Source organism: Flavobacterium sp. GW823-FHT04A11 (assembly GCF_058796535.1).
This window is the reverse complement of record NZ_CM179503.1, coordinates 5,017,416-5,075,086: the sequence shown is the minus strand read 5'-3', so window position 1 is coordinate 5,075,086 and position 57,671 is coordinate 5,017,416. Positions and strand designations below refer to the sequence as shown.

At 33.2% G+C, this 57,671-nt stretch carries 51 protein-coding genes and 2 pseudogenes (2 of these 53 cut by a window edge); 20 read left to right on the top strand and 33 right to left on the bottom strand.

All coding sequences use genetic code 11. The annotated features are described in order from the left end of the window. Positions 1-31: the beginning of a hypothetical protein gene (locus AC3QL1_RS21660; protein WP_264534754.1), read on the bottom strand. 494 nt of this gene lie to the left of the window's left edge; only the first 31 of its 525 coding nucleotides appear in the window; the start codon lies at positions 29-31; the stop codon falls past the left edge of the window. Between the two features lie 506 nt (positions 32-537). Between AC3QL1_RS21660 and mtaB the strand changes: the two genes are divergently transcribed. Continuing rightward, positions 538-1,872, top strand: a complete 1,335-nt coding sequence (gene mtaB, locus AC3QL1_RS21655) for a tRNA (N(6)-L-threonylcarbamoyladenosine(37)-C(2))-methylthiotransferase MtaB (RefSeq protein ID WP_492494196.1) — start codon at positions 538-540, stop codon at positions 1,870-1,872. 172 nt (positions 1,873-2,044) lie between these two features. Here mtaB and AC3QL1_RS21650 read toward each other — a convergent pair whose 3' ends face one another. The 9 genes from AC3QL1_RS21650 to AC3QL1_RS21610 all read right to left on the bottom strand — a co-directional run bounded on the left by AC3QL1_RS21650 (position 2,045) and on the right by AC3QL1_RS21610 (position 10,444). Beyond that, the gene (locus AC3QL1_RS21650) at positions 2,045-2,554 is read right to left on the bottom strand and encodes a hypothetical protein (RefSeq protein ID WP_492494195.1); all 510 of its coding nucleotides are present in this window, start codon (positions 2,552-2,554) and stop codon (positions 2,045-2,047) included. A 239-nt stretch (positions 2,555-2,793) separates the two neighbouring features. After that, a complete protein-coding gene (locus AC3QL1_RS21645) occupies positions 2,794-3,510 on the bottom strand; it encodes a 3-ketoacyl-ACP reductase (RefSeq protein WP_492494194.1) in 717 nt (238 codons plus the stop codon). A 112-nt stretch (positions 3,511-3,622) separates the two neighbouring features. Continuing rightward, complete coding sequence (locus tag AC3QL1_RS21640; RefSeq protein WP_492494193.1) at positions 3,623-4,210, bottom strand: LURP-one-related/scramblase family protein; 588 nt, start codon at positions 4,208-4,210, stop codon at positions 3,623-3,625. Between the two features lie 239 nt (positions 4,211-4,449). Beyond that, positions 4,450-5,151 (bottom strand): SIMPL domain-containing protein, encoded by a 702-nt coding sequence (locus AC3QL1_RS21635; protein WP_492494192.1) that lies wholly within the window; start codon positions 5,149-5,151, stop codon positions 4,450-4,452. 44 nt (positions 5,152-5,195) lie between these two features. Next, complete coding sequence (locus tag AC3QL1_RS21630; protein ID WP_492494191.1) at positions 5,196-7,361, bottom strand: vWA domain-containing protein; 2,166 nt, start codon at positions 7,359-7,361, stop codon at positions 5,196-5,198. A gap of 79 nt (positions 7,362-7,440) precedes the next feature. Further along, a complete protein-coding gene (locus AC3QL1_RS21625; RefSeq protein WP_492494190.1) occupies positions 7,441-8,409 on the bottom strand; it encodes a hypothetical protein in 969 nt (322 codons plus the stop codon). A gap of 2 nt (positions 8,410-8,411) precedes the next feature. After that, positions 8,412-8,912, bottom strand: coding sequence for an RNA polymerase sigma factor (locus tag AC3QL1_RS21620; protein WP_492497595.1), 501 nt, complete (start codon positions 8,910-8,912; stop codon positions 8,412-8,414). Between the two features lie 316 nt (positions 8,913-9,228). After that, positions 9,229-9,558: a hypothetical protein gene (locus AC3QL1_RS21615; RefSeq protein ID WP_492494189.1), complete on the bottom strand. Its 330-nt coding sequence runs from the start codon at positions 9,556-9,558 to the stop codon at positions 9,229-9,231. A gap of 49 nt (positions 9,559-9,607) precedes the next feature. Beyond that, a complete protein-coding gene (locus AC3QL1_RS21610; RefSeq protein WP_492494188.1) occupies positions 9,608-10,444 on the bottom strand; it encodes a DUF6929 family protein in 837 nt (278 codons plus the stop codon). Between the two features lie 207 nt (positions 10,445-10,651). Between AC3QL1_RS21610 and AC3QL1_RS21605 the strand changes: the two genes are divergently transcribed. From AC3QL1_RS21605 to AC3QL1_RS21595, 3 genes are all read left to right on the top strand, one after another. Continuing rightward, positions 10,652-11,533 (top strand): PPK2 family polyphosphate kinase, encoded by an 882-nt coding sequence (locus tag AC3QL1_RS21605; protein ID WP_492494187.1) that lies wholly within the window; start codon positions 10,652-10,654, stop codon positions 11,531-11,533. A gap of 194 nt (positions 11,534-11,727) precedes the next feature. After that, entirely contained in the window at positions 11,728-13,185 is a 1,458-nt protein-coding gene (locus AC3QL1_RS21600) for a PhoX family protein (RefSeq protein ID WP_492494186.1), read from the top strand. Between the two features lie 96 nt (positions 13,186-13,281). Then, on the top strand, positions 13,282-15,063 hold the full coding sequence (locus AC3QL1_RS21595; protein WP_492494185.1) for a cytochrome-c peroxidase: 1,782 nt from the start codon (positions 13,282-13,284) through the stop codon (positions 15,061-15,063). Positions 15,064-15,330: 267 nt separating this feature from the next. On the opposite strand, the gene AC3QL1_RS21590 is transcribed toward AC3QL1_RS21595, so the two are convergent. Continuing rightward, positions 15,331-15,849 carry a hypothetical protein gene (locus AC3QL1_RS21590; protein WP_492494184.1) on the bottom strand — a complete coding sequence of 173 codons (519 nt, stop codon included), beginning with the start codon at positions 15,847-15,849 and terminating at the stop codon, positions 15,331-15,333. A 190-nt stretch (positions 15,850-16,039) separates the two neighbouring features. Here AC3QL1_RS21590 and AC3QL1_RS21585 point away from each other — a divergent pair. The 3 genes and pseudogenes from AC3QL1_RS21585 to AC3QL1_RS21575 all read left to right on the top strand — a co-directional run bounded on the left by AC3QL1_RS21585 (position 16,040) and on the right by AC3QL1_RS21575 (position 19,735). Continuing rightward, positions 16,040-17,424 (top strand): annotated as a pseudogene (locus AC3QL1_RS21585) (MATE family efflux transporter). A gap of 101 nt (positions 17,425-17,525) precedes the next feature. After that, on the top strand, positions 17,526-17,753 hold the full coding sequence (locus AC3QL1_RS21580) for a DUF8828 family protein (protein ID WP_059116453.1): 228 nt from the start codon (positions 17,526-17,528) through the stop codon (positions 17,751-17,753). Between the two features lie 47 nt (positions 17,754-17,800). Continuing rightward, positions 17,801-19,735 carry an LTA synthase family protein gene (locus tag AC3QL1_RS21575; protein ID WP_492494183.1) on the top strand — a complete coding sequence of 645 codons (1,935 nt, stop codon included), beginning with the start codon at positions 17,801-17,803 and terminating at the stop codon, positions 19,733-19,735. Between the two features lie 67 nt (positions 19,736-19,802). On the opposite strand, the gene meaB is transcribed toward AC3QL1_RS21575, so the two are convergent. The 3 genes from meaB to AC3QL1_RS21560 all read right to left on the bottom strand — a co-directional run bounded on the left by meaB (position 19,803) and on the right by AC3QL1_RS21560 (position 22,158). Continuing rightward, on the bottom strand, positions 19,803-20,918 hold the full coding sequence (gene meaB, locus AC3QL1_RS21570; RefSeq protein ID WP_492494182.1) for a methylmalonyl Co-A mutase-associated GTPase MeaB: 1,116 nt from the start codon (positions 20,916-20,918) through the stop codon (positions 19,803-19,805). Positions 20,919-21,051: 133 nt separating this feature from the next. Then, positions 21,052-21,693 (bottom strand): NAD(P)-dependent oxidoreductase, encoded by a 642-nt coding sequence (locus tag AC3QL1_RS21565; protein WP_492494181.1) that lies wholly within the window; start codon positions 21,691-21,693, stop codon positions 21,052-21,054. A 57-nt stretch (positions 21,694-21,750) separates the two neighbouring features. After that, entirely contained in the window at positions 21,751-22,158 is a 408-nt protein-coding gene (locus tag AC3QL1_RS21560; protein WP_492494180.1) for an Rrf2 family transcriptional regulator, read from the bottom strand. 117 nt (positions 22,159-22,275) lie between these two features. Between AC3QL1_RS21560 and AC3QL1_RS21555 the strand changes: the two genes are divergently transcribed. The 3 genes from AC3QL1_RS21555 (at position 22,276) to AC3QL1_RS21545 (ending at position 25,307) form a co-directional block, all read left to right on the top strand. Beyond that, positions 22,276-23,190: an AEC family transporter gene (locus AC3QL1_RS21555; RefSeq protein WP_492494179.1), complete on the top strand. Its 915-nt coding sequence runs from the start codon at positions 22,276-22,278 to the stop codon at positions 23,188-23,190. 15 nt (positions 23,191-23,205) lie between these two features. Then, positions 23,206-24,423 (top strand): MFS transporter, encoded by a 1,218-nt coding sequence (locus AC3QL1_RS21550; protein WP_492494178.1) that lies wholly within the window; start codon positions 23,206-23,208, stop codon positions 24,421-24,423. Positions 24,424-24,668: 245 nt separating this feature from the next. Further along, entirely contained in the window at positions 24,669-25,307 is a 639-nt protein-coding gene (locus AC3QL1_RS21545) for a peroxiredoxin (RefSeq protein ID WP_492494177.1), read from the top strand. Positions 25,308-25,401: 94 nt separating this feature from the next. On the opposite strand, the gene AC3QL1_RS21540 is transcribed toward AC3QL1_RS21545, so the two are convergent. The 3 genes from AC3QL1_RS21540 to AC3QL1_RS21530 all read right to left on the bottom strand — a co-directional run bounded on the left by AC3QL1_RS21540 (position 25,402) and on the right by AC3QL1_RS21530 (position 30,029). Further along, positions 25,402-27,636 carry a cation:proton antiporter gene (locus AC3QL1_RS21540; RefSeq protein ID WP_492494176.1) on the bottom strand — a complete coding sequence of 745 codons (2,235 nt, stop codon included), beginning with the start codon at positions 27,634-27,636 and terminating at the stop codon, positions 25,402-25,404. A gap of 218 nt (positions 27,637-27,854) precedes the next feature. Next, entirely contained in the window at positions 27,855-29,201 is a 1,347-nt protein-coding gene (gene purB, locus AC3QL1_RS21535; RefSeq protein WP_492494175.1) for an adenylosuccinate lyase, read from the bottom strand. Between the two features lie 129 nt (positions 29,202-29,330). Next, positions 29,331-30,029 (bottom strand): SIR2 family NAD-dependent protein deacylase, encoded by a 699-nt coding sequence (locus AC3QL1_RS21530; RefSeq protein ID WP_492494174.1) that lies wholly within the window; start codon positions 30,027-30,029, stop codon positions 29,331-29,333. A gap of 115 nt (positions 30,030-30,144) precedes the next feature. On the opposite strand from AC3QL1_RS21530, the pseudogene cysC reads away from it, so the two are divergent. From cysC to AC3QL1_RS21510, 4 genes and pseudogenes are all read left to right on the top strand, one after another. After that, positions 30,145-30,684: pseudogene (gene cysC / locus AC3QL1_RS21525) on the top strand (adenylyl-sulfate kinase); the annotation flags it as partial. Positions 30,685-30,701: 17 nt separating this feature from the next. Then, positions 30,702-31,385 carry an aspartyl/asparaginyl beta-hydroxylase domain-containing protein gene (locus AC3QL1_RS21520; protein ID WP_492494173.1) on the top strand — a complete coding sequence of 228 codons (684 nt, stop codon included), beginning with the start codon at positions 30,702-30,704 and terminating at the stop codon, positions 31,383-31,385. Positions 31,386-31,394: 9 nt separating this feature from the next. Continuing rightward, the gene (locus AC3QL1_RS21515; RefSeq protein WP_492494172.1) at positions 31,395-32,354 is read left to right on the top strand and encodes a sulfotransferase family protein; all 960 of its coding nucleotides are present in this window, start codon (positions 31,395-31,397) and stop codon (positions 32,352-32,354) included. Positions 32,355-32,426: 72 nt separating this feature from the next. Beyond that, complete coding sequence (locus AC3QL1_RS21510; RefSeq protein ID WP_492494171.1) at positions 32,427-33,089, top strand: TrmH family RNA methyltransferase; 663 nt, start codon at positions 32,427-32,429, stop codon at positions 33,087-33,089. A 77-nt stretch (positions 33,090-33,166) separates the two neighbouring features. Here AC3QL1_RS21510 and AC3QL1_RS21505 read toward each other — a convergent pair whose 3' ends face one another. From AC3QL1_RS21505 to AC3QL1_RS21470, 8 genes are all read right to left on the bottom strand, one after another. Continuing rightward, entirely contained in the window at positions 33,167-34,762 is a 1,596-nt protein-coding gene (locus AC3QL1_RS21505; protein WP_492494170.1) for a PepSY domain-containing protein, read from the bottom strand. 181 nt (positions 34,763-34,943) lie between these two features. After that, positions 34,944-37,103 (bottom strand): TonB-dependent receptor, encoded by a 2,160-nt coding sequence (locus AC3QL1_RS21500; RefSeq protein ID WP_492494169.1) that lies wholly within the window; start codon positions 37,101-37,103, stop codon positions 34,944-34,946. A 93-nt stretch (positions 37,104-37,196) separates the two neighbouring features. After that, positions 37,197-37,607, bottom strand: coding sequence for a hypothetical protein (locus tag AC3QL1_RS21495; protein WP_492494168.1), 411 nt, complete (start codon positions 37,605-37,607; stop codon positions 37,197-37,199). An 83-nt stretch (positions 37,608-37,690) separates the two neighbouring features. After that, entirely contained in the window at positions 37,691-38,488 is a 798-nt protein-coding gene (locus tag AC3QL1_RS21490) for a hypothetical protein (RefSeq protein WP_492494167.1), read from the bottom strand. A gap of 142 nt (positions 38,489-38,630) precedes the next feature. Next, complete coding sequence (gene secA / locus AC3QL1_RS21485; protein ID WP_492494166.1) at positions 38,631-41,975, bottom strand: preprotein translocase subunit SecA; 3,345 nt, start codon at positions 41,973-41,975, stop codon at positions 38,631-38,633. 86 nt (positions 41,976-42,061) lie between these two features. After that, on the bottom strand, positions 42,062-42,283 hold the full coding sequence (locus AC3QL1_RS21480; RefSeq protein WP_007138072.1) for a DUF2795 domain-containing protein: 222 nt from the start codon (positions 42,281-42,283) through the stop codon (positions 42,062-42,064). Positions 42,284-42,590: 307 nt separating this feature from the next. Further along, positions 42,591-43,160: a cob(I)yrinic acid a,c-diamide adenosyltransferase gene (locus AC3QL1_RS21475; RefSeq protein ID WP_492494165.1), complete on the bottom strand. Its 570-nt coding sequence runs from the start codon at positions 43,158-43,160 to the stop codon at positions 42,591-42,593. Positions 43,161-43,261: 101 nt separating this feature from the next. After that, positions 43,262-43,948: an ABC transporter ATP-binding protein gene (locus AC3QL1_RS21470; RefSeq protein WP_492494164.1), complete on the bottom strand. Its 687-nt coding sequence runs from the start codon at positions 43,946-43,948 to the stop codon at positions 43,262-43,264. A gap of 310 nt (positions 43,949-44,258) precedes the next feature. Between AC3QL1_RS21470 and AC3QL1_RS21465 the strand changes: the two genes are divergently transcribed. Next, entirely contained in the window at positions 44,259-44,918 is a 660-nt protein-coding gene (locus tag AC3QL1_RS21465; RefSeq protein ID WP_492494163.1) for a DUF6565 domain-containing protein, read from the top strand. A 54-nt stretch (positions 44,919-44,972) separates the two neighbouring features. Here AC3QL1_RS21465 and AC3QL1_RS21460 read toward each other — a convergent pair whose 3' ends face one another. From AC3QL1_RS21460 to AC3QL1_RS21445, 4 genes are all read right to left on the bottom strand, one after another. Then, positions 44,973-45,752, bottom strand: a complete 780-nt coding sequence (locus AC3QL1_RS21460) for an O-methyltransferase (protein ID WP_492494162.1) — start codon at positions 45,750-45,752, stop codon at positions 44,973-44,975. A gap of 134 nt (positions 45,753-45,886) precedes the next feature. After that, positions 45,887-46,429: a hypothetical protein gene (locus AC3QL1_RS21455; protein ID WP_492494161.1), complete on the bottom strand. Its 543-nt coding sequence runs from the start codon at positions 46,427-46,429 to the stop codon at positions 45,887-45,889. A 209-nt stretch (positions 46,430-46,638) separates the two neighbouring features. Then, positions 46,639-47,112, bottom strand: a complete 474-nt coding sequence (locus AC3QL1_RS21450; protein WP_492494160.1) for an FKBP-type peptidyl-prolyl cis-trans isomerase — start codon at positions 47,110-47,112, stop codon at positions 46,639-46,641. Between the two features lie 135 nt (positions 47,113-47,247). Then, entirely contained in the window at positions 47,248-49,110 is a 1,863-nt protein-coding gene (locus AC3QL1_RS21445; protein ID WP_492494159.1) for an ABC-F family ATP-binding cassette domain-containing protein, read from the bottom strand. A 296-nt stretch (positions 49,111-49,406) separates the two neighbouring features. Here AC3QL1_RS21445 and AC3QL1_RS21440 point away from each other — a divergent pair, with 296 nt between their 5' ends. Continuing rightward, entirely contained in the window at positions 49,407-49,961 is a 555-nt protein-coding gene (locus tag AC3QL1_RS21440; protein WP_492494158.1) for a DUF6934 family protein, read from the top strand. A gap of 239 nt (positions 49,962-50,200) precedes the next feature. On the opposite strand, the gene AC3QL1_RS21435 is transcribed toward AC3QL1_RS21440, so the two are convergent. From AC3QL1_RS21435 to AC3QL1_RS21425, 3 genes are all read right to left on the bottom strand, one after another. Next, positions 50,201-50,605: an XRE family transcriptional regulator gene (locus tag AC3QL1_RS21435; protein WP_492494157.1), complete on the bottom strand. Its 405-nt coding sequence runs from the start codon at positions 50,603-50,605 to the stop codon at positions 50,201-50,203. 129 nt (positions 50,606-50,734) lie between these two features. Then, positions 50,735-51,700, bottom strand: coding sequence for a T9SS C-terminal target domain-containing protein (locus tag AC3QL1_RS21430; protein ID WP_492494156.1), 966 nt, complete (start codon positions 51,698-51,700; stop codon positions 50,735-50,737). Between the two features lie 36 nt (positions 51,701-51,736). Continuing rightward, a complete protein-coding gene (locus AC3QL1_RS21425) occupies positions 51,737-52,477 on the bottom strand; it encodes a tyrosine-protein phosphatase (protein ID WP_492494155.1) in 741 nt (246 codons plus the stop codon). A gap of 139 nt (positions 52,478-52,616) precedes the next feature. Here AC3QL1_RS21425 and AC3QL1_RS21420 point away from each other — a divergent pair, with 139 nt between their 5' ends. Beyond that, positions 52,617-53,807, top strand: a complete 1,191-nt coding sequence (locus AC3QL1_RS21420; protein ID WP_492494154.1) for a DUF5009 domain-containing protein — start codon at positions 52,617-52,619, stop codon at positions 53,805-53,807. A gap of 154 nt (positions 53,808-53,961) precedes the next feature. On the opposite strand, the gene AC3QL1_RS21415 is transcribed toward AC3QL1_RS21420, so the two are convergent. Further along, on the bottom strand, positions 53,962-54,522 hold the full coding sequence (locus AC3QL1_RS21415) for a hypothetical protein (RefSeq protein WP_492494153.1): 561 nt from the start codon (positions 54,520-54,522) through the stop codon (positions 53,962-53,964). Positions 54,523-54,662: 140 nt separating this feature from the next. Here AC3QL1_RS21415 and AC3QL1_RS21410 point away from each other — a divergent pair, with 140 nt between their 5' ends. The 3 genes from AC3QL1_RS21410 to AC3QL1_RS21400 all read left to right on the top strand — a co-directional run. Further along, positions 54,663-55,844 (top strand): hypothetical protein, encoded by a 1,182-nt coding sequence (locus tag AC3QL1_RS21410; RefSeq protein ID WP_492494152.1) that lies wholly within the window; start codon positions 54,663-54,665, stop codon positions 55,842-55,844. Between the two features lie 31 nt (positions 55,845-55,875). Beyond that, positions 55,876-57,039, top strand: a complete 1,164-nt coding sequence (locus AC3QL1_RS21405) for a glycosyltransferase family 2 protein (RefSeq protein ID WP_492494151.1) — start codon at positions 55,876-55,878, stop codon at positions 57,037-57,039. Positions 57,040-57,123: 84 nt separating this feature from the next. After that, positions 57,124-57,671: the 5' end (the start) of a dihydrolipoamide acetyltransferase family protein gene (locus tag AC3QL1_RS21400; RefSeq protein WP_492494150.1), read on the top strand. The gene runs 799 nt beyond the window's last position; only the first 548 of its 1,347 coding nucleotides appear in the window; the start codon lies at positions 57,124-57,126; its stop codon lies off the right edge, out of view.

Genomic DNA, 57,671 nt, shown 5'->3' with positions numbered 1-57,671 from the left:
TCAAGCAGATTGTGGGTAAAAATGCTTTCATAATAAGTGTGGATTTTTTTAATTTTTTTGCCTACTCTTTATGGTTTTCGGCTTACCCATTTTTATTTATAACAAAACAACAATATAACGACTAAAAATCAAAATTGTTATGCTTAAATCTACGCTTTATTAAATTATTTTATGTTAAAATTTTTGCCTTGTAAATCTACAATAAAAAAATACAATTTCTCAAAGCTAAATGTAAGAAAAATTTAATTTAAAGAGATAAAAAATGTATTTAATCGAGTAAATTTGCTTTTAATCGATAATTTTGTCATTTTATTCTTATTGAATTGCTTTTTTGCTTTTACAAATAAAACTTATTTTTTGATTACATATCATTATTTATCGTTTTTTTTACTCGGATTTTAATATATGATTACTGCAAAATATTGATATTTAGTATATTGTTGATTTTATTTTAAAGAATATTGTATGTAAATTTGCAAACTCTTTAATTTGAGATGTAAATATAATATCTTACTACTTAAAACGTAGTGTATTCCTATGGAAAATAGAAAAAAAGTTGCTTTTTATACGCTTGGCTGCAAATTGAATTTCTCAGAAACCTCTACAATCGCCAGAAACTTTAATGATGAAGGTTTTGATCGTGTCGATTTTGAAGAAGTAGCCGACATTTATGTGATCAATACGTGCTCTGTAACAGAAAATGCAGATAAGCAATTCAAGCAGGTTGTAAAAAAGGCAATGAAATTAAACGAAAAAGCCTTTGTTGCTGCCGTAGGTTGTTATGCACAGCTTAAGCCGGAAGAATTAGCCGCTGTTGATGGTGTTGATTTGGTTTTAGGCGCTACCGAAAAATTTAAAATTACCGATTATATTCACGATTTGAGCAAAAACGATATGGGTGAAGTGCACTCATGCGAAATTGCAGAAGCTGATTTTTACGTAGGAAGTTATTCTATTGGCGATCGTACCCGTGCATTTTTGAAAGTTCAGGACGGTTGTGATTATAAATGTACCTATTGTACGATTCCTTTAGCAAGAGGAATTTCAAGAAGTGATGCTTTAGAAAATGTATTGCAAAATGCAAAAGAAATTTCAGCGCAAAACATTAAGGAAATTGTTTTAACCGGAGTAAATATTGGAGATTACGGAAAAGGAGAATTCGGGAATAAAAAACACGAACATACTTTTCTTGACCTAGTTCAGGCTTTGGATAAAGTAGAAGGAATCGAGCGTTTGAGAATTTCATCAATCGAACCTAATTTATTGAAAAATGAAACGATAGATTTTGTGTCAAAAAGCAGAACTTTTGTACCTCATTTTCATATTCCGCTGCAATCAGGAAGTAACGATATTCTAAAATTAATGAAACGCCGTTACTTACGTGAAGTGTATACAGAACGTGTAAATAAAATTCGTGAAGTAATGCCCGATGCCTGTATTGGTGTCGATGTTATTGTTGGTTTCCCTGGAGAGACTGATGAGCACTTTTTAGAAACCTATCATTTCTTAAACGAAATGGATATTTCATACCTGCACGTTTTCACGTATTCTGAAAGAGACAATACCGAGGCTGCCAATATGCCTGGAATTGTACCTGCAAATGTGAGAGCAAAACGCAGTAAAATGTTACGCGGATTATCCGTTAAAAAACGCCGCGCTTTTTACGAAAGCCAAATAGGAACCAACAGAACCGTTTTATTTGAAGGCGAAAATAAAGAAGGATATATTCACGGTTTTACCGAAAACTACGTAAAAGTAAAAACACCTTGGAATCCGGAATTGGTAAATACTTTGCAGGAAATTAACCTGACAAAAATCGACGAAGACGGAAGTGTTCGTCTAGAGTTTTTAAACAAATTAGCAGAAGTTTAGAGCGTAGTTTGTCATTGCGAGGAACGAAGCAACCGCATTAATAAAGTAAAGTTTGTCATTTCGACGTAAGGAGAAATCACATAACGGAATTACAGTTCGTTGCTCTATGGATGTGATTTCTCCTTCGTCGAAATGACACAAAAAAAGCCCTTTTAAAGAAAGGGCATTTTTTTTATTTCTTTTCCTGCTGCAACATCAGCTTCAAAGAATTAATATAATCCGTATCAAATTCAATAACCCTGATTTTTTCAGGATTAAAACTTAATTCACCGCCAAACTGACCTTTTGTATCTAAAAAGTCAATCGTAAGTTCTTCATCGTTTAATTCGATCAATTTTCCTAAATAAGCTGATTTTGCTGATTTTTTGGAAATCTGTAAAATGCCATATTTATTATTGATGAAATTGACAATCGAATCCAAATCCCGAATCGGAATAATATCTTCGGCATTTGTTTTTAACCCTTTCAGGCGAATTACTTTTTCGGTGAAAGCCAAATCTTCATCTCTGTGAACGGCTTCAATATTTTTGTTTTTCAAAATCACAAAACCATCCAGAATAAAATCAACGGGATTGTTTCTTAATAAAATCCAGTCATCAGAATAATCAATAAGAAAACCCGTGAAGAGTTCTTTTTTGTCACTAAACTCTATAGCTATTAATTGTCTTAAATATTGTTCCATCATGTTTTGTTTAAAATTCCAATTAATAAATTCCAAATTCCAATTCTCAAAACTCGAATAAGATTTCTAAAAGCAGTTAGAATTTGGGATTTATGTTTTTTTGGCTGTTAAGATCTTTGTCAAAGTTTAAAACTTTGTCAAAGATTAAGGTACGATAGTTTTTAGAAAATTCCAATAAATAAATTCCAAATTCCAATTCAAAAGCAGTTGGAATTTGGAATTTAAAATTTGGAATTTATTTAAGGATTAGTAGACCAAATACTACTGTTTTTTATAAAAACCCTGCGGCTTAATTTCAATTGAGCGATAATTAATTCGGCAATATCTTCAGACTGCATTACTTTTTCAGGATTCCCGTCTGTCAGGTTCAAATCTTTTGCCATATCAGTTGCAACGGTGCTTGGCGTTAAGGCTGTAACGCGAATATTGTGCTTTCTCATTTCCTGCATTAAAGAATCTGTTAATCCTAAAACGGCAAATTTTGAAGCACTGTAAGCACTTGTTAATGCGTTTCCGTTTAATCCTGCAGTCGACGAAATATTGATGATATCTCCCGTTTGTCTTTCTATCATATTTGGAATCACGGCGCGGGTTGCATAATACGTTCCCATTAAATTAACCTGAATAATTCTTTGCCAGGCGTCTGGTTCTAATTCCAGGAATTTTCCAAAAGAAGCAATTCCGGCGCTGTTGATTAAAATATCAATGTTTTTAAATTCTGTTAAAGCTTTTTCAATAGCTGTATTTATAGAATTAATATCTGAAACATCTGCCGATAAAGCCAATGATTTTACCCCTAAATTTGAAGTTTCGGCAGCTAATTGATCGACATCAGCCTGAGTTCTTGAAACTAAAATTACATTCACGCCTTCTTTGGCCAGTGCAATTGCGATCGCTTTTCCAATTCCTTTTCCGGCTCCTGTAATCAGGGCATTTTTATTTTTTAAGTCTGTCATGATTTATGTTTTAGAAATGCAAAAGCATCATTTTAAGTCTAACAAAAATAAAGCTTTTGCTAACTAAAATGATGCTTTTAGAAGTTTTCTTAAACTAAGTTTAACAAACGTTTTATTCTTTCAAAACCATATCAATACACATTACGGCTGCAAGAATTAATTGTCTAAGCGGACTTTCGGGCGCTACGTTTTCTTCTATCTGAAGCACATAATTATCAGCACTTGTAAAAAACTCTTTTCCTATTCCGGCCCATTTTTTACTAACCTGAGCAAGCTGTTTGTTTTCGTGAGAGAATTTAAAATCCCAGCCCGTCCATTTTCCCTGAAGCGTCGCAACCGGTTTTTCGTTTTTATCCAGAATCTCAAATTTCCCTCCAATAGAAAAGAATTTCTGTTTAAAAGTTCCAACCAGACGATCTTTTTCATCTAAAACCTCAACCGTAGAACGAAACCACGCAATACCGCGTCTTACCGAAATTAATTTTTCGCCGGAAGCTGATGTAATTTCAATATTAAAAGGCGTCATTCTTTTATAATCCGTAAAACGGAAAACTTTGGTAAAAAAGCCCAGATTATTTTCACGGCAATTCATGATGATCTGATTGCTTTCAGGATCATAAATGTCATAATTGTTAGCGGCTTTAAACATTCCAACATGTTCTTTTACAAGAAATAGGTTTTGATTTAAGATTGGGTTCATTAAATTTTGTTTGAATTGATTTATATACTTTTACCCGTTGGGTTAATTGTTTTAACACATAGAGACATAGAATTATTGAACTCAAAAAAGCTTTTCACTTGCATTAATAAATCCCAAAGCTTCGGGACTATGTGTGAGAAACGAGTTTCTTTTTAATTTACTTTTTTCAAAGTATTAAATCTATGTTTCTATGTGTTTAATTAAATTTTATACATTAACACCCAACGGGTATATTTTATTTATTCTAAAAGAAAGCGCACTTGTACAGAGCTTACAATCTTTATTTTTTGGAATTCAATATTAGGTTCATCGACCGGAGATTCAGAATAAAAACTTCTTTTTTCCTTGATTGCAATTCCGGCAATATTTCCCGCAAGCTGATTCGAAATATCTTCAAAGTTATTGATTTGAATCGCATTTCCAACTTTTTGGTTCAAAGGTTTACTAAAACTTTCAGCAACTTGTTTGGCACGAAGAATTGCTTTTGCATTTATCAGCAATCTAATGTTTTTTTGCTGATCATTTTCGACTCTGTCAATTTGCACATTTGAAAGACCAATTTTTTCTAATCCAATAAAAACTTTTGATGCAGTTTGCGCATCGGCAACCAAAATTGAATAGGATTTGCTTTTTAGAATGTCACTTTGTTTTAAAAGATAAAATTTATAATTGCTCGTCATATCATTCAAACTCAGGTTTTTTTCTGTGTTGATGCCAATTTCCTTTAATTTCACAATCATTTCTTTTTCTAAATCTTCTACAGATTTTTTTCCTTTGGAATCTTTTTCGGTCAATAATACATTGATCCAGATTTTATTGGGCAAAACCAAAGTATCGGCCTGACCGGTAACTTCAATAAAAGGTTTGTTATTTGTGCTTTTGTCTTGAGAAAATGCATTTATCGTAACGAAGAGTAATAGTGTAAAAAGTAAGTTTTTCATTGGTATAAAAATTAAGTGGTAAATAAAATGGAATAAGACATTGATTAATAAACTTGTTTTACACCTTCAATAAGTCGAATCAATTCTGCTTTGTAACCTTCAGAATCGTTTGTAGATCCTTGTTTGGCTAATTTTAAAATATCCTCGGATGATTTATTTGTAATGAGTTTTGAATCTCTTAACTTTAATCCAAACCACGCAACGGCCGTACTAAATTTGAAATCATCACTTGATTTGTCTAAAGAAACCGATTTGTTTTCGATCACTTTTACCATTTCAATGCTTTTATCGCCGTCCGGTTTTTTGTAACGGAATTTTATTGTAGCCAATTCACCGCTGTAATTATTAGTGCTTTCCTGAACTTTAGTATATTTTAAAGCATCCGGCTGTTGGTTTAAATAATCGCTTGCAACTCCGGCAGGAATAATTTCATATAAAGCCGTAACGGTATGATTGCTTCCTAATTCTCCGGCATCAATTGCATCATTTTTAAAATCTTCCGGACGTAATTTTCTGTTTTCATATCCAATTAAGCGATACGCCTGAACTTGTTTTGGGTTGAATTCAATCTGAATTTTGACATCTTTTGCAATCGCAAACATCGAACCTTTAAACTCTTTTCCTAAAAAACGATTCGCTTCCTGAATATTGTCGATATACGCATAGTTTCCGTTTCCTTTATCGGCAAGCGTTTCCATTTTGCTGTCTTTGTAATTTCCCATTCCGTAACCTAAACAAGTCAGGAAAACGCCTGTTTTTCTTTTCTCTTCAATCAGTTTTTCCATGTCGGAGTTAGAAGTACTGCCAACATTAAAATCACCATCTGTTGCCAGAATCACTCTGTTATTTCCATTTTTAATGAAATTTTCAGTGGCAATTTTATAAGCCAATTCAATTCCGGCGCCTCCCGCAGTACTTCCTCCGGCATTTAAATTTTCAAGCGCATCAACAATCGTTTTTTTCTCATCTCCTGATGTTGGAGCCAGAACCAATCCCGCTGCGCCTGCATAAACCACAATGGCAACTTTATCTTTGTTACGCAGCTCGTTTACCAATATTTTCAAAGATTGTTTCAATAAAGGCAATTTATTAGGATCGCTCATAGAACCCGAAACATCAATTAAAAAAACAAGATTAGAAGCCGGTAAATCATTCGTTGGAATATTTTTTCCCTGCAAACCAATTTTCAACACTTTGTTTTTAGCATTCCATGGAGAATCGCTTACTTCAGTATTGATCGAAAAAGGATTTTGATCTTGCGGCTGTGGATACGTATATTTAAAGAAATTCACCATTTCTTCCACGCGAACAGCATCTTTAGGAACACTTTGTCCGTTATTAATAAAACGTCTCACATTGGTATAAGATGCATTATCAACATCGATAGAAAATGTAGAAAGCGGTGCCGTTTTCGGGCTTTCAAATGCATTTTCTACAAAAGCGTCATAATCTTCGTTGTTAGGTTCAGTTGGCTGAATATTGATGTGATTTAGTTTTGCATCCAGTTCTTTTTCCGAAAGATTTTTATACAGATCACCTTTCGTCGCCACTACAACAACTCCGTTTGCGCCTTTGCTTCCGTAAACAGAAGTTGATGTTGCATCTTTTAAAACTTTCACATCCTGAATATCATTTGGGTTTATTTTTGCCATTTTATCAGCTGTAATGGTAACTCCGTCTACAATATACATCGGTTCATTTTTTGATGAAATAGATTGTGTCCCGCGAATTGTAATACTCGATCCTGAAACATATTGAGAACTATTTTGAACGCTTGGCGCTGCTAAAGCATTTCTCTGAACCGATTTTGAAACGGATTTAGCTGTCATTTTTCTTTTTTCAGGTCTATAGCTGTTATCTTCGTATTCAGCATTCGAAACTCCATAACCAACTACTACAACTTCTTCTAAATGATTGCTTTCATTTTGCATTATCACATCAATTACATTTGATTTTTTAACGGTTACATTTTGGGTTTTCATTCCGATGTAGCTAAAATTCAAAACGTCTCCGGTTTGTGCCTGAATTGCATATTTTCCTTCAAAATCTGTTAGTGCTGTTTTTTTTGATTTTTTAATAGTTATAGTAACTCCCGGAAGAGGCAAACTTGCATCGTCTGTAACTGTTCCCGTAATGGTTTTTTCCTGTGCAAATGTTATGAAACATATAAGCATAGTAATGGCTGATGAAATAAGTTTTAAACTTTTCATAATCGTGATTTTTTAAATTAATGTTCGGGTTTATCTTTGTCAGATCCTTAAATCCAACAAAGATTTTTTGAAGTAAGAATTATTTTTTGTTGACCGGTTTTCCTGTTTTGGTAGTAATTATCACAACTCCTTTTTTACCTTTTTCACCATATTTAGATGTGGCTTCCAGATCCTGAAGAATCGTAATGGTTTTAATTTCCTGTTTGTCTAAAGGTGCATACGGACTTGTGGGATTTGGACCGTATAAATCATTTTCAGAATAGTAAGTTCCGTCAATAATATACAAAGGTTCATCCAGAATTACTAATGAATCTACATTTGAAGGTTCTAAATTAGAAAGTTCGGCAGACATCATTTTGTCTTTTTTAGCATCGTCGCTATGTGCCATTGCATTTCCGTTTATGACAACCAACGGAGCACTTTTTTTCTTTGCTTTCTCAGAAGATTGCTTTTCAGTAAAAGCAACTCTGGCAGATTCTCTTTGTGCAGTTTTGGCATAGCCGAAGTTTTGAACCGCTTCCTCTTTTTCGACTGCAATTTCTTCCTCTGAATATTTAGGTGCAGCTTGTACCGGAGCTGCCATAAAAACTTCATCAGGAACATCTGCCGGTGCAGAAATTGCATCTGCTTGGCTCATAGATCTTTTAATCTCGTTTACCGCTACTTTTTGTTGTTGTTGAATTTGTTTGTCCAGAATTTTGACAGCATCTTCTTTTGGGACTATTTTAGAATTTTCGACTGCAACACCATCTTTTACTACAACCGGATTTTGAAATTTTTGTTCTACAGAATCGCTGGTAACAACTTGATTGTTTTGAATTTCTTTTGTTTTATCGGATAGGAAAAACTGAGATCCCAAAGAAATCAACAATAAAAGAGAAGCGGCGATTGCAATTTTTTTCCATAACGAAATGGTTTTTTTAGCTTCTTTTTTGTCGAGTTTGTCTTCAACGCGCGACCAGACTTTTTCCATTCCCGGAAAGTCTTTGAGCTCCGAATTGTGCGCAGCTTCTTTAAATTTATCGAATATTTTATCTTGATTGTCCATGACTACTTTGCTTTTTGATAATACAATTTGTTTACTAATTCCTTCAACTTGGTTTTAGAAGCATTCAATTGTGATTTTGATGTGCCTTCAGAAATGTTGAGCATGCTGGCGATTTCTTTGTGTCCGTAACCTTCAATTACAAAAAGGTTAAAAACAGTTTTACAGCCATCCGGAATGTGATTCAGTAAATTGAGCAAATCTTCTTCTTCCAGAGTATTAATCTCGTCGGTAAAAGGTTGCGAAAGCAGTTTGACATCGTCTAAATACATATTAAAGTTTGTATTCTTTTTGATGGTTGCCAAACAATGATTGACCGTTATTTTTCGTGCCCAGGCCTCAAAAGCCAAAACTTCTTTGAGCTGTTCTATTTTTGTAAAGATGGTATAGAAAGCATCAGCCATAGCTTCTTCAATTTCTTCCTCCTTTTTTAAGTATCGTTTGCAAACGCGATACAACTTGGGAGCCATATATTCATAAACCTGACGCTGAGCATCGCGGTTCATTTTTTTGCAGCCGGATATTTGAGTTTCGTTTATCACAATTGTTGTCTTTCTTATATAGAGAGATAAAAAGATAAAAAGGTTGGGAAGGTTGTAAAAAAAAGTTTTTTTTTAAAGGTTCAAAGGGGCAGAGTTACATAGGCGCAAAGGTTTTATTGTTATGGTGTAATTGTTTTGTCAATTTCGTAGAGGCGCACAGCAGTGCGTCTCCCGCAAAGATATTCGCCGATTTTGTCTTTACACATGTAATTTTTTACTATGCACAAAGTTTGTTATTTCGATTTAGAATAAAATACCTAATTTAAAAATGCATGTAATTTTATTCTAATTTTAAAATTGCCTCTCTTGACAAAATTCTCAGCTGTTTCCAAAAAGAGCCATTTTTCAACTCGTCTATTTCACTTATAGTTAAATCTTCAGGAGGTATTTGGTCAATATAAAAGTTTATCTCATCTAACATTTTAATCTGTTCATTAGAAAATAGATTTGGATAATTTTCTTTTATAACTTCATAAATATGATTAAAATCCAATAATAATTCGTCTGTTACGACAACAAAGTTTGGGAATGATGCTATTTGTTCATCGGCTTCTAGTGATAGATTTTTTAGTGATCGCTTAAAATTATTTATTATTGCTTCTTTATCCATTCTTAAATTTTTAAAGTAACGATTCTAATTCTCAATTAAAATATTTAATTTATTTTACCGGCAAAACCAACTTAAAAATCTTCGTCTCTAATAATTCCGTGTCATTATCCTCGCACAATAAAAACTCTATTTTATCATTTGATTTTTTATAGAAAGTCAAACCTTCAAATTTATTGGTTGACGTTATTTTTTGGGTAAAATCGATTTTCATGGTTTTCAAATCTATTCTGCCAATAAAACTTCCTAAGATATCACCATCGTCGTAAGTTGATGTTGTGTTTTCGGCGGTAGAAAGGAAATAGATTTTATCTTCAACCAAAATGGCATCGGTAAAACTGGAGCGAACACCTTTTATTTTTGGCAGTTTATAATTGGTGGCAACCAAAGCAAATTCTTCTCCCAGATTTTTAGCGTGAATCGTAAAAATGGTGTTTTTGTTGGAGATTCCGTTACCGCGATTGAATAAATACCAGTTTTCGCCATCGAAAATAGCGCCTTCCAAATTAAAATCTTCAGGTTTTATATCACCGAAATTTTGCATTACAGCATATAAATCAACCAGATTGTTCTTTTGTAAAATGGTCTTGGTTTTTAGATCAAATTCGATCATTTTGTTTCGGTTTTCGGTAGAGCCGGAACCAAAAACATATAATGTATCATTATGATGTGTGAAAGATTCAAAATCGGGTTTTATGTTTTTCGGAATGTTTTGCGATGGATTTTCAATTAAGGGATGATGGCTCAATTGCTGATTCTGCATATTGTATTCATATAAAAATCCGCTGTTGTCGCCGATGATATATAATGAATCGTTATTGAAGAATAATCCTGATGCAGAACCGATTCCGATGATTTGAAATAATATTTCTAATGTGAATTTTTCCATGAATGTTGTTTTGAAACTTAAATCTAGCCCTGATAGTAATGGAAATACTTTTAGAAGAAATTGTATTTTTTACTGACAGAACAAAGCGACCAGCGGAAGCTCTTGTTGTGACTTGTAAAAAAACAATTTATCGAAAAAGTATTGCAATGGATAGCAGGAATATGCTTCGTAAAATTAGTATATTTACTTATATAAAACCTCAGAAATATGAAATCAATAGATCCGAATGATTTTAAAGTTGTAGACAAAATAAAATTGTCAAAGATTCCAACTTTATTAGATATAAATGCCAATGACGACGAGAAAGAAGAAAAACTGGATAAAGTTCAGGCCAAATTAAGTGATTTGCAGGATGTGATGTATTCACATAATAAATATGGGGTTTTGATTTGCCTGCAGGGAATGGATACTTCCGGAAAAGATAGTCTGATCCGGGAAGTTTTTAAGGAATTTAATCCGCGTGGAGTAGTGGTGCATAGTTTTAAAACGCCAAACTCGACTGAATTAGAACACGATTATTTGTGGCGTCACTATATTGCTTTGCCAGAAAAAGGAAAATTTGCCATTTTTAACCGTACACATTACGAGAATGTTTTGGTTACGCGTGTGCATCCGGAATATATTCTGGGAGAAAATTTACCGGGAATAAATTCAGTTGATGATATTAAACCTAAATTCTGGAAAAGAAGAATTGAACAGATCAATAATTTTGAAAGTCATATTGCTGAAAACGGTACAATTGTCATGAAATTTTATCTTCATTTAAGTAAAGAAGAACAAAGACAGCGATTATTACGCCGTTTGGAAGAAGGAAAACACAATTGGAAATTTTCGCCCGGAGATTTGAAAGAACGCGAACATTGGGATGAATATCAGCAATATTATGAAGAAGCAATAAACAGAACTTCAAAAGAGCATGCGCCCTGGTATGTTGTTCCTGCAGATGATAAAGAAATGGCGCGTTATATTGTAGCCAAAATTATTTGGGAAGAAATGAAAAAGTACACCGATATTAAAGAACCGGAACTGGATGAAAAGATAAAAGCCAATTTTGAGGTTTATAAAGAGGAGTTAAAAAAAGAGTCTTAAAATTAGACTCTTTTTTTTGATTTGATGTTACCAAAAGTTTACGGCTATTTTGGATTAATAATTTAATGTTATTTTTTTTTTGTGCTATAAGATGTTTTTAATCAGACTCTTATTTTTTTGATAATATCAAAATCATTTTAAGTTAAAGAATAGGGATTTACTTTGTAAAAAAACAAACCAACAATCTTTAGCTAATGAAAAGAATTATTTTACCCCTAATTATTTTGGGTTCGTTACTTACATCTTGTAATAACAACGACTCTAATGACCAGCCGGAAACAACGACAAGTGTTGTTTTAAAAGACCAATCTGTAACGCCAAGTTTATTAAAAGCTCAGGCAGGTTTTGAAAACTTGAAAATTTATTCTCTTTTTAGTTCGGATGATGTTTTCCCGGATAGCCCAAATTATATTTTTGGTGGTTCTGCAGATGGTTCAGGTTTACTGAAAAATACTGACGGAACTTTTACTTTTTTAGTAAACAATGAAGACAACTTTGCGGTTTCGAGAATTACATTAGACAAGACATTTAAACCAACTAAAGGAGAATATCTATTAAACTCTAACGGAGGAACCTGGAGATTATGTGGTGCTACAATGGCAACACAAGCGGAACATGGTTTTGGACCGGTTTATTTAACTTGTGGAGAATCTGGAGAAGAATCCCGTACACATGCTTTAGATCCTTACGGAAGCGCAGGAACTGCATCTGTATCTAAAGAATTGTCAGGATTTGGACGTTTAAGTGCGGAGAATGCTTTGCCATTACGTACCTCTGCTTACAAAGGAAAAACAGTAGTGGTAATTGGTGATGATGATTCTGAAACTTATGGAGGTCAGGTTTTTATGTATGTATCTAATACTATTGGAGATTTAACCAACGGTTCTTTGTACATGCTAAAAAGAAACGATGATAACCAAAGAGAAAAAGATATGGTAACCGGTACAACATATCCTGTTTCTTTCGTAAAAATTGATAATCATACAACACTTACTGGTGCTCAGATTAATGCCTCTGTAAATACTTTGAAAGCAATTAAATTTGGAAGAGTTGAAGATTTAGATTACCGCAAAGGAGGAAATACTGCAGATCGTGAATTGTATTTTAACGTAACAGGGCAAAATACAACAGGAATTAATGCAGATGCTTCAAGAACGAAATACGGAAGAGTTTACAGATTAAATCTTGATGCTGCTGATCCGTTAAAAGGAACTCTTGAAGTTGTTCTTGATGGAGATAATCGTTCTGGAATTGCCGGAAAATTTCAAAATCCTGATAATATTTGTGTGACTTCAAACTACGTTTACGTGCAGGAAGATTCTAACGGATACGGAGATGAAACTCACGATGCTTATATCTACCAATACAATATTGCGACTAAAGACTTAAAAGTTGTAGTAGAATTAGATCACCGTCGTACTGCAACTGATGCTGCAAAATACAACGTTGGCGGAACTTCTAAATTTGGTGCCTGGGAATATGGTGCCCTAATCGATGTTTCGGAACAATTAGGAATTCCTGATACTTTTATGCTAAGCGTACAGCCACATACCTGGACAGGTGCAAAATATTTAAGCCCTGACGGAGGAACAAAACGTCCTGTTGAAAATCAGGCAAGTCAAATTGTTGTTATTAAAGGTTTAGCGAGATAAATTTTTAAATCATTACAAAACAGTTATCCACTATTTCAATTTTGAGGTAGTGGTTTCTGTTTTTCTAAATAGTCTTCTTTTAATCATTATCGCATCATGAAAAAAATATATTGTTTGTTGTTCTTAGCAGCATTTGTTTCCTGCCAGAAAAAAAACAAACATCAGGAAGTAAATAAAATATATCAATCAGATATTACTTTATTGGTTGAAAAAGTAGCCAAACTTAAATATTCCGTTCAAGAAGATTCTACCGAAGCTCAAATTCAGAGACAATTTCTTGAAGCGCACGAAAGCTACAAAAAAGTCGAAATGTTAAGTGAATACTATTTGCCAGCAGTTTCTAAATCGATAAACGGACCTGCAATACCTGAATTTGAAGAAAATGATAATGTAACGGTTCCGCCCGAAGGATTTCAAGTAATTGAAGAATTGGTTTTCCCGAAATATGATAAGAAAAACAAAGCAGCATTACTTCAGGAATTGGGTGTTTTATCGGCTAATTTAATTCGGTTAGAAAAAGTTTCAAATTCAACTGAATTAACGGATGCTCACGTTTTTGATGCCATGCGATTAGAAGTTTACAGAATTATTACTTTGGGAATTACAGGATTTGATTCTCCGGTAAAACTAAATTCACTTCCCGAGGCATTAGTTTCATTGGAAACGATCGAAAAATATTACCGGATTTATGCTCAGGACAAATCATTTTCCAGTGCTAAACAGGTATTTGCTGTTTTAGAAAAAGGCAAAAAATACTTAAAACGAAACACAAATTTTAATGGTTTTGATCGGGCGTATTTTATCAAAGAAATTTTAAATCCGTTAAGTAAAGGAATTTATAAATCACAAGCTGAATTAGGAATTCCGCTGATGAAAGAGCAGAGAGGTTTAAAAGTAACGGCTCAGACTTTATTTGACAAAGATGCTTTTGACCCGGAAGCATTTTCTGGTTTTCCCGATTATCAAACAACGCCTGAAAAAATTGCTTTAGGCAAAAAGCTATTCAATGATCCCATCTTATCAGGAAATAATACGCGCTCTTGTGCTTCTTGTCATCATTCCGAAAAAGCTTTTACAGACGGTTTGGAAAGAGCAGTTTCATTAGACGGAAAATCGATGATTCAGCGTAATACGCCAACCTTAACCAATATCGCTTTTCAACGTGTGTTTTTTGCAGATTCACGAGTAGGTTATCTCGAAGATCAGGCAATTGCAGTCATTAAAAATGAGAACGAAATGCACGGATCTCTGGAGAAATCAGCTTTGGAAATTCAAAAGAATAAAGAATATGTGGCAGAATTTAAAAAGGCTTTTCCAAAAGGAGAAATAAATGAATTTGCCATCAAAAATGCTTTGGGATCTTATATCCGTTCGTTAAGTCATTACGATTCAAAATTTGATGCATACATGCAAAACAAAACCACTTTTACAGCAGATGAAAAAGCAGGTTTTAATCTATTTGCCGGCAAAGCCAAATGTGCGACTTGCCATTTTATTCCGCTTACAAACGGAACTGTTCCACCAAATTTCAGCAGATCAGAAAGTGAGATTTTAGGGGTCCCGAATAAAAATAAAAAACTCGACGGAGATTTGGGCAAGTTTGTAATTACTCAGGCAGCAATTCATAAAAACTCGTTTAAAACGCCAACCATTCGAAACATAGCACTTACTGCACCATATATGCACAACGGCGTTTATAAAACGCTGGAAGAAGTAATCAATTTTTATAATGAAGGCGGAGGATTAGGTTTAGGATTGGATGTGCCAAACCAAACTTTACCCGAAGACAAATTAAACTTATCTGATAAAGAAAAGAAACAATTGATTGCCTTTATGAAGACTTTGACGGATGAGAGATATTTGGATGAGAGAGAATAGAATATAGAGAATAGCATATAGAGAATAGAGGCAAGAAGCTAGAGGCAAGATTTTTTAGAATTTTAATCTGCTAAATTTCATATCGCTTTGTGAAATTTGCAGTTAAATTTTAGCCACAGATTTTTAAGATTAATTAGTGTCAATTCGTGGAATTCGTGGCAAAAAGAAATTCGTGACAAAAAGAATATAAAATTATAAACCCGGCGAGACTGTGAGGATCTGCCGGGATTATTACCAAAAACAAAAGAATAAAAATGAAAGTATTTTTTATAGATCAAATCCATACGCTAAACGAAGCGCTACCTGATCAGTTTTAAAATCGTGATAATTTTCGTAACGTACACTTACATCAATGTACTTGTTTGCATAACCAATTCCCGGTGCCCATAAAAATGTAGTGTCATTGTAACCATTTGTTACTGCAAAACCTGCTCCAAGTTCCCCTAGAACATAAAATTGATCTTCCCAGATAAAAGCTTTAAAACCAGCTTTTGCAGGAATAAATCCAAGATCTTTTGCATCAACTCCATTTTCATCTTTTCCCATAAATAAATTGGTGAAACCTGTAGTTAATGTTAATGAAGTTCTTTTAGATAAATCATATTGTAAACGAACATCTCCACCTAGAGACCAATCGTAATCATTATCTGTTGGCAAACCACCGTTTAAACCAAAACCTAATCTAAATCCCTGATCGTAATTTTTTACTTCACTGTCTTGAGCGAAAGTTGTGTTGGAGGATAAAAAAGCGAAAGCAGCAAGGCATATAATTTGTAATTTTCTCATGACAATTTTTTTTTGAATTATTAATAATGTAAAATTAATCCCAAGCCAGTAGGGCATTGTTATATAATTTTTACAAATTGTTATATAATATTTTGTTTGAAATTCTGAATTCTTAAAATTGGCTTATAATTTTATTAATACCGAAGAATTCAAAGCTTCTGGTTATCTTTGCCGACTAAAATAAGCAGCAGTGAATTTAAAACAGTACACCAAAGAGTTCTCATACAATTTAAGATTAGCCTATCCTATTATATTAGGAATGGTCGGACACACCTTAATAGGTATTGTCGATAATATAATGGTAGGAAAACTAGGAAGTACTGAACTTGCGGCTGTTTCATTAGGAAACAGCATGATTTTTATTGCGATGTCTTTGGGAATTGGTTTCTCTACAGCCATTACTCCAATTGTAGCCGAAGGTGATGCCGAAAAAAACGATTCTAAAATTCGTTCTGCATTTCATCACGGTTTGTTTCTGTGTATTATTTTAGGATTAGTACTTTTTGGCGTAATTGTTCTGGCAAAGCCAATAATGGAATTACTGCAACAACCCGCCGATGTTATCAAACTGGCAAACCTTATCTGGATTGGGTGGCGTTTTCCTTGATTCCGTTAATTATGTATCAGGGATACAAACAATTTGCAGACGGAATGTCGCTTACAAAATATTCGATGTATGCCATGGTGATGGCAAATGTACTTCACGTAGGGATCAATTATATGTTGATTTACGGTATTTGGATTTTTCCAAAAATGGGAATTGTCGGAGCAGCGCTTGGAACCGTAATTTCAAGAATATTTCTGGTAATGTTCATGCACATTATGTTATCCAGAAGAAATGATTTAAAGCGGTTTTTCCACGGTTTCAGTTTTGATGAAATTAAAAAAGAAACTATTAAAAAAATAATAAGCATCGGATTTCCATCGGCCATGCAAATGCTTTTTGAAGTGGTATTGTTTACGGCATCCATCTGGCTTTGCGGAAATATTGGCAAAACCAGCCAGGCAGCCAATCAAATTGCGTTGAGTATGTCATCAATGACTTTTATGTTTGCCATGGGATTAAGCGTGACCTCAATGATTAGAGTAAGTAATCAAAGAGGATTAAACGATTATAAAAACTTAGTAGTCGTAGCGCGTTCTATCTTTTTACTGGCGATTATTATCGAAACCGTTTTTGCCATTCTATTTGTGGCTTTACATGATTTCCTGCCTCATATCTTTTTGAATATGGAAAATGGAGGACAAATTCTGGATAATAATGAAGTAATAAGTATCGCATCAAAATTATTTTTAATCGCGGCCGTTTTTCAAATTTCTGACGGAATTCAGGTGGTAGTTCTAGGAGCTTTGCGTGGTTTGCAGGATGTAAAAGTGCCAATGTATATTACATTTGTCGCCTATTGGATAGTTGGTTTTCCAACTTCCTATTATTTGGCTGAATATACTGATTTAAAAGCACAAGGGGTTTGGATTGGCCTTTTGGCTGGATTAACCACAGCGGCAATATTTCTGTATATTCGCTTTCACTACTTAACCAAAAAATTAATCCATAATTCATCTTCAAATAACTAAATTTGACGATTAAAAATTATACGCCACAGATTATTTTAAAATCATTTTAATCTGTGGAATCTGTGGCAAAAAAAATATAAACAAAAAATAAATTAATAAAAATGGAATTACCTAAATTTTTACTCGGAGACAATACTGATTTTCCAGATGATATTTTCATCATTCACCTTGATTACCCAAGATTTATAATCAATTTAAAAGATGATGAGGTTGAAATCATGGAAGAAGCCGAAGATCTTGATGAAGCAGAATTAAATGCAGAAATGGAAGGATTAATTGTTTTGGCAAATGAGTTTTATGACAGAGAAATAAACCGTTACGAAGAATAAGGAAGCATTTTGTGCATCTTTATAATCTGTCAACCAAAATTCACCTAATGAAAAAATTAAGTTTTTTAAAACCCATTTTTAATTTCATAGCAATCGGATTGCTAATTACTACTTTAAGCAGAATCTTTTTGTTTTTTCTTTTTAAAGACAGAGTAACGGAAACTCCAAATTTCTGGTATATTTTTCCAATTGGCCTTCGAATGGACTTAATATTACTATGTTATTTGTCGTTTCTTCCGGCTTTATTAATTACTTTTTTACCGAATAAAGCTCTAAAATTCACCAATAGGTTTTTGGTTATTTATAGTTTTTTATTCCTGTTTCTAATTTTGTTTGTAGAATTGGCAACACCTGATTTTGTAAAACAATACGATACACGTCCAAATAAAATTTTCTTAGATTATCTTATTTACCCAAAAGAAGTTGTGGGAATGCTTTTAAAAAGTTACCTGACTTCGATAATCGTTACTTTCCTTATTTTGGGAGTTGTGATCTATTTTGCTTTCAAAAAAGGACAAAAATACTTTCATACAACTAGCACCGAATATAAATTTAAATTGATGGTTTTTCCATTAGTTGCTTTTTTATTGTTTTTTGGAGCGCGTTCGAGTCTGGTTTCAAAACGCCCGATTAATGCCAGTAATGCTGTTTTTTCTACAGATCAACTGACAAATACTTTAGGATTAAATTCATTTTATACCGTTGCTTTTGCTGCTTATTCGATTAAAAACGAAGGAAACACAAAGATGTACGGAAAAATGGATGAAGCAGAAGCCATCGCTCGTGTAAAAAAATATATGATCGCCGGACCTTCTGAATTTAATGATGCTAATATTCCGTTTTTACATGTACAACAGCCGGATTCAGTAATGAAAAAACCATACAATCTGGTGATTTTTTTACAGGAAAGTTTAGGTGCTGAATATGTTGGAATTTTAGGAGGAAAGCCATTAACGCCGGAATTTGATAAATTGTCTAAAGAAGGTTTATTGTTTACCAATTTATATTGCACAGGAACACGAAGCGTGCGTGGAATTGAAGCTGTTGTAACTGGATTTTTGCCTTCGCCATCAGAAAGCGTGGTGAAATTAGGAAACTCTCAACAAGGGTTTTTTACACTTGCCGACGCTTTAAAGCAAAAAGGATACGATACAAGTTTTATTTATGGCGGAATGGCGAATTTTGATAATATGGCTTCCTTTTTCAACGGAAACGGATTTCAGGATATCGTAGACCAAACCGATTTTGAATCAGATGGAAATAAATATGCTTTTAAAGGAACTTGGGGATATTCTGATGAAGATTTAGTAACTAAAGCCAATAATTATTTTAAAGCAAAAGGAAATAAACCTTTCTTTTCTTTAATGTTTTCGACTTCAAATCACGAACCTTTTGAATATCCGGCAGGAAGAATTAAGCCTTATGATGCAAAACCGGCAACAGTAAACAACGCTATGAAATATGCCGATTTTTCTATTGGTAAATTCTTTGAAATGGCGAAGAAAGAAGCTTATTTCAAAAACACAATTTTTATCGTAATTGCAGATCATAATACAAGAACATACGGAAAGAATTTAGTGCCAATCAATAAATTCCATATTCCGGCTTTAATTATGGGACCCGGAGTTCCAAAAGGAGTTTCATACAGCAAACTGGCAAGTCAGATTGATATTCCGCCAACATTGTTGGGTTATTTAGGAATTCCTTTTGAAACGCCAATGGTGGGTAGAAACCTAAATCAATTAGATCCTAAAACGCAGGGAAGATCGATTATGCAGTTTAATGACATAAACGCATTCAGAGTAGAAAATCAGGTTGTCATCATGCAGCCAAATTTGAAACCGCTGCAATTCGAAATTAAAAATGATACAACTTTGGTTCCGGTAAAATTAAATGAAGAATTAGCAAAAGATGCTTTAGCACATGTTATAACTGCAGGTAATTTATATAAGGAGAATAAATATAAGCTTAGAAAAAAATAGGTTCAAACGACAAATGAACAAAGGTTCAAAGAAACAGGGTGTAAAACTTTGTCGCTTTGAACCTTTGCTACTTTGTACCTTTAGTAAAATATAATTTTAATAAACTCTGAGCGGCTGCAAAAGGTGATATTTCATTATTTTGCACCGCTTTTTTAATTTGTTCCAATTGCCCAATAATCCCAGGCTGATTGTAAAAGTTTGATTTCAAATGTTCATCGATAGTTTCCATCATCCAGAAATGATTCTGGTCTTTTCGTTTCTCCTGAAAAAAACCGGATTCATTTGTCATTTCAAAATATTGGGAAATTGTATTCCATATTTCTGAAATTCCCTCTTTTGTAATGGCGCTGCAAGTTGTAACTTTTGGTTGCCAGTTTGATTTTTTGGGAGGAAATAAATGCAAAGCGCGATTAAATTCAAGTTTCGCCTGATTTGCTTTTTTGATGTTATCGCCATCCGCTTTGTTGATTACAATAGCATCGGCCATTTCCATAATACCACGTTTAATGCCTTGAAGTTCATCACCGGCACCGGAAATTTTGAGTAAAAGAAAAAAATCAACCATACTGTGAACGGCAGTTTCACTTTGTCCAACACCAACGGTTTCGATAATAATGGTATCAAAACCTGCGGCTTCACACAAAATAATTGATTCGCGTGTTTTACGGGCAACACCACCCAAAGTATCACCAGAAGCACTCGGACGGATAAAAGCATTTTCGTCTTTTACCAATTCTTCCATTCGGGTTTTATCTCCCAAAATACTTCCGTGCGAAAGCGAACTGCTGGGATCTACCGCTAAAACAGCTACTTTTTTGCCTAATTGCGTCAGGAAACTTCCAAAAGCTTCAATAAAAGTACTTTTTCCAACACCGGGAACTCCCGTAATTCCTATTCTGATCGATTTATTTGCGTGTGGCAAACAGCCTTTTATGACTTCATTTGCTTTTTCGGTATGTTCAGGATTGGTGCTTTCGACCAAAGTGATGGCACGACTTAAAGCTGTTCTGTTTCCATTAAGAATTCCGGTAATTAATTCAGATGCAGAAGGCTGTTGTCTCCTGTTCTTTTTAATTTGGTGAATAGCATCAACATTGGTGATTTCAGGAGCTGAAATTCCGGCTTTTTCTTGTAAACTGCTCGATTGTTTATTTGGACTTGGCAAAACACTTTTTTTGGTCATGTAAAAGTACAGAAAACAAAAACAGTTTCAAAAAGTTAAGTTGCCACGAATTACACTAATTTTTACTAATTTGTTAAGCATTAGTTTTAAAAATTAATTCGTGAAAATTCGTGTAATTCGTGGCGGAAAAAAATTAATAAGCCGCAGTAAAACGAACCTGATGGTGTTTTGGAGTTTCTGTTTCATCAGCAATCACAACTGCTAAATCTTCTACAGAAAGAATGCTTCTTTGTTCGTCATTAAAAACAGGATTATCCAAACCTAAACGGTATTTTCCGGTTCTTCCTGTTGTAATGCCCTGATGCATTTCAAAAGCCGGGCTAAAAAATGCCCAGTCTAATTCTTTTTCCTCTTTCAGAATATTCAAATAATCTCTGGCAGCAGTTGCGCCAGCGTGATATTCTTTTGGAAAATCCGGCGTATCAACCGCTTGTAAACCAGGAGCTACGAATAAACTTCCTGCACCACCAATCGTGATAAAACGTTTTACACCTGATTTTTTCACTGCTTCCTGAATTGCTTTTGAACCTGCAATAAAATCATCATAAATATTTGGGTTTGTCCAGCCTGAGTTGTAAGCGTTTATAACAATATCATTTCCTTTTAAAGTTTCTGCCAGAGCATCAACATTAAAAATGTCTGCAGCAATCCACGTTGCAGTTGAGGTTTCTTTTGGGTTTCTTGCAATGGCAGTAATGTCGTGATTTCTGTTTGCTAATTCATTTAAAATAGCGGAACCAACAAATCCCGTTGCTCCAATAATGGCAATTTTCATAATATATAATTTTAATTAGTAATAAAAAATGTTACAGTTTTATTTAAAAAAATAGTTTTAGAATTGATTGGAGAAATCTTCCAAAGAAATCCCTTCTAATTGTAAACTAACTTTTTCATTCATATCAGCATATAAAGCGCTTAAATTTTGATTGATTTTTTTTCCAACAGGACAATCCGGATTTGGCTGATTTTTAGCATAACCCAAATTGATGGTTTCAAAAGTCATCGCAAAAATCTCTTTCAATGAAATTTTAGTTGGATCAACAGCTAATTTTGTTCCGCCATTTTTACCTTCCTTACTTTCTACCACGTGATGTGCTTTTAAATTGGCAATTTCTTTTCGAACCAAAACCGGGTTCAAATTAATACTTCCCGCAATAAACTCCGATGATAAATAATCATTTGGGAATTTAGTGAGCAAAGTAAGAATGTGAATCGTTATTGCAAATTTACCTGAAAGCATACTGTAATAAAATATGTTACAAATTTAAAATGTTTTATGGAATAAAAAAAGTTTTTAACGAAAAATTAATCTTCGCCAGTGTTTTATAAATCCCTATTTTTGTGATGAACCTTTGATATGAACAACTTTATTCTAATATTCTTTTTTCTGTTTTTAGGATTGCTTTTAAAAAATATAAAGCAATTTCCAACGCACATCTATAAGAGTATCAATAAAATTGTCATTTATTTATGTCTGCCGGCGATTACCTTATATCATATTCCGAAAATAAAATGGAGCAATGAATTATTGTTTCCAATAGGAGCGGGCTGGATTAGTTTTTTACTCGCTTTTATCTTTTTTCATTTTTTAGGGAGAAGATTGGGGTGGTCAAATAAATTAATTGGCTGTTTGATTCTGACAGCCGGATTGAGCAATTCGTCATTTCTGGGTTATCCAATAATTGAAGCTTTATTTGGAAAAAAAGGTTTGGAAACCGCAGTTTTGGTAGATCAGCCCGGAACCTTTGTGGTAGTTTCAACGTTGGGAGTTTTTGTGGCCGCATTTTATTCAAAAGGAAGTCCGGATGCTTTAAGTATTTTAAAAAAAATAATCTTTTTTCCGCCGTTCATCACCTTTGTTATAGCTTGTTTGATGAATGTTTTTCAATATGATTTAGATTTTACTATTCAGTCTGTTCTATTAAAATTAGGAAGTTTGGTAACGCCACTTGCTTTATTTTCAGTGGGTTTACAATTGAGTTTCGATCGAAAAAGCAGGCATTGGAAATTTTTACAACTCGGACTTTTCTTCCGACTTATTATCACTCCGTTTATCATTATGGTTTTGTATGTTTTTGTTTTTAATAAGCATTCTGAAGCTATTAAAATAACAATAATCGAAATGGCAATGGCGCCCATGATTACCGGTGCAATTTTGGCCTCGACGTATGGTTTAAAACCAAAATTAAGCAGTATGATGATTGGTTTCGGAATTCCGATTTCGTTTTTAACCCTCGCCATCTGGTATTTTATCGTTAGTTTTGTAATATAATATTTGCACATTAATATGAATTCATCTACACAAACTGCTGCAATCGACAGTAGTGCTTTAGCTCAAAAAACAGTTTACTCGGTCTTATTTTCAATTGCATTTGCCCATTTATTAAATGATTTAATGCAATCTGTAATTCCTTCAACATATCCAATTTTAAAAGAAAACTTCAACTTGAGTTTTACACAAATCGGGCTAATTACTTTTGTTTTTCAACTTACAGCCTCATTGCTACAGCCTTTTGTTGGTTTTTACACCGATAAAAAGCCAAAGCCCTATTCACTTGTTGCTGCGATGATTTTTACCATTTTGGGATTAGGATTATTGTCTATTTCAAGTTCATTCTGGATGTTGTTGATTTCTGTAGCTTTAGTCGGAATCGGATCTTCAATTTTTCATCCTGAAGCTTCACGTGTTGCTTTTTTAGGATCAGGTGGAAAACGTGGTTTGGCGCAATCTATTTTTCAATTAGGAGGAAATGCCGGAAGCGCAATTGGTCCGTTGTTAGTGGCATTGGTCGTAGCGCCTTATGGGCAAACTTATGTAATCTGGTTTGTAATTGCCGGAATTATCGGAATTGGAATTTTGTCCAGAATTGCCATTTGGTACGAAAACCACATGAGTTTAAGAGCGGCAAAAAAATCCGGTTTAGAGGAAGAAATCGTTCCGTTATCAAATAGAAAAATTACCATTTCGATAATGGTTTTATTGTTGTTGATATTTTCAAAATTCTTCTACATGGCAAGTATGTCAAGTTATTTTACTTTTTATCTGATAAGTAAATTTGGCATGTCTGTACAGGATTCTCAATTTTACCTGTTTATCTTTTTAGCTTCTGTTGCTGCCGGAACTTTAATTGGCGGACCATTAGGAGATCACTTTGGAAGAAAATATATTATTTGGTTTTCTATTTTAGGAGCTGCACCTTTTACGTTGCTTTTGCCTTATGCTAATTTATTCTGGACAGGCGTTTTAGCGGTAGTTATTGGTATTATAATAGCTTCGGCATTTTCAGCAATTTTGGTTTTTGCCCAGGAATTAAAACCAGGAAAAGTAGGGATGATTTCAGGTTTGTTTTTTGGTTTTGCTTTCGGAATGGGAGGTTTAGGTTCTGCCATTTTAGGATATATTGCTGACAAAACCAGTATCGAATATGTGTATACAATAAGTTCGTATTTGCCTTTAATTGGAGTTTTGGCGTACTTTTTACCAAATATTCAAAAGAAGAATTAATCAAAAACAGGATTGAATATCGTTGCCTTAATTTGCAGAAAAAATAGTTTATGTTTTTGTTTTTTGAAGTAAGATTGAACATTAATTTTATATTTCGATCCGCTTTGAACCCTTGTCAATTCAGACTTTGCTTAATGTAGAATAGTAATTAGATAGAAAAGATAGAATTTTAACTTTTTTTTAGAAATTCGATGTTTTCTTTGTTCTTTTTTTGATTAATTTTAGAGGAACTAAAAACTATAATTATGTCAACATTAAGATTAGGCGATATAGCTCCGGATTTTCATGCAGAAACAACCGAAGGACCAATTCAATTTCACGAATGGCTGGGAGATTCCTGGGGTGTTTTATTTTCGCATCCTGCAGATTTTACTCCGGTTTGTACAACTGAATTAGGAACGGTTGCCAATTATGTTCCGGAATTTAAAAAACGAAATACAAAAGTAATTGCATTAAGTGTGGATGGTTTAGAATCTCACAAATTGTGGATTAAAGACATCAACGAAACTCAAAATACAACGGTTAACTTTCCTATAATTGCTGATGAAGATAAAAAAATAGCAACTTTATATGATATGCTGCACCCAAATGCAAGTGACAAATTTACAGTTCGTTCTGTGTTTGTAATTGGTGCTGATAAAAAAATTAAATTGACTTTAACGTATCCGGCTTCGACAGGAAGAAATTTTGATGAGCTGCTTCGGGTTATTGATAGTTTGCAATTGACTGCAAATTACAGCGTTGCAACTCCCGCAAACTGGAAAGACGGAGAAGATGTCGTAATTACGCCGGCAGTTCCGGATAGTGATATTCCTGTGAAATTTCCAAAAGGACATACGCCAATAAAACCTTATTTGCGTATGACACCGCAACCGAATAAATAAAGTTTAAGTTACTAAAAGATGCTAAGGCACTAAGTTTCTAAGCTGAGAAAAAACTCAGTAATTTAGAAACTTAGTGCCTTAGTAACTTTAAAGACTATTTCTTAATCAATTCTCTCATTCGTTTTTTATCTCCTACAACCCAGATAATATCATTTTTTTGCAGAATTAAATGCGATTCAGGGTTTAAAATTCGATTTCCGTTTCTTTCGATTCCTACTACCATTCCGTTGGTTTTAGTTCTAAATTGCCCAATGCTTTTTTGTATAAATTCTTCATCAGCAACTTCTAACTGACGTAAAACGATTTGAGATTCTTCTACAGTTGAAGCAGCGTCTGTCTCATTTTGGTTAAGATATTTAGTGAATTCCGTAACCTGTGCATCTGTTCCAATTACACAAATTTCATCTCCCGGAAATATTCTTTCATTTTTAGTGGGAATAGAAATGGTAACATCACCTCGTTTTATATAAGCAATATTTATTCCCATTTGTTCGCGAATTCGCAATTCTGCCAGCGTTTTTCCTGCCAGGTTTGATTCTCTTCCAATATCAAAAAATGACATGTGACCATCCCAAGGCATTAAATTGGCATAACGTCTGTCGATTTTTTTGTTTTCACGATCGTTAAGATTCTTTAAAAAGTGATTTTCAATTTTATGATATTGTTCATTCAGTTTTTTAGGGAATATCTGATAAGCAATAATCGCAATAATCAGGGCAACAAAAGCCACTAAAGGAGAAAAGAAAATATTTAATAAAAAACCAATAAAGAACAGACCAAGGCTCATTCTTATTAAAATTAACATTAATAATGCGCCACGATATTTACGTTCTTCCCATAATAATTCGACCTCTTCGACTGCAACACGTCGCAATGAAAGTGCCCATAAAAAAGGAGCAATTATGACTAATGTTATTAGTGCGGCAATGGTATTTCCAAATCTGGTGTCAGCAACCAATGGAGCTACGTATTTTGATGATAATAAAATAACGGCAGCAATAATAATGGTATGAATTACAATTTGTAAAATGTAGGCATTCAGGACTTTTTGCCAAGTACTAACGGCTTTTATCGCCTGAGCATTTACACTGTATCTATTAATATTTTTAATCCATTTTTTAGGTATTTTTCGTTCCAGAAAATTAGAAAAAGGAACGGCATATTTTACCATAAACGGAGTCGTAAATGTTGTGACCGCCGAAACCGCAACCACAATTGGATATAAAAAGGAACTTGTAACGTTTAATGTCATTCCTAAAGTGGCTATAATAAAAGAGAATTCACCAATTTGCGATAAACTCATTCCGGTTTGTACAGACTGTTTAAGTGGCTGTCCGGCAAGCAAAGCGCCAATGGTAGAACTAACAGACTGCCCGATTATAACTACAAGAGTTAAAATGGCAACCGGAAGTGCGTGCGTATATAACATTTTTGGATCGATTAACATTCCAACCGATACAAAGAAAATGGCACCAAATAAATCTTTGACAGGTTTTATCAAATGTTCAATATGTTCTGCCTGTGTAGTTTCGGCAATAATAGATCCCATTATAAAAGCGCCTAAAGCGGGAGAAAACCCAACATTTGCTGCAAAACTTACCATCATTAAACATAATGCAAGTGAAATAATAAGCAGCATTTCATCGGTTAGTAAATGTTTTGTTTTTTTAAGAAGAGTGGGAATAAAAAAGATTCCACCTACAAACCAGACCGTCAAAAAGAAAATTAGTTTTAAAACAGACATCATTAATTCACTTCCTGAAAACTGCTGACTTACCGCAATCGTAGAAAGTAAAACCATCATTAAAATGGCGACAATATCCTGAACGATAAGAGATCCAATAACGATTCCGGCAAATTTTTGTGCTTTAACCCCGAGTTCGTCAAAGGTTTTTAAAATAATAGTGGTTGAGGAAATTGATATAATCACACCCAGAAAAATACTGTCCATAGAAGACCAGCCCATCCATTGCCCAACGAGATACCCAATTATGACCATCGTAATTATTTGCGTAATGGCCGTAATAGACGCAGTTCCGCCAACTTTCATCAATTTTTTAAAACTGAATTCGAGTCCTAAACTAAATAAAAGAATGATTACTCCAATTTCTGCCCAAACTTCTACACTTTTCATTTCGGTTATAGATGGAAAAAAGTCAAAGTGATTTCCGGCCAAAAAACCGGCAATTAAATAACCCAAAACTAGGGGTTGTTTCATTTTTTTAAAAAGTAAAACAGCAATTCCCGCAGTAATCAGGATCAATCCTAAATCACTGATTAATGGTCTTAAATGGTGTGTAGTTTCTGCTGCGGCGTTTAAGGCAATCATACGTCGTATTTTTTTGTTCAGGAGCTAATCCAGGATTCGATTTCAAGCTTGTACTCAAAAAAATATATTTTCTTCACTAAAGAATTTTCATTTCAAATAAACTAATAGAAATAAAATTAGTGAAGCATTTTGGACTAGTTTCCCGATAAGGTTTAGATATAAATAAAAAAGCTACCGATAAAGATAGCTTTTTTTTGGTAAAATATTTTACGTTTTCTTTAAATTCCTGTGAAATTGGCAGGTGTTATCTGCATTAATTCTGCCTTTATAGCATCAGAAACCTCTAAAGTCGCAATAAAATTATGAATTGCTTTTTTGTCAATCGCTTCATTTGTTCTGGTCAAACCTTTTAAAGCTTCATACGGATTTGGATACGCTTCACGACGTAAAATCGTCTGAATTGCTTCTGCCACAACTGCCCAGTTTTTCTCTAAATCTTCAGCAAATTTGCCTTCATTCAGCAATAATTTGTTCAGACCTTTCAGAGAAGCTTCAAAAGCGATAATAGTATGTCCCATCGGAACACCAATATTACGTAAAACCGTACTATCAGTTAAATCACGCTGTAATCTTGAAACCGGTAATTTTGCTGCCAAATGCTCAAAAATAGCATTTGCGATTCCTAAGTTTCCTTCAGAATTTTCAAAATCAATCGGGTTTACTTTATGTGGCATTGCTGATGATCCAATTTCTCCGGCTTTAATTTTTTGTTTAAAATAATCCATTGAAACATACGTCCAGATATCACGGTCTAAATCGATAATGATAGTATTGATTCTTTTTAAAGCATCAAAAAAGGCAGCAAAATGATCGTAATGTTCAATTTGAGTTGTTGGAAAAGAGTGGTGTAAACCAAGATTTGTTTCTACAAATTTATTTCCAAACTGTTTCCAGTCGATTTGTGGATAAGCAACGTGATGTGCGTTGTAATTTCCTGTTGCACCACCAAATTTTGCGGCAAACGGAATATTAAACAATAAACGCATTTGTTCTTCAAGACGTTCTACAAAAACCAAAATTTCTTTACCCAAACGAGTAGGAGAAGCCGGTTGTCCGTGCGTACGTGCCAACATTGGAATGTCTTTCCATTCTGTGCTTAATTCTTTTAATTTTGAAATTAAAGCAATTAAAGATGGCATATAAACCTGCTCAAAAGCTTCTTTTGTAGAAAGCGGAATCGCAGTATTGTTAATATCCTGAGAAGTTAATCCGAAGTGAATGAACTCTTTATATTGAGATAAACCTAATTTTTCAAAAGCATCTTTGATAAAATATTCAACCGCTTTTACGTCGTGATTGGTTACCTTTTCTGTTTCCTTAATCCAAAGTGCATCTTCGGTAGAGAATTTTTTATAGATATCTCTTAAGCTGTCGAATATATCTGGATTGACACTGGAAAGTTGTGGTAATGGCACTTCACACAAGGCAATAAAGTATTCAATTTCAACCAATACACGGTATTTGATTAAAGCTTCTTCTGAGAAAAAAGGTGCTAATGAAAGGGTTTTGCTTCTATATCTTCCGTCAATTGGCGATATAGCATTCAATTCGTTTAAAGTAGTCATTGTTATGTTGTTTGTTCGAAAGGTGCAAATATAAACAGAATTTGCGGATTAAAATACGCAAAAATTGTAAACACGAATTCCACTAATTTTCACAAATGATAAAACTGTTTTAAGATAATTTAATTCGTGTTAATTAGTGAAATTCGTGTTTAATAAATTTCTCATAATCGCAACTCCTTCAGATGCAACTTTAGCGATAACTTCCACTTTATTTCTAAGATTTGGAATTGCGATAGGCTTTGGATCAACATAAAAAACCGGCGTATTGCCTGGTGTATACGAAATCAAACCCGCTGCAGGATAAACTTGCAGCGAAGTGCCAATTACGGCAAAATAATCTGCAGTTTCTGTAATTTCTATAGCTTCTTCGAGTGCCGGAACTTCTTCGCCAAACCAAACAATATGCGGGCGTAATTGATGTCCGTCTTCGTCAAAATCTCCGGTATATAAATCGTCTGTCCAATCCAGAATTAGATTTTTGTTTTTTGTACTTCGCACTTTCAGCAATTCGCCATGCAGGTGTAAAACCTTTGTGCTTCCGGCACGCTCGTGCAAATCATCTACATTTTGAGTGATAATATGAACATCAAAATCCTGTTCTAATTCGGCTAAAATCTGATGCCCTAAATTCGGCTGAACTTCTTTTAGCTGTTGGCGTCTTTTATTATAAAAGTCTAAAACCAATTCCTGATTTTTATGCCAGCCTTCGGGCGTTGCAACTTCCATAACATCATGACCTTCCCATAAACCATCGCTGTCGCGAAAAGTTTTTATACCGCTTTCGGCACTAATTCCTGCTCCGGTTAAAACAACAAGTTTCTTTTTCATTTTATTCAATTAAAAGATAAAAATAAGGATTTAGACAAACAATAAAAGGGTATTTATACTTATTGTTTCATTCTTACAAATTATTTAGTTTTAGTGTGGGAAAAAACAAAATAAATTTTCGATGATTTTAATACAATTTACAGGATTATCCGGTTCAGGCAAAACGACATTGGCAGAAAATGTTCGGCATTTGTTGATTGAAAATGGTTATAAAGTCGAAATTGTAGACGGCGATGTTTACAGAAAAACCATCTGCAAAGATTTAGGATTTTCTAAAGATGACAGATGCGAAAATGTGAGACGTCTTTTTAATGTAGGCCGGAATTTTGTTGTGGCAGATACGATTGTTCTAATGTCGGTAATAAATCCGTATGAAAACCTGAGAAATGAATTGAGAAATCATGAATTTGTGAGAACCGTATTTCTGGATTGTTCTATAAACAATTTGATCAAAAGAGATCCAAAAGGTTTGTACAAAAAAGCATTATTGCCTGATCATGACAGTAATAAAATAAATAATTTCACCGGAATCAGTGATGTTTTTGAGACTCCGTTAAGTGCTGATTTAATTTTAAAAACCGATTTTGAAACCGTGCCTTTTTCGACCAATAAACTGTATCATTTTATCATTGACAATTTATCCGGTTTGGCCTAATTTAATTTCTAAAAGATATGAATCCTTCTTCAAGTAAACTTCCGATTTCCTTTTCTATAGATAAATTACAAAAAGAACTCGCCATCTGCGAAAATGATTTGTGGACGCCTCATTTTAATACAAATCGCTATCAGGGCAATTGGACAAGTGTTTCTTTAAGATCACAATCTGGTTTGGTAAACGACATCACATCTTTTCCAAATATGAAATATAAAAATACCGAGTTATTGGATCGTTGTCCCTATTTTAAAGAAATAATGGATTGGTTTAAATGCGAAAAAGAAGCCGTACGATTGCTTCGGTTGGGACCTAGAAGTGAAATTAAAGAACATGTTGATAATGATACTTCTTATGAAGATGGTTTTTTTAGAATTCATATTCCGATTATAACAAATCCTGAAGTGTTTTTTTATGTGGATAAAAAGTTGGTTCCGATGAAAATGGGCGAATGCTGGTACGCTAATTTCCAGCTTCCGCATAGCGTAGAAAATACAAGTACAGAACCGCGGATTCATCTCACCATTGATTGCATCAGAAACGATTGGTCTGATGAATTATTTGCAGAAATGGGTTTTGATATTCATTATTCGAAAGAAAAAGAACCATATTCAGCGGAAGAAAAACAACAGATTATAGAGGAGCTTTCTCGAAATCCATCAGAAATGAACGCAAAAATTATCGCTGATTTATTGGCAGAATAAACTATAAAAATGGAAAATAAAAATCATCCTCTTTCAAATTGGATTCCTTATAAGTTAATAGAAATCGATAATAAAGTTTATTTTGAATGGATTTATCTGGCTGATATAAAATATGCCGATCCTTTTTTTGAAGAAACAATTGCAAAATGCAGAAGTCATGCTTATAATTCAAAGCGATTTAAAGTAATTACGACCGCAGAAAACCTTATAGATTGGTCTTCATTATTAATTTCTGCGGAATTAAAGTCTTTGATATTTCATGTATCACGATGCGGTTCTACTATGATAAGTCAGTCTTTGGCCACTTCTTCAGAAAATATCATGATTTCTGAAGCGCCAATAATTGATGAAATTTTAAGAAACGAGAAATTAGATTTCCATAAAAAGACAATTCTTTTAAAAGCGGTACTGACATTATTGGGACAAAAAAGATTTCCTGAACAAAAACATTTAATCATAAAACTGGATGCATGGCATATTTTTAATGCCTATTTTTTAAGATCAATCTTTCCTGAAATACCTTTTGCATTGCTTTACAGAAATCCAATGGAGGTTTTAAAATCACATCAAAAAATGGCAGGAATGCACATGATTCCCAATTTATTGCCTGCAAATGTTTTTGGAATCACGGATAAAGAAATCAGTGAAATTAGTTTGTATCAATATGGTGCTTTGGTTTTAGAGAAATATTTTCAGGGATTTCTTAATTTTTATGAATCAGATCAAAATGTAACCAAACTGGATTATAATGAAGGAATGAAAAATGTTATCGAGAAATTTATATCTTTTATAAATGTCGATTATTCTGATGCGGAACTTGAGAAAATGTACGAACGCCTAAACAAACATTCTAAAAATGAGAATGCTGTTTTTGAAGGTGATTTTTTTAAGGAAGAAGCTCTGCAGGTAGATTGTACAGAAGTTAATTTATTGCATGAAAAATTAGTTAATTCACTTATAGAATATTGAGCGCATTGAAAATACCTCTAATCTTTCTTTCTATTTTATTTAAAATGTATTTTTGTGCCAAATAAAATTAAAATGATTGATTTAGATTATCTCGCTTTCCTCGAAAATATATTGACAGACAACCGCAAAGAAAAATTCTTAAAAGTTCTTGGCAATCGCACAAAACATTTTACCATTGTGGTTGAAGATGTTTTCCAGATGCACAATACGAGTGCAGTTATGCGCAGTTGTGAAGTTTTCGGAATTCAGGAATTAAATGTAATCGAGCAGCGCTACGGTAAAAAAATCGATAAGGAAATTGCAATGGGAGCTCAAAAATGGGTTGATATCAATCAGTTTGATTCGGTTACGAATTGCATTTCTACTTTAAAAGACAAAGGATATCAAATCATTGCTACAACTCCGCACGAAAATGATTGTTTGCTGGAAGATTTCGATATTTCAAAACCAAGCGCCTTATTTTTCGGAACAGAAAGAGATGGTTTATCAGAAGAAATTCTGGAAAAAGCAGATGGTTTTCTTAAAATTCCAATGGTTGGTTTTACCGAAAGTCTGAATATCTCCGTTTCTGCAGCAATCATCATTCAAAACTTAACCAACAGATTACAAAAATCAGATATTGACTGGCATTTAACCGAAGAAGAAATTTTAGAGAAACGTTTGTCCTGGGCTAAAAATTCGATTAAAGATATTAAACGAATTGAAGCACGATATTTTGAAGAAAATCCAAAATAAGCTGCTAAGATTCTAAGTTACTAAGCTGCTAAGAAAAACTTAGAAACTCAGTACCTTAGAATCTTAGTACTTGATAATTATTTCTTCAAAAACAAAATAAATCCTAAAACACTAACAATCAAAATGGTTAATGCTGCCAAAACCATTGTTAAATCCCGAATGTTTTTTCCTGCCCAATCCATAAATAAGAATTTGTGCAGAATGGCAAACGAATAGCCTTCAACCATATCCGAATTTTTAACCACAGCAGCTAATCTTGAAGTTGCAGTTTCTATAAAATAAGTTGTTTTTTCCGGAGTATCATACGCCAATTTCACAACCGGTAATCTTTTATTCACGAAGCCATATTCTCTGCTTTCAAAATCAGTTAAAACTTTAGATTCTAATAATTTCGCATTTTCCAGTGAAACCTCAGGTTCGTCTGAGCTTTCAACCATTTCACAGCAAGCTGCTTTTGGCGCTCCGTCTGTAAAATAATAAGCAAGGAATTCAGCATATTGAAGATCGATATTTGGCGTGATTTTATTAGTTGTTGCATTAATATAAACAACTTCGGATTTTTTATCGTCTTTTTTATTCCATTTTGAATTAGAATCTGTTTTCGAAGTTTTAAACTTTTCTTTCTCTAATAATTGACAGCGGAAATAAGTCGTATCATTTAAAGTGATAATATTTACATTCTGAAAACGAGTCCAGTCTAAATCCAGCGCATTATTTGCTAAAGGAATTTCCTTGGTTTTAAAAGTAGGCTCATAAACCATTTGCGATAAAGTGTACGGCGTCCATTTTGTAGTAGCGTGATAGGCGCCGCTAAAAACAAAAGTCAAAGTAAAAAGCGAAACCCAGATTCCAATCTGGCGGTGGTATTTTCTAAGTCCTTTTTTAGGCGCTAAACGATCTGTTTTTTTAAATTGTTTCCATAATAAACCATAAATTAAAATTCCGGTCAAGGCAGAAAACCCAATTATGGATAAAAGGAAAATCATTGTAATAATTCGGATACTATTATTCGAAATGGCGTCTATAAACGACCAGTTATGAAAAGTATCAAAAAACCAGATAAACGCTTGTCTTGAAGTTGGATTGTAAGTTGCTAACTTACTGGACGAAGTTTCTACATAAACCTGCATCGCATCCGGACGTTCAAAAGTCAGTTTGTAAACCGGCAAATAACGGTTCACATATTTGTATTGTGAAGTAAATTCGGTGATAATTTCACTCTCTTTTACAGCACTTTTTTGATCGTCTAAGAAATATCTTGATAGCCATTCTGCATATTTTTGATCTCCGTTTTCTAGTTTTTTTGCATTTGAAGTATCAAAATATAGCAATTCTCCAAAAATGGTTTTTACCTGATAAAATGTTGCATTGTTAAATGAAACAATTCGGAAATTTTTGAATTGAGTGATTTCGTTTTTCATTAAAACTTCCTGAATTGAAAATTTTAATTGGCTTTTATCAATAATTTGCTGTTCCAGTTTGTCATGCGCAATTTCAGGTTTGAAAAAATGCGCCATAAACGGATGCATCAATCCTGATAATGTCCAGAAAATTACCGGAATAATAGTAATCAAACCAATAGTACGATGCCATTTATACATGTGCTGTTTGATTTTCTTGACAATTTTAGAATCTTTCTTTTTAGACTTTTTCTCTTTTATTTCTTTGCTCATATTTGTATACTTATGATTTTGTCTAGCTGTTTTTTTTTAGCCACAGATTAAAATTATTTTTTTTACCATTAAGACATTAAGAATAATTAAATTAATCTTAATGAAACTTAATATCTTAATGGTTCAATTTTTAAAATTTCTTAATCTTTTTATCCTGATAACTATCGGGAGTGACAAAAGTTTATTTTTTTAATGAAAAGTTATACTGAATTCCAAATACAAAAGTTCTTGGAGCTGCTGCGGTATATGTTGGCTGAGCATTTGTGGTATTGGCTCTTGAAACATTATAAGCGTATAATTTATCAGTTAAGTTAAGTACGTTTCCATATACTTCAATACCTTTCCATTGATAACCAACTCTTGCGTTGAATATGTTGTAACCGCTATATTTTACGGTATTGATCTGATCCTGATAATAACTTCCCACAAGCTGCCATTCGACAGAAGTTCTCAAATTTGGAAGCCAGTTTGGGTAATAACTCAGCTCAGAATTTCCGGACCATTTTGGAGCTGCCGGCATTTCTTTTCCGTTTAAATCCTGAACCGGATCTGATGGTTTGTCAGAAAGTTTAAAATCGATATAAGTATGTTGTGCGTAAGTACCGCCAAAACGAATGTTGAATTGTTTTGATGGACGATACGAAGCTCCAAACTCAATTCCTTTGTGGCGCGTTTCTCCTGCAGAACGATAATCTGTTGAATTATCGGCAAGTTTGATGTTTAACAACTCATTTTTTCCTTCCATATAATAGAAAGCGTAGTCAAAATTAAGTTTGTTTTCCAAGAAAGAAAGCCATCCGCCCACTTCATAATTATTGAAAGTTGCAGGTTCCAGATTATAATAAAAATCAGCAGGAACTCCGGTTGTTCCGCCAGTTCCTGGTTTTGTTCTGAAAATAGAAGTAATTCCCGGAGGCGCAAAACCTTGTGAATAATTGCCGTAAAACCCTGCAAATTCCACCGGATTGTAATTTGCTCCGGCTTTAAAAGTCATTTTGTCGTAAACTTTGCTTCCTGTAGAATTGTCCAAAGCATTATTATAATTAACTTTCATGTTGTCGTAACGACCGCCAAATGTGATTATTAATTTTTCTATTGGATTAAAACTCAATTGCGCATATCCGGCTGAATTATAAATGTCTGCAGTATAATCAGCTAATTTTGAATCCGGATGTTCGGCAATTACTTCATAAGAATCAACCGTTTGTTTTCCCGGATCTCCAGGATTTAAATTGGCTTTTAAATCAATCACATAAGCCCAGTACGTAACTGGAGAGTAATCGTATAAAGCACCGGCAACCAATTTTGTGTTCAGGAAATCAAATTTTTGAGTATGTTGTCCAATCGCGCCATAACTTTTGAAATTATTTGAGTTTACTTCGCCTTTTGCAGTTGTAGGATTTACGGTTGGACTCCATTTTATTCCGTACGAAGGATTTTGACCTAATTTATTATCTCTTAAATAAGCTGTAACATAACTGCTCGAATTGCTGTTCCAATCATGTTCTAATGTTAATCGAGTTCTTAAGGCATCAGATTTTCTATAAGTAAAATTAGAAGTGCTTTTGTATGTTCGGTTATTAAAAGCATCTTCGTTTACCGTTCCGCTCATGTCAGAATAATATTTTCCATACATCGTATTACTGATCAATCGGGTAGAAGGTGAGATGTTGTAATCGATTCTGGCATTTAGATTGTCTTTGTTATAATCTGAATACGTCATCCAGCCGTTTTCCTGTAAACTTGAAATTCCGGCAATATGAAAACCAACTTTTCCAATTGTTGCACCACCGGCTGCCTGAAATCTGTGGTAACCATAATTATCTGCCTGAACGCCAAATTTGAATTCCGGATCAACAGGCGGTTTTAGCGAAATTAAATTAATAGTTCCGCCAACAGCTTCCGGGCCATACAAAGAAGAAACTGGACCTTTTACCACTTCGATACTTTGCAGATTATATTGATTAATTTCTAATAACGCATTGTGATTGAAGATTCCCATCGGGCGAATTGGCAAACCATCTTCCAGATATAAATAATAAGCATTTGTCGTCATTGGCTGACGAATCGACATCATGTGCTGTTCGTTTCCTAAATTAACCATCAAAACTCCCGGCGTTTTATTGATGATTTCGTAAACGGCAGTTGCTTTGGTTTCGTTAATGGTTTTTGATGTTATTTTACTAATGGCAACAGGGGTTTCCTTACGTAAAGTTGCGGTACGATTGGCTGTTATAAAGACGTTTTCAAGTTCCTGAGATTTTGTTGTGTCTTTTTCCACTTTGTTTTGTGCTAAGACACATTGCCCCATTATCAGTAGGGTAAAGTATATTTTTTTCATTTTAAATTATATAAATTTTAAAAGTAACAAGTGTTCTTTGGCTTAAAGCCAAAAAAAATCCTTTCAGTTTTGAATTGAAAGTGTGACTAAAATTTATATAAAATAGGATGGAGGATGAAAAGTAGCGTTTGAAACAGAAATAGGTTTCGTATCGAATGAAGCGAAAAGTTTTACTTCTGATTCGATTGGCGCTATTAATTTGAAATTATTTGTTGGCGTATTTTGAATGTAAACAACTTCTGCTTTTTCTTTCAGGTTGTTCTGCATTTTCTTTTCGTTATCGGCGTATTTTTTCAAACTTTTTTGAAGTTCGCATCGACCGTTACAAGTATTAAAAACCATTTTTCGCTGCACACAAATGGTTTTTGAAATCTCTTCCTGATTTAATTTGAATGAGGTATAAACAAAGAAACTGCCAAAGGATGGCACCAGAAGCATGCAAGAAAGAAATATGATGATTAACTTTTTCAAAACTGATTCGTTGTTTCGAATGCAAAAGTACATTTAATTCGTTTTTAGAACGAATTTATTTTGTGGTTTTTCAAAAAAAATCCTCACTTTACTTAATAAATGAGGATTTTGAAATTTTAATTACATTCATATTCAGCAAATAAAGGATAACCAAATTCATTGTATTGATAAGAACTTATTTCCCAGGTATATTCAATTGTTGTGTTCCCTTTATAAATGCTTTTAGAAATTAATGTTCTGTAATTGTTTTCTGAATAGCTTTTACTTCTGTAATCTGTAAAAGGAACATTGATATTTTTAAATGGATTTTTATTAGAATCGTAATTATAAAAACTAGTTATTTTTTCTACTATATTTCCATCTAAAGGATTATTTGTTTCTGAAATTTGTGATAAATTTCCTTTTGAATCATAAGAATATTTAGTTGTTATTTTATAAATTTCAGTTTCTTCATCGTCATAATCTCCAATCGTTTGAATAATTCTGTTTTGTGAATCATATTGAATGTTTTCAATCCATCTTGCGGTGTAACCATTATCAGAAATTCTTATATTTTCTCTTCTGTAAGGCAGCTTTGAATTTCCTTCGTAGAAGAATATATCATAACGTTTGTCTTTTGTATAAATAATTTTTTCAACCGTATTATTTGAATTATAGACAATACTATCTTCTGATAATTTTCCGTAAATAGTATGTCCTACAGAAGCAGAAGCAGTATTTCCGAAATTTTGTCTTTTAATCAAACGTTCATTTTGATAAACAAATTCTGCCTGATAAATGTTTGGTGCTAATTTGTTGTATTTTAAAATTTTACATGCTGATTCCTTCTTCTCGGGGTTATTTTCAGAAGAGCAATTTGCAAAAAGAAATAATGATAATACAGTAGTTGTTAAAAAAAGTAATTTTTTATTCATAGAATAAAATGGTTTAGAGATAGATAAAAGTGATTTTGCTATAAAAAAATATCCCCAAATAATTTTTAAATGGGGATATTTAATTTAATTGTAGCCTAAGTTTTCAATCTCATTTTAAAACTGAAGACTTAGACAGAAAGTATTATTTAACAAGAACCCAAGCGCCAGAAGCGATTAATGATTCTGCTTTTTTAAATTTCATTTCTTCAGTTTTGCCGGTTGCAACTTCCTGAACTGTTACAGTATCATTACGGTTGATTTTTGGCATATCTCTTACAATGGTTTCTGTAACCTGACGTTGTTGTGTTTCTCCAGCTTCACGATTAATATCTTCGCTGTTTACAATTTCATCTTTGCTTAATTTGAAGTTTTCTTTTTGGCGAACTTCTTTTGCTTCGTGAATTTCAGAAGTAACGTTTTGAGCCGGTAAATCACCTTTGAACAAGAATGAAATTACTTCTTTATTAACGTTGTCTAACATTCCTCTAAACAAATTAAAAGCTTCTAATTTGTAGATAAGCAATGGATCTTTTTGCTCGTGAACGGCCAATTGAACTGATTGTTTCAATTCGTCCATTTTACGTAAGTGTTTTTTCCATGCTTCATCAACAATAGAAAGAGTGATATTTTTCTCAAAATCAGCGATTAACTGAGCACCTTCGCTATCATAAGCTTTTTTCAAATCTGTAACAACATTCAAAGTTTTGATTCCATCAGTAAACGGAACTACGATTCTTTCGAAATGATTGTTTGGTTCTTCGTAAACTCCTTTAATGATTGGGAAAGCTTCTCTTGCGCTTCTTTCTGTTTTTTCTGTATAGAAAGCTAAAGTTTCTTTATAGATTTTTCCTGTAATTTCAATATCAGATAATTTTCCGAAATCAGCTTCTGAAATTGGAGAAGTGATAGAAAAATAACGGATCAAATCAAACTCAAAAGTTTTGAAATCATTGGCCGCTTTGTTTTGGCTTACAATTAATTCGCAAGTATCATAAAGCATGTTTGCAATATCAAGTTTCAAACGCTCGCCAAATAAAGCGTGACGACGACGTTTGTAAACTACTTCACGTTGAGAATTCATAACGTCATCATATTCTAATAAACGTTTACGAACACCAAAGTTATTTTCTTCTACTTTTTTCTGAGCACGTTCGATAGATTTAGTCATCATAGAATGCTGAATAACTTCACCTTCCTGAAGTCCCATTCTGTCCATTACTTTCGCAACTCTTTCAGAACCAAATAAACGCATTAAGTTATCTTCAAGAGAAACATAAAATTGAGAACTTCCCGGATCTCCCTGACGTCCTGCACGACCACGTAACTGTCTGTCTACACGACGGGAATCATGACGTTCTGTACCCACGATTGCTAAACCTCCGGCAGCTTTTACTTCTGGAGATAATTTAATATCGGTACCACGACCAGCCATGTTTGTTGCAATAGTTACAACTCCGGCTTTTCCTGCTTCTTCAACAATTTGAGCTTCTTGTTTGTGCATTTTAGCATTCAAAACGTTATGTGTAACGCCTCTCATTTTCAACATTCGGCTTAATAATTCTGAAATCTCTACAGAAGTTGTTCCAATCAAAACTGGTCTTCCTGCATTTGATAATTCCGTTACATCTTCAATTACAGCGTTGAATTTCTCACGTGTCGTTTTGTATATATAATCTTCTTTGTCTTGTCTTGAAATCGGACGGTTTGTTGGAATCTCAACAACGTCTAATTTATAAATCTGCCATAACTCGCCAGCTTCTGTAACCGCTGTACCAGTCATACCACCTAATTTGCTGTACATTCTGAAATAATTCTGTAATGTAACCGTTGCAAAAGTTTGTGTAGCAGCTTCAATTTTTACATTTTCTTTAGCTTCAATCGCCTGGTGTAAACCGTCAGAATAACGACGACCATCCATGATACGACCTGTTTGCTCATCGACAATCATAATTTTGTTGTCCATGATCACATATTCCACATCTTTTTCAAATAAAGCGTATGCTTTTAAAAGCTGTGTAAGAGTATGAATACGCTCGCTCTTTACTCCAAAATCCTGGAATAATCTTTCTCTTGCTTCCGCTTCAGCGTCTTTGTCTAATTTTTGTTTTTCGATAGCAGCGATTTCAGTTCCAATATCCGGAAGTACGAAAAAGTCTGCATCAGTATCACCAGAAAGGTATTGAATACCATTATCAGTTAATTCTACCTGATTGTTTTTTTCTTCAATTACAAAATACAAAGCTTCATCCACTTTATGCATTTCGCGATTGTTATCCTGCATGTATTGATTTTCAGTTTTTTGAAGCAATTGTTTAATTCCTTCTTCACTTAAAAATTTAATTAATGCTTTATTTTTAGGTAAACTTCTGTAAGCTCTTAACAATAAGAAACCACCTTCTTTAGTGTTTCCTTCTTTGATTAATTTTTTAGCTTCTGCTAAGAAACCATTTGCCAACTGACGTTGTTGCGATACTAAGTTTTCGATTTTTGGTTTCAACTCATTAAATTCATGACGATCTCCCTGCGGAACCGGACCTGAAATAATAAGCGGTGTTCTTGCATCATCAATCAATACAGAATCGACCTCATCGACAATTGCATAATTGTGTTTTCTTTGCACTAAATCGCTTGGCGAGTGTGCCATGTTATCTCTTAAGTAGTCAAAACCAAATTCATTGTTGGTTCCGTAAGTGATATCTGCGTCGTATGCTTTTTTTCTTGCTTCTGTACTTGGCTGGTGATTATCAATACAATCAACAGTTAAACCATGAAATTCGAATAAAGGTGCTTTCCATGTACTATCACGTTTTGCAAGGTAATCATTCACCGTTACTAAGTGAACACCATTTCCTGTCAAAGCATTTAAGTAAAGTGGAAGTGTCGCCACCAAAGTTTTACCTTCACCCGTTTGCATTTCGGCAACTTTACCTTCGTGCAAAACCATACCACCAATTAACTGAACATCATAATGTATCATGTCCCATGTAATTTCTTTACCGGCAGCATTCCATTTATTAGCCCAGGTTGCTTTGTCACCTTCAATAGTGATGTATGTTTTTGTAGCAGAAAGTTCGCGGTCTTTTGGAGTTGCAGTAACTTCAATAAAAGAATTGTCTTTAAAACGACGTGCGGTTTCTTTAACCACAGAAAATGCTTCAGGAAGAATTTCCAGTAAAGTTTTTTCTGAAATTTCGTAAGCTTCTTTTTCAAGAGTATCAATAGCATCATAAAGATCTTCTCTTTTGTCGATGTCTTCGATGTTTTCTACTTCCGCTTTAAGCGAAGCAATTTTAGCATCTTTGTCAGCTCTGGCTTCTTTTATTCTTTCTTTAAAATATGCGGTTCTGGCTCTTAATTCGTCGTGAGACAAACTCATTAAGCTGGTTTCGAATGTTTTAATTTTGTTTAAATAAGGCTGTAAAGCTTTGACATCTTTCTGTGATTTATCACCTACAAAGACTTTTATAATACTGTTTATGAAACTCATGATTTATTGTATTTCTATTTTATGTAAATGTGTATTTGAACCAAAAAAAAAGCCTCCTTGATGAGACTTTTCCTTTGGTTTATTTTTTAATATTCATCCTCATTCCAAAGATAATCTTCGTCTGTTGGATAATCAGGCCAAATTTCTTCCATTGATTCATATATCTCACCTTCGTCCTCGATTGATTGAAGGTTCTCTACCACTTCTAATGGAGCACCAGCTCTAATAGCGTAGTCAATAAGTTCATCTTTGTTAGCAGGCCATGGTGCATCACTTAAATAAGATGCTAATTCTAATGTCCAATACATCTGTTATCTTGTTTAGTTTGTGCAAAAATAAATTTTTTACTGAAAAAGACAAGTAAATTTTGATTTATTTTAGTAAAATTTAAGAACGTTCCTTGTTAAATTCCAATATTTAAACGCCAAATTCCAAAAATGGAAGACAATGCCTCTATATTTTGAATTTTAAATCCAAAAATTTTAAATTCCAAATCCCAAAAAAGGAGCTAAAATTGTCAATATTAAGAATTTTATATATTGTTTAAATTCGCAGAATTTTTAAATTATTTCTTTGGAATTTGGGATTTTGAAAATTTTGAATTTTAAAGAAAATTTACTTCCTCGGTATCCACTTCACTTCCTCCGCTTTTAAGTCTGAGGACAACTTCCGTGCCAAGACAAAAAGGTAGTCAGAAAGTCGGTTTAAGTACATAATTGCGATTTCAGGCACGTGTTCATTATGGCTTAAATGTACTGCCAAACGCTCTGCACGACGACAAATACAACGCGCTATATGACAATGTGACACGGTTGGATGGCCGCCCGGTAAAACAAAATGCGTCATTTGCGGAAGACTTTCTTCCATTTTGTCAATTTCATTTTCTAATAATTCAATATCAGTATCGATTATTCCGAGATTTTTTAAACGAAGTTCGCCGTTTTTTAAAACTTCTTTTTCCTGCGGAGTTGCCAAAATAGCGCCAACGGTAAAAAGGCGATCCTGAATTTCGATTAAAATAGTTTTATAATGCGAATCAATTTCCTGATCGCGAATGAGACCTATATAGGAGTTCAATTCGTCAACAGTTCCGTAACTGTCAATTCTGATATGATCTTTAGGAACGCGCGTGCCGCCAAAAAGAGCCGTAGTTCCTTTATCTCCGGTTTTTGTATATACTTTCATTGTTATTTTAGATTGTAGATTTATGATTTTAGATTTAAATATGGGAATCTTAATTTTTAGATTTAGAAAATAATCTAAAATCTAAAATCAGAAATCTAAAATTATTTAGTAGTGTCGCTTTCGATTAGACCATCACGCAAACGGATTACGCGGTGTGCATAAGCTGCAATATCTTCTTCGTGCGTTACCAGAATTACCGTATTTCCTAATGCGTGGATATCACCAAAAAGCTTCATGATTTCTACAGAAGTTTTACTGTCTAAGTTTCCGGTTGGTTCATCGGCTAATATAATGGAAGGTTTATTCACCAAAGCACGGGCAATGGCAACACGCTGACGTTGTCCGCCGGAAAGCTGATTCGGCTGGTGATCCATTCTGTCGGCCAGGTTTACCTGATTTAAAACTTCTTCGGCGCGCTTTGTACGTTCAGACTTTGAATATCCGGCATAAATCATGGGCAAAGCCACATTATCCAAAGCCGTTGTTCTTGGCAAAAGATTAAAGGTTTGAAATACAAATCCGATTTCTTTATTACGAATTCCGGCCAGTTCATCATCTTTCATTTGACTCACATCTTTTCCGTTCAAAACATAATGTCCGGAAGTAGGCGTATCCAGACAACCTAAAAGATTCATTAAAGTTGATTTTCCTGAACCCGAAGGTCCCATTAAAGCTACATATTCTCCTTTGTTGATTTCTAAATTAATTCCTTTTAAAACATAAACAATTTCATTACCAAGTACAAAATTTCGTTTAATGTCAGTTATTTTAATTAATGGATTTGCCATTTCGTTTTACAATTTTGGATTTAAAAGTACAAAAGACTTTTCAATAATTCATAAGTAGCTTTTAATTGATTTTTGTTACACTAACTGAGGCTGACAGAAGGACTTTTCCAGAAACAATTTTATTTTTTAAAATATTATAATCTAATACAAGAAATAGTTGTTATATGATTTTAATATGTTTTTATATAATTATCATATTTTATAATTTTTATTAAATTATTTTTAGTTTAAGTATTAAATTTTTAGTAATTATTTAGAATTATTCATTTTTTTAACTATATTTGTCTTGTAACTTTTAAAAATCAAAATTATGAAGAACATACAAATTTTATCAGGAATTGCATTAATTGCACTAAGTTTTACATCATGTAAAGATGAAAAACAAGAACAAGCTAAAAAAACAATCGACGCATACGTAACTTACGTTGATTCAGTAAAAAATGTGAAAGCTGACGATTTGAAAGCAGATTGGAAAGATGTTGAAGCAGAATATGACAGAAGAGCAGCAAATGCACAATTGGCTCTTGCAGATATTAAAGACAATACTGCTGAAACACAAAGAATAAATGAGAGTAAAGTTAAATACGAAGAATTTAAAACCAGCATGCAAACAGCACTTGCGCCACCTGCTGTAAGTCCTAAACAACAATTGCGTAATGCATTGTTTGGTGAAGGAAAAATTGGTGATGATATGAGTTTTGCCTGGGTAAATGCTCAAAATATTCATAGTGTATACCAACAATTTGTTCACACAGTAGAAAATAACAAAGACAGTTATTCTCGTGAAGACTGGGATGAAATTAAATTAATGTATGAAGCACTTGACAGTCGTAAAAATACGGTTGAAAAAGAAGGACTTTCTGCAGAAGACAATAGAAAAATTGCAGGTTTGAAAATCAAATTTGCTCCAATGTATACTGTAAACAGAATGGGAGCTAAATCTGAAGAAACAGCTGCAGCTAAAAAATAAGATTTTATTTAAATTAATTTTGAAAATGGCAATCAGAAATGGTTGCCATTTTTTTTATGCCCGAATAATAAAATGCTCTTTTTTCTGCTCTCGCCTAAAGAAAACAAAACCCCATTGAAAAGTATCTATTGTTACAATTACTTTTGGATGCTGTTTAATAATTTCCCAGGCTTCTTCCATTTCTTCTGACCAATGAATGTCATCAAAAATCCAAACAGAATCATTATTTATAGTTGGTAATAAAAGTTCGAAATAAGCTAAAGTTGCTTTTTTAGAATGATTTCCATCGAAGTATATTAAGTTGTAATCTGTAGCTTGTAAATTTTCGGAGATTAAAAAAGATTCAAATTCTGAAATAATATTTTCTACATTTTTACAGTTAAATTCATCCAATTGATTTTGCGCAACATTTGCTGTTTGCGGACAGCCTTCAAGCGTAATTACTTTTGCTTGTGGATTTCCTAATGCAAGTGCGGAAGTTGCTAGACCTAATGAAGTTCCTATTTCTAAAATAGTTTCAGGTTTAAAATAATTTGAAACTCTAAATAATAATTCTGCTCTTTTAGGAGAAATTCCAGCTGTTTGTGCAATTTTTGAAATCTGTCTTCTATTAGATTTAAAAACTTTTGAACCCGCACCAAAATCTGTTACTTCAATGAAATTTTTATTTTGAAGAAGCGATTTACGGTAATTTTTCAGAATCAGATATTCTGGTTTTTGTTTCTTATCGTAAAAACATTTTGTCAATAAATTAAAAACAAAAGGCGAATGCACCGCATGTTCGTTTTTAGAATTCCAAAGGAATTTTAGATATGATTTTATTTGAAATAACATAAAACTATTTTACAGGAAAATGCGAAGATACGAATCCCAATTAATTCCTGTAAAAGAAATAGTATGTGTTAAACGCAAAAAGCCTAATCTCCGTAAAGAGATTAGGCTTTTTGATTTATCAATTTTTCGGTAAATTATCTGTAGATATTTTGACCTTTATTTGATTTCCATTGTTGTTCGAAATATTCAGCATCTTCGTCGTTACGAGTGTGAACTCCTAATACAACATGACCATCTTTAATTCCTGATTCGTATACTTTTGCTCTTTCTTCAGGAATACCTGAACCTACTAAAGCTCCAATTAATCCACCAGTAATTCCTCCTGCACCTGCACCTGCTAATCCTGCAGCAAGCGGACCAGCGATAATTAATCCTAATCCAGGAATTACCAAACTTGTTCCTAAGGCAGCAATAACGCCAACAATAGCACCAATAGTTCCTCCAATTGCAGAACCTGTTCCTGCAGTTTCAGCTGCTTTTGTTCCTAATTCTGAATCGTCATCTTTGTCAGAATAATGTTTTTTTCTAGTATCATCAGACATAATAAGATTGATTTCATCTTTTGTATATCCTCTTTCACTTAATGTTTCGTAAGCTCTTTCTGTGCTGTCGCGATCAGAAAACATTCCTGTTAGAATTGTACGTTTGTTACTGTCCGGGTTATGTAAATTTTCCATTTGTATATATTTTAAATTGTGAATTCGTTTTCACTTATACAAATCTCGCAAAACCACTTTAGTTATATTTATACAATTATTCCAAATTCTTACATATTGAATTTAACATTTTAAGAATTTATCGCATTTTTTTTGATTATTATGCAAAAAATCCCAATATTCAGTTTCAAACTAAATACTGGGATTAGATAATAATTATTTTGTTTAAACTAATTAACCGAAATTAATTTTATATCAAAAATAAGTACTGACCCACCAGGAATACCGTTGTAGTCAAACGGGCCATAGCCTAAATGCGAAGGAATCAGTAGAATTCCGCTTCCACCAGTTTTAAAATAAGGAATACCTTCTGTCCAGCCTTGTATAACTCGATTTAGTCCAAAAGAAATTCCTTCAGCTTTACTTTGGTCAAATATCTTTCCGCTAGAATAATATCCTTTGTAAGCAACAGTTACGTTTGATGTCGAAGTTGGCTGAGTTCCTGTTCCCGGTTCATTAATTACATAATATAAACCTGAATCAGTTTTTTGTGCCGTTAAATTGTTTTTAGTGATGTAATCTGTAATTTCTTTTTCGTTTTCAACTGTGTAATCTGTTTTTTGCGGTTCTTGATTTATTTCTTTATCACTGTTGCAAGAGATAAAAAGAGTCAAAATTAATACTGCAGATAAAATGTGTTTCATTAACGTGGTATTTAATTAATTCGAAAATATGATAAAGTAGATGATTTTGTTTCACAAATAATAAAGCAAAAAGATTCACAAAATAAAAAACTTAGCGTAGCTCTGCGTTTTCTTTGTGAATCTCTGCGTGATAACTTATCCTTCAATCTTAGCCGAAAGCTCAAACCATCGTTCTTCTTTCTGATCTATTTTATTGATGATGTTTTGTAATTCGTTTGCTTTTTTCTCGATATCGGCGTCAGCTACTTTTCCGTCAGAGAATAATTGTTCGATTTTCGTTTTTTCAATTTCTAAATCTTTAATTTCTCTTTCCAGTTTTTGATATTCTTTTTGTTCGTTGAAAGTTAAATTTCCGGTTGGATTATTTTGTTTCCAATCTTTCTTTTCCGCTTTGTTTTCTTCTTTTTGAGCTACATCAGCGCTATCTTCATAGGCTCTGAAATCAGAATAATTTCCAGGGAAATTCTCGATTTCACCGTTTCCTCTAAAAACAAATAAGTGATCAACAATTTTATCCATAAAATAACGGTCGTGCGAAACCACCAATAAACATCCCGGATAATCCAAAAGGAAACTCTCCAAAACATTTAACGTTACAATATCTAAATCATTTGTAGGCTCATCCAGAATTAAAAAGTTAGGATTCTGAATCAAAACCGTACATAAATACAAACGTTTTAATTCACCACCGCTTAATTTTTCGACAAAATCGTATTGTTTTTTAGCATCAAAAAGAAAACGCTCCAACAATTGCGAAGCCGAAATCATACGGCCTTTTGCAAGCGGAATAAATTCTCCGTATTCTTTAATAATATCAATTACACGCTGATTTGGTTTCGGATTAATTCCGCTTTGCGTATAATAACCAATTTTTATGGTGTCTCCTTTTACAACGCGGCCACTATCAAGCGGAAGAGTTCCCGTAAGAAGATTTAAAAAAGTAGATTTTCCGGTTCCGTTTTTACCAATAATTCCGATGCGTTCTCCACGCTGAAAATCAAAGCTAAAATTATCCAGAATAACATGATCCTTGAATTTTTTGGAGATTTTGTGAAGCTCGATAATCTTACTTCCCATACGTTCCATGTTAATTTCAAGTTCAACTTTATTTTCGCGACGGCGGCTTTGTGCTTTTTCTTTAATTACATAAAAATCATCCTGACGCGATTTTGACTTTGTCGTTCTCGCTTTTGGCTGACGGCGCATCCATTCTAATTCTTTTACAAATAAGTTTTTAGCTTTGTCAACGCTCGCATTTTCGGATGTAATTCTTTCTTCTTTTTTCTCTAAGTAATAAGAATAATTTCCTTTGTATTGGTATAATTTTCCGTTGTCAAGTTCAATGATTTCATTACAAACACGCTCTAAAAAGAAACGGTCGTGCGTCACCATAAACAACGTAATGTTTTCTTTTGCAAAATAACTTTCAAGCCATTCGATCATTTCAAGATCAAGGTGGTTGGTTGGCTCATCCAGAATCAATAAATCTGGGCGATTAATCAAAATAATTGCCAATGAAAGACGTTTTTTTTGTCCACCAGAAAGATTTTTTACTTTAAGTTTAAAATCTTCCAGCTTTAATTTGAATAAAATTTGCTTGTATTGCGTTTCAAAATCCCATGCATTATGCTGATCCATTCCATCAAAAGCTTTTTGGTACGCTTCTTCGTCATCCGGATTTTCAAGCGCTTTTTCGTAAGCCTCAATTATTTTAAGCGTTTCATTATCTGAAGCGAAAATACTTTCTTCAATCGTTAATTCTTCCTGCAAATTATTATCCTGAGAAAGAAACGCCATTCTGATTCCTTTTCGTAAAACCACCTGACCGGTATCTGGTTCATCCAAACCGTTAATGATACTCATAATGGTCGTTTTTCCGGAACCATTTTTGGCAATAAAAGCTATTTTTTGGTCTTTATTAATTCCAAATGAGATGTTGTCAAATAAGGTTCTTTCACCAAAAGACTTCGAGATGTTTTCTACAGATAAGTAATTCACTTTGTAAATTATGAGTTATAAATTATAAGTTCTGAATGATTTACAAAACAGAACTTTTTGCAAAAGTAAGGTATTATATCTCGATTTGCGAATTATTTATGGAGATAGGAATGAGGACATTCTTGATTGATAAAAAAAAGCTTATAAATAGAAATTTCATATGGAAGCAAAAAACAGAATATTCCTTGAAGTAAAAGGGTTTTAGCTGCAAGTACTAAAAACAAGATCAGAAAGCACTTAAAAAAATGTAAGAAATTAATTTATAATATTTATTTTTGACTTTTTATAACTTCAAAATGAATCTGAATTCCAACACATATATTTTATCCGAAAGTAAAGATGAGAACAATAATTATTTAAGATACTATTTCATAAGTGAAGGCAAAGAATCAATAATTAAAATTATTGATTATCAGTATATTCAAGAATACGAACAACAAAATATCTATAACTTAGCATTTGGAAATTATGATGCAGAAAATGATATTGTAGTTGATGATGCAAACTCAAATAATGCTGATGTTTATACTGTATTCAACACTGTTCTAACTAGCATACTTGCTTTTTTCGAAATCTTCCCAAATGATAAAATAATAGTTCAAGGAAGTGATGGTACACAAGATTTTTTAGAAAAGTGTAAAAAGAATTGTATAAAGAATTGCAAAGATGATAAATGTAGAAAGTTCAATCAGCGATTGAAAATTTATAAAGGCTACGTTGACAAAAATTATGATAATTTAATTAAGGAATATAAGTTTTATGGGGGTTTTAGAGATGAATTTCAGAATACGTACTTAGAGGACTATATGAAAAATAAAGACTATTTTAGTGTAGTAGTAGAAAAAATATAATACCTTTGTACTATGGAAAATAAGGTTATAAAAAACGAAAAATATGTAAAAGTGTCGGAAAGTGCACTTTTATCATTGGTTTCTTCAAAATTGAAGGAAAGGATTTTATTTCCCGAAAAAGTAGAAACTGCAAAAAAATTTTTAAATAATTTACATTTTAAATCAGATATAAAGAAGATTTAAAACTATATAAAAAAAGTGTCATGAAAATGACACTTTTTTTTATTATTATTCCAAAATTATTTATTCATTAATTTTTCAAGTCTTTGCATCATTTCATCTTTCTCTTTCAACATACGTTCGTACAAAGCAATTTTTTCTTCGTGAAGTTTTTTAATCTCATCAATCGGATTGTTATTAAAAACTTCAATTCTGTTATTGAACATTGCATTATCCGAGAAATTACACGAAATTAAATTCACCGCCTGTTCCTCATCAAAATTCTGAAAAGCTTCAACAGGAATTTTTAATGAATTCGAAATTTGATTAAGTATATCATTTTCAATTACATCTTTTTGCTCCAGCATAGAAATTTTCTTTTGATTCCAGTCATTTCCCAGATCAAAAGCCAATGCTTCTTGTTTGATTCCGAGCATTTCTCTAAAACGTTTTACGTTTCTTCCCTGATGTATTTTCTGTTCCATAATGAATGTCAATTTTTCTAAAGGCTCAAAGATAAAGCCATTTGGATTAAAAATCCTGAGTTTCAAAGATAAAAAATATCCTGCAAATATCTTTTTGCAATTGTAAACTATTATACCTCGATTTGCGAATTATTTATGGAGATAGGAACTCAACACCGGACTCAAATCTAAATAATGAATTTGCTGCGGCGTATTTAAAATTGGTTTTCGCACCAAATATTCATTCGTTATGTAATAATGCAAACCATCTTTGGTCGCGATTCCTTCTATTTGATGAAAAGAAAGCTGAAGATCAATTCTCCGTTTATTGCCCGAAAGAAAATCATTGTTTTTAAAATCATATAATAAATATAAAAATGATTTTCCTGTTTTTGAATAACCACAAAGTGCAATCAATTTTTTTGATTCTAAATAGGTTGCGCCTGTTACGAGTCCTTTTGTGTCCAGCGTTTCCTTAAATTTTGCAATATGATTTCCTGCTTGTTTCGGTAGAACGTAAATACTGGTTTTTGATGCGCTCCATTGTTTGGTAAATAAATAAATGCTGTCTTTGGAAACAATAAAAGCTTCGCAATCAAAATTTGTCGTGTTTCCTTTTTGAGCAGATAAATCTTTTTGGTCAGAATAAGTAAATGAAATGGTTTCAATAACCGGATTTCCTTCCAAAAAAGATTTCTTATCGATCTTTAAAATTTCCAGATTAGTTCTGTTTCCAGTATAATTATTACCAAAATCGCCAATATATAAATGTGTATCGTCTTGTGAAATTTCTTCCCAATCATGATTTGTGACTTTATCCAAAACAATTTTTTTTCGAATCTTCCCTAAAGAATCCAATCCGTAAATTGTTTTGTCGTGATCGTCATTATTTGTCCATAATAAATTGTCAAAGGCAATTAATCCAGAAGTTTCTTTAATCGAATCGTTTAATTTCTTCGAATATTTCGGTTTTAGTTTGAAGTTTTGATATTCACAGCTTCCATCATTTAGTGTCGCAGCTGCATTATAGTTTTTTGCTGAAGAATCACGACATCCGGAAATTTGAGCAAATCCTGCTATCGTGCCGACAAAGAAAAAGAATATTGTTTTTAACATTATTTGAATAACTGTTTCAGAGATGCAATTTAGCTTTTATTGAAATTTAAAAAACTGATTATTAGAGATAACTTCTTTTAAGGCAGAAATATTATCTGTTTTTATTTTTTGATGAAGTGAATGTATATGTCTGCTATGATGAACATCGGTTCCTGTAAAATCGTACATTCCTTTTTTAAGAAGCTGATTGGCTATTTTATTCACCTTTTCACCATAATGATCCACCAAAGCCAATAAATTCAATTGAAATAAACATCCCGCTTTTTTTAGTTTTTCGTATTCATCAAAGTTTTTATGATAGAATAAATATCTTTCAGGATGCGCTAAAACCGGAGTATAACCTGCCACTTGTAAATCAAAAAGTATTCTGTACAATTCCGCGGGAGCATTCATATAAGACATTTCGACAAGCACATAATTATCTTTTAAAGTCAGCAGTTTTTCAGATTTGAAATGATTTTCAAACCAGTCATCCATAAAATATTCGGCTGCAGCCAAAAACGGAAGTCTAACATTATTGTCTTCTAATGCAAGTTTAGTTTCAATAGAATTTTCAATAATGCTTTCAGGTGAATTGTTCCAAACATAATGACTAACGTGCGGTGTTGTTATAAATTGAGAAATGCCAATTTCCTTAAACGCATTTGCCAGTTTTGTCGTTTCACTTATGTTTTTGGCACCATCATCAATTCCGGGAAGTAAATGAGAATGAATATCAACATAATCCTCTGAAAGAAGATCTTTTAAATGTGGTTTTGATTTAAAGAATGATAACATGTCGTAAAAGTAAAATAATTAGTGTTATTTTCTTACTGATTGTACTTTTATTTATCACAATTGGGATTTATGTTATCCAAAGATATTTTGCGTATTGTTAATAAAGTTATATTTTGCATTGCAAAAAATGTAGCATTTTATGAAAATCAAAGAAAATTTATACAACCAAAGAATAATTTCAATAGACGCTTTACGCGGAATCACGATTTTTGTAATGATTTTTGTAAATGAGCTGGCAAGTGTAAAAAATGTGCCGCAATGGATGAAACACATGCCGGCCGATGCAGATGCAATGACTTTTGTAGATCTGGTATTTCCTGCCTTTTTATTTATTGTCGGAATGTCGATTCCGTTTGCATTTAATGCGAGATTGCTCAAAGGCGATTCGACCAAAACAATTTGGACACATACTTTAAAAAGGGCTTTGGCTTTAATAATCATTGGCGTTTTTATGGTCAATGCCGAATATGGATATGATGCCGCAAAAATGGTAATTGCTCCGGCTTTCTGGGGACTTTTGGCGTATTCAATGCCTATTCCAATCTGGAATAAATATCCAAAAGATTTTCCACTTCGGTTAAAAAACACACTTCAATATGGCGGAATATTGGTTTTAATCGCACTTTATTTTCTATACGTTCAGGACACTGGTGAAATAGGAATGACGCCAAAATGGTGGGGAATTCTCGGCTTAATTGGTTGGGCGTATCTTTTTACCGTGATTTATTATTGGCTTGTTTCAGGAAAACTTTGGACAATGATATTATTTCTGATTATTTGCGTTGTTGCCAATTCTGTTAATTTGATCGAAGGATCTATAATACACCAAACATTTTGGTTAAGTTTTATTGCCGGACATTTTACGCATGCTTCTTTAGTAAGTGCCGGAGTTGTTATTTCGTTATTGTTTTTTGATCGTAAAATTCCACTTAAAATCAATTGGCCGGTAATAGGTTTTGCAGTTTTGTTTTTTGTAACAGGATATTTATTAAGACCTTATTTCGGAATATCAAAAATAAAAGGAACACCTTCGTGGACCATGTTTTCTGCAGCAATTTGTACCGTTTTGTTTTACTTTTTGTACTGGTTGATGGAAATTAAAAAACAAACCAAATGGAGCGATTTCTTTATGCCCGCAGCCGCAAATCCGTTATTGATTTATATTTTGCCGGGCGTGATTTATTATTTCAATCTGGCTTTTAAAATTGAAATAATTCCGGAGTATTTTCGTGAAGGAGTTCCGGGAATAATCTGGAGTCTAGTTTTCTCAACGATTATGTTACTTGTAATGAAGATTTGTAATAAATATAAAATTCAATTGCATTTGTAAACAGAATTTAACCGCAAAGTCCGCTAAGAATTACGCAAAGTTCGCAAAGTTTTACACAAAGCTTTGCGAACTTGTCTTTCTTAAACCTGACAGCAAAATAACTTTGCGGACTTTGCGGTTAAATTCTCATTTCTATTCAAGCTCTGAAATAATCCTAATCAATAATAACTGATTTTATTTCTAAGAAAGCTCCCGAAACTGGGTGATAATTCACAAAATTAAATTTACAAAGATTATGAATGTTTACTGGTTTACCGTTTAATTTAAAATCCAACCAGGGAATTTTTATTGTGACAAATTTATCAGGAGAAGCGGGTAAATCAGCCATTGCGTGTGTTCCGCCATGTACGCAGCCAGTACCGGAATCATTTCCTTCGCGAGCTTGTATTTTTATCTGATGAGAGGATTTATAAGTAATGGTCACTAATTTAGACGCATCTGAAATATTTGTGGGTGCTCCGTCATTTGAATCTGATTCGGTAATCATAACATTTAGTTCGATTTCGCCAACAGGATTGTCTTTTGCGGTAACTTTTACTATTCCTTCTTTCTTGCGGATTTTATTGATTATTTCCTGATTTTCTACAGCCGGACCGGCAATATACCACGTTGCCGTTTTTACGAGATCTTGTTGAGAATCAGATTTACTTTCGAAGCAAATAAAACCGGAACTTAAAAAAGCGGTTATGATCAGAATCAATATCTTACTTTTCATAAATAGAATAGTTTTTGTTCAGAATCAAAAATAACCTTTTTTGGAATTTGTCTGAGTTTTCTTTTTATTATTCTAAAATCATGTTCTGCTTTGAATAAAATTTTAAATTTGTAAGAAGTTGTTTCTCAAAATCTTACAAAATGAAAAATGTAAAATTTCTAATTACTTTATTTTTTCTTTTTCTGATGTCGTTTTGTTATTCGCAAAATGATTCGGTTGTAAACAACAAAAAAGATATTCTGGATGTTTTGTACAAACTTTTCCATAAAAATGATTCCATAGCTAGAAATTCAAATAAAAAAATTGCATTTTCATTGCTTCCGGTTCCAATTGATGCTGATAAAAATGCCGGATTAGTCGTTTCGTTTTTAACTACTTTTTACCTCGGAGACCGGGAAACTACAAAAATGTCACAGGTTACTTTTTCGCCTTATTTTAGTTTTACCCAACAATATGTTTTTCCAATTCAGACCTATATTTATACAAAAAACGACAACTGGAATTTTATTGGCGATTATCGTTATATGATTTATCCACAGCCTACTTATGGTTTGGGAGGACATAATACAGATGAAAAAATGTCGACTTTAGATTATCAGCAATGGCGTTTTTATCAATTTGCAACCCGAAGAATAATTGGTAATTTTAGGTTGGGATTGGGTTTATTGCTGGATAATTATCAAAATATTTCTGAAGAATCTTATATTGATGAAGAAACAGATTATTCAAAATACATGAATAGAAATTTCTCTGATGAAAATTCTTTTGGAGTTGCCATTCAGGGATTATACGATTCCAGAGAAAACAACGTAAATCCCGAGCAAGGTTTGTATATAGAAGCAGATTACAGGATAAATACCAGCGGCGTAAATGACGAAAAATGGAAATCTTTTTATTTTGATGCCCGTAAATATTATTCCTTCAGTAAAACAAAACACAGAGTGCTGGCTTCCAGGGCTTTTTACTGGTCAACTTTTGGCGGAAAACCCCATTATTTAGATTTGCCCAGTATTGGTTGGGATCGTGATGGAAAAACGGGCAGGGGATTTACCAGAAATAGATTCCGAAGCAATGCCTTGATTTATTTCGAAACAGAATACAGAACCGATATTACTAAAAATGGTTTTTTGGGCGCTGTATTTTTTACCAATATTTCTTCGGTTTCAAAATTAGATACGTATAAATTCAGTAAATGGAATCCTGCGGTTGGAACCGGAATTCGCATTAAATGGAACAAACAAAACAATAGTAATTTGATATTAGATTTTGGACTTAGTAAAAACGATTGGTCGTTGCGCTTGGGTTTAGCTGAAAATTTCTAACTTTCGAAAAAATCAACTGGATCAAATTTTCATGCAATTATCTGTTATTATTCTCAATTATAATGTGCGTTACTTTCTGGAACAATGCGTTTTAAGCGTTCAGGAAGCGATTTCTGAACTTGATGCAGAAATTATTGTGATCGATAATAATTCTACAGACGATAGTTGTTTGATGATGAAGGAACGATTTCCTGAAGTAAAATTGATTGAGAACAAAGAAAATTACGGTTTCCCAAAAGGAAATAATATTGCAGTTGATCAGGCAAAAGGCAAATATGTATGCATTTTAAATCCCGATACCGTTGTTGCAGAAGATACGTTTACAAAGATTCTGGCTTTCGCCGAAAGGCAAACGAACTTAGGAATTATTGGCTGTAAATTAATTGACGGAACAGGAAGTTTTCTGCCCGAAAGCAAACGCGGAATTCCGACGCCATGGGTTGCTTTTACGAAGATTTTTGGTTTGTATAAAGTTTTTCCAAAATCAAAACTTTTCAACCAATATTATGCACAGCATTTAGAGGAAAATAAAACCGGAGAAGTAGATATTCTTGTGGGGGCTTTTATGTTGATGAAACGAGATTTATTTCTTGATTTAAAAGGCTTTGATGAAGATTGTTTTATGTATGCAGATGATATTGATTTGTCGTATCGCGCTTTGCAGCAGCAAAAAACAAACTATTATTTTAATGAAACCACCGTTCTGCATTATAAAGGAGAAAGTACGGTAAAAGATGAAAAATATATGATGCGTTTTCAGGAAGCGATGACGTTTTTTTACCAAAAGCATTTTAAAAAGTCTTTATTTTTTTCTATCTTCATAAAAATCGGAATTGTGTTTTTTTCTTTTGTTAAAATGTTTCAGGGGAAACCTAAAGTGAAACCATTACCGGAAAGTTATTTTTTGTATTCTTTAAATGCGAATTTGTCTGAAAAATTGACTTTTATTTTGAAAAATAAAGTGGTTATTTTCGATTTCAAAAAAGAAAAAATGGTAAATTCGTCGCAGATTTCGAAGGGCAAAAGGGTTGAGATTATTTTGGATAATCACTATGTTTCGTTCAAAAAATGTATCAAAATCATAGAAACTCTTAAAGATAAGAGCATTACTTTTAAAATTTTCCCTAAAAGAGCAAATTTTATTATTGGAAGTAATTCAAGAAATGATAGAGGTCAAATTATAAAAATTGAGTAAAAAATTATATTAAATGTAATTTATATTTAAAATATTCAGTAATTTCGCAATCTGAAAATTAAAATCATCCTTGAGATTAACAATATGGCAAGATTTGAATTAAAACTTCCCAAAATGGGAGAAAGTGTCGCTGAAGCAACTATTACAAACTGGTTGAAAGAAGTTGGAGACAAAATTGAAGCTGATGAAGCAGTACTGGAAATCGCAACCGATAAGGTGGATAGTGAAGTACCAAGCGAAGTTTCAGGAATTTTAGTTGAACAATTATTTGGCAAAGATGATTTAGTTCAGGTTGGTCAAACCATTGCAATTATTGAAACCGAAAGCGATGCGCCAACGGCTAAAGTAACTGAAGAAGTTGCTGTTCCTGCAGAAGCTGCTGAAATAGAAAAAACAATTGAAGTGGCTCAGGAAACTGTTGCTGCTCCTCAGGATTTTACCGGATCGGATAAATTCTTTTCTCCATTAGTTAAAAATATTGCAAAAGAAGAAAATATTTCTACTGCGGAATTAGACGGTATTAATGGTTCAGGAAAAGACGGCAGAGTTACTAAGGAAGATATTTTAAAATATGTTGACGATCGTAAATCTGGTGTTATAACTCCAAAAGCTGAACCGGCTAAAACTGAAAC

Excerpts from the sequence above, each read along its gene's own strand:
- AC3QL1_RS21530 (WP_492494174.1), bottom strand. The coding sequence starts at position 30,029 with ATGAAAAAGAAACTTGTTGTTTTAACCGGAGCAGGAATTAGTGCCGAA.
- AC3QL1_RS21630 (WP_492494191.1), bottom strand. The coding sequence starts at position 7,361 with ATGAAAAGTTTAAAACTTATTTCATCAGCCATTACTATGCTTATATGT.
- AC3QL1_RS21610 (WP_492494188.1), bottom strand. The coding sequence starts at position 10,444 with ATGGAAAAATTCACATTAGAAATATTATTTCAAATCATCGGAATCGGT.
- AC3QL1_RS21410 (WP_492494152.1), top strand. The coding sequence starts at position 54,663 with ATGAAAAATGTAAAATTTCTAATTACTTTATTTTTTCTTTTTCTGATG.
- AC3QL1_RS21590 (WP_492494184.1), bottom strand. The coding sequence starts at position 15,849 with ATGAGAAAATTACAAATTATATGCCTTGCTGCTTTCGCTTTTTTATCC.
- AC3QL1_RS21495 (WP_492494168.1), bottom strand. The coding sequence starts at position 37,607 with ATGTACTTTTGCATTCGAAACAACGAATCAGTTTTGAAAAAGTTAATC.
- AC3QL1_RS21510 (WP_492494171.1), top strand. The coding sequence starts at position 32,427 with ATGATTGATTTAGATTATCTCGCTTTCCTCGAAAATATATTGACAGAC.
- AC3QL1_RS21595 (WP_492494185.1), top strand. The coding sequence starts at position 13,282 with ATGAAAAAAATATATTGTTTGTTGTTCTTAGCAGCATTTGTTTCCTGC.
- AC3QL1_RS21520 (WP_492494173.1), top strand. The coding sequence starts at position 30,702 with ATGAATCCTTCTTCAAGTAAACTTCCGATTTCCTTTTCTATAGATAAA.
- AC3QL1_RS21450 (WP_492494160.1), bottom strand. The coding sequence starts at position 47,112 with ATGAAACACATTTTATCTGCAGTATTAATTTTGACTCTTTTTATCTCT.
- AC3QL1_RS21540 (WP_492494176.1), bottom strand. The coding sequence starts at position 27,636 with ATGATTGCCTTAAACGCCGCAGCAGAAACTACACACCATTTAAGACCA.
- AC3QL1_RS21515 (WP_492494172.1), top strand. The coding sequence starts at position 31,395 with ATGGAAAATAAAAATCATCCTCTTTCAAATTGGATTCCTTATAAGTTA.
- mtaB (WP_492494196.1), top strand. The coding sequence starts at position 538 with ATGGAAAATAGAAAAAAAGTTGCTTTTTATACGCTTGGCTGCAAATTG.
- AC3QL1_RS21430 (WP_492494156.1), bottom strand. The coding sequence starts at position 51,700 with ATGTTAAAAACAATATTCTTTTTCTTTGTCGGCACGATAGCAGGATTT.
- AC3QL1_RS21640 (WP_492494193.1), bottom strand. The coding sequence starts at position 4,210 with ATGAACCCAATCTTAAATCAAAACCTATTTCTTGTAAAAGAACATGTT.
- AC3QL1_RS21625 (WP_492494190.1), bottom strand. The coding sequence starts at position 8,409 with ATGGACAATCAAGATAAAATATTCGATAAATTTAAAGAAGCTGCGCAC.
- AC3QL1_RS21465 (WP_492494163.1), top strand. The coding sequence starts at position 44,259 with ATGAAGAACATACAAATTTTATCAGGAATTGCATTAATTGCACTAAGT.
- AC3QL1_RS21555 (WP_492494179.1), top strand. The coding sequence starts at position 22,276 with ATGAACAACTTTATTCTAATATTCTTTTTTCTGTTTTTAGGATTGCTT.
- AC3QL1_RS21415 (WP_492494153.1), bottom strand. The coding sequence starts at position 54,522 with ATGAAAAGTAAGATATTGATTCTGATCATAACCGCTTTTTTAAGTTCC.
- AC3QL1_RS21440 (WP_492494158.1), top strand. The coding sequence starts at position 49,407 with ATGAATCTGAATTCCAACACATATATTTTATCCGAAAGTAAAGATGAG.
- AC3QL1_RS21600 (WP_492494186.1), top strand. The coding sequence starts at position 11,728 with ATGAAAAGAATTATTTTACCCCTAATTATTTTGGGTTCGTTACTTACA.
- AC3QL1_RS21470 (WP_492494164.1), bottom strand. The coding sequence starts at position 43,948 with ATGGCAAATCCATTAATTAAAATAACTGACATTAAACGAAATTTTGTA.
- secA (WP_492494166.1), bottom strand. The coding sequence starts at position 41,975 with ATGAGTTTCATAAACAGTATTATAAAAGTCTTTGTAGGTGATAAATCA.
- AC3QL1_RS21505 (WP_492494170.1), bottom strand. The coding sequence starts at position 34,762 with ATGAGCAAAGAAATAAAAGAGAAAAAGTCTAAAAAGAAAGATTCTAAA.
- AC3QL1_RS21455 (WP_492494161.1), bottom strand. The coding sequence starts at position 46,429 with ATGGAAAATTTACATAACCCGGACAGTAACAAACGTACAATTCTAACA.
- AC3QL1_RS21550 (WP_492494178.1), top strand. The coding sequence starts at position 23,206 with ATGAATTCATCTACACAAACTGCTGCAATCGACAGTAGTGCTTTAGCT.
- AC3QL1_RS21650 (WP_492494195.1), bottom strand. The coding sequence starts at position 2,554 with ATGGAACAATATTTAAGACAATTAATAGCTATAGAGTTTAGTGACAAA.
- AC3QL1_RS21575 (WP_492494183.1), top strand. The coding sequence starts at position 17,801 with ATGAAAAAATTAAGTTTTTTAAAACCCATTTTTAATTTCATAGCAATC.
- AC3QL1_RS21405 (WP_492494151.1), top strand. The coding sequence starts at position 55,876 with ATGCAATTATCTGTTATTATTCTCAATTATAATGTGCGTTACTTTCTG.
- AC3QL1_RS21645 (WP_492494194.1), bottom strand. The coding sequence starts at position 3,510 with ATGACAGACTTAAAAAATAAAAATGCCCTGATTACAGGAGCCGGAAAA.
- AC3QL1_RS21475 (WP_492494165.1), bottom strand. The coding sequence starts at position 43,160 with ATGAAAGTATATACAAAAACCGGAGATAAAGGAACTACGGCTCTTTTT.
- AC3QL1_RS21560 (WP_492494180.1), bottom strand. The coding sequence starts at position 22,158 with ATGCTTTCAGGTAAATTTGCAATAACGATTCACATTCTTACTTTGCTC.
- AC3QL1_RS21490 (WP_492494167.1), bottom strand. The coding sequence starts at position 38,488 with ATGAATAAAAAATTACTTTTTTTAACAACTACTGTATTATCATTATTT.
- AC3QL1_RS21420 (WP_492494154.1), top strand. The coding sequence starts at position 52,617 with ATGAAAATCAAAGAAAATTTATACAACCAAAGAATAATTTCAATAGAC.
- AC3QL1_RS21615 (WP_492494189.1), bottom strand. The coding sequence starts at position 9,558 with ATGGATAAAGAAGCAATAATAAATAATTTTAAGCGATCACTAAAAAAT.
- AC3QL1_RS21425 (WP_492494155.1), bottom strand. The coding sequence starts at position 52,477 with ATGTTATCATTCTTTAAATCAAAACCACATTTAAAAGATCTTCTTTCA.
- AC3QL1_RS21480 (WP_007138072.1), bottom strand. The coding sequence starts at position 42,283 with ATGTATTGGACATTAGAATTAGCATCTTATTTAAGTGATGCACCATGG.
- AC3QL1_RS21620 (WP_492497595.1), bottom strand. The coding sequence starts at position 8,912 with ATGAACCGCGATGCTCAGCGTCAGGTTTATGAATATATGGCTCCCAAG.
- AC3QL1_RS21580 (WP_059116453.1), top strand. The coding sequence starts at position 17,526 with ATGGAATTACCTAAATTTTTACTCGGAGACAATACTGATTTTCCAGAT.
- AC3QL1_RS21635 (WP_492494192.1), bottom strand. The coding sequence starts at position 5,151 with ATGAAAAACTTACTTTTTACACTATTACTCTTCGTTACGATAAATGCA.
- AC3QL1_RS21435 (WP_492494157.1), bottom strand. The coding sequence starts at position 50,605 with ATGGAACAGAAAATACATCAGGGAAGAAACGTAAAACGTTTTAGAGAA.
- AC3QL1_RS21460 (WP_492494162.1), bottom strand. The coding sequence starts at position 45,752 with ATGTTATTTCAAATAAAATCATATCTAAAATTCCTTTGGAATTCTAAA.
- purB (WP_492494175.1), bottom strand. The coding sequence starts at position 29,201 with ATGACTACTTTAAACGAATTGAATGCTATATCGCCAATTGACGGAAGA.
- AC3QL1_RS21545 (WP_492494177.1), top strand. The coding sequence starts at position 24,669 with ATGTCAACATTAAGATTAGGCGATATAGCTCCGGATTTTCATGCAGAA.
- AC3QL1_RS21500 (WP_492494169.1), bottom strand. The coding sequence starts at position 37,103 with ATGAAAAAAATATACTTTACCCTACTGATAATGGGGCAATGTGTCTTA.
- AC3QL1_RS21605 (WP_492494187.1), top strand. The coding sequence starts at position 10,652 with ATGAAATCAATAGATCCGAATGATTTTAAAGTTGTAGACAAAATAAAA.
- meaB (WP_492494182.1), bottom strand. The coding sequence starts at position 20,918 with ATGACCAAAAAAAGTGTTTTGCCAAGTCCAAATAAACAATCGAGCAGT.
- AC3QL1_RS21565 (WP_492494181.1), bottom strand. The coding sequence starts at position 21,693 with ATGAAAATTGCCATTATTGGAGCAACGGGATTTGTTGGTTCCGCTATT.